Annotated in this window: 47 protein-coding genes and 1 CRISPR repeat array (1 of these 48 running past the window's edge); of the genes, 33 read left to right on the forward strand and 14 right to left on the reverse strand. The window is 65.2% G+C overall.

Translation table 11 applies throughout. The features are described 5' to 3' along the window. From D580_RS16750 to ppx, 3 genes are all read left to right on the forward strand, one after another. Positions 1 to 271: hypothetical protein (locus tag D580_RS16750; RefSeq protein WP_038042937.1), on the forward strand; the 271-nt coding region annotated here is incomplete at its 5' end. Positions 272 to 427: 156 nt separating this feature from the next. Further along, complete coding sequence (sixA, locus tag D580_RS0100935; protein ID WP_018952567.1) at positions 428 to 952, forward strand: phosphohistidine phosphatase SixA; 525 nt, start codon at positions 428 to 430, stop codon at positions 950 to 952. Between the two features lie 101 nt (positions 953 to 1,053). After that, on the forward strand, positions 1,054 to 2,556 hold the full coding sequence (gene ppx, locus D580_RS0100940) for an exopolyphosphatase (RefSeq protein ID WP_018952568.1): 1,503 nt from the start codon (positions 1,054 to 1,056) through the stop codon (positions 2,554 to 2,556). Positions 2,557 to 2,738: 182 nt separating this feature from the next. On the opposite strand, the gene ppk1 is transcribed toward ppx, so the two are convergent. From ppk1 to D580_RS0100960, 4 genes are all read right to left on the reverse strand, one after another. Continuing rightward, positions 2,739 to 4,820 carry a polyphosphate kinase 1 gene (ppk1, locus tag D580_RS0100945; protein ID WP_018952569.1) on the reverse strand — a complete coding sequence of 694 codons (2,082 nt, stop codon included), beginning with the start codon at positions 4,818 to 4,820 and terminating at the stop codon, positions 2,739 to 2,741. 139 nt (positions 4,821 to 4,959) lie between these two features. Further along, entirely contained in the window at positions 4,960 to 5,862 is a 903-nt protein-coding gene (gene argF / locus D580_RS0100950) for an ornithine carbamoyltransferase (protein ID WP_018952570.1), read from the reverse strand. A gap of 17 nt (positions 5,863 to 5,879) precedes the next feature. Beyond that, positions 5,880 to 7,058 carry an acetylornithine transaminase gene (locus D580_RS0100955; protein ID WP_018952571.1) on the reverse strand — a complete coding sequence of 393 codons (1,179 nt, stop codon included), beginning with the start codon at positions 7,056 to 7,058 and terminating at the stop codon, positions 5,880 to 5,882. Positions 7,059 to 7,363: 305 nt separating this feature from the next. Then, positions 7,364 to 7,945 (reverse strand): superoxide dismutase, encoded by a 582-nt coding sequence (locus D580_RS0100960; RefSeq protein ID WP_018952572.1) that lies wholly within the window; start codon positions 7,943 to 7,945, stop codon positions 7,364 to 7,366. A gap of 145 nt (positions 7,946 to 8,090) precedes the next feature. On the opposite strand from D580_RS0100960, the gene D580_RS0100965 reads away from it, so the two are divergent. The 3 genes from D580_RS0100965 (at position 8,091) to grxD (ending at position 12,180) form a co-directional block, all read left to right on the forward strand. Beyond that, complete coding sequence (locus D580_RS0100965; RefSeq protein WP_018952573.1) at positions 8,091 to 9,638, forward strand: hydantoinase B/oxoprolinase family protein; 1,548 nt, start codon at positions 8,091 to 8,093, stop codon at positions 9,636 to 9,638. A 123-nt stretch (positions 9,639 to 9,761) separates the two neighbouring features. After that, a complete protein-coding gene (locus D580_RS0100970; RefSeq protein WP_018952574.1) occupies positions 9,762 to 11,543 on the forward strand; it encodes an N-acetylglutaminylglutamine amidotransferase in 1,782 nt (593 codons plus the stop codon). A gap of 307 nt (positions 11,544 to 11,850) precedes the next feature. After that, the gene (gene grxD, locus D580_RS0100975; RefSeq protein ID WP_018952575.1) at positions 11,851 to 12,180 is read left to right on the forward strand and encodes a Grx4 family monothiol glutaredoxin; all 330 of its coding nucleotides are present in this window, start codon (positions 11,851 to 11,853) and stop codon (positions 12,178 to 12,180) included. Between the two features lie 76 nt (positions 12,181 to 12,256). Here grxD and D580_RS0100980 read toward each other — a convergent pair whose 3' ends face one another. The 3 genes from D580_RS0100980 to pyrC form a co-directional block, all read right to left on the reverse strand. After that, positions 12,257 to 13,204 carry a diguanylate cyclase gene (locus D580_RS0100980; RefSeq protein ID WP_018952576.1) on the reverse strand — a complete coding sequence of 316 codons (948 nt, stop codon included), beginning with the start codon at positions 13,202 to 13,204 and terminating at the stop codon, positions 12,257 to 12,259. Between the two features lie 100 nt (positions 13,205 to 13,304). Continuing rightward, entirely contained in the window at positions 13,305 to 13,955 is a 651-nt protein-coding gene (rnt, locus tag D580_RS0100985; RefSeq protein WP_018952577.1) for a ribonuclease T, read from the reverse strand. Between the two features lie 103 nt (positions 13,956 to 14,058). After that, positions 14,059 to 15,099, reverse strand: coding sequence for a dihydroorotase (gene pyrC, locus D580_RS0100990; RefSeq protein ID WP_018952578.1), 1,041 nt, complete (start codon positions 15,097 to 15,099; stop codon positions 14,059 to 14,061). A gap of 250 nt (positions 15,100 to 15,349) precedes the next feature. On the opposite strand from pyrC, the gene aceE reads away from it, so the two are divergent. The 7 genes from aceE to D580_RS0101025 all read left to right on the forward strand — a co-directional run bounded on the left by aceE (position 15,350) and on the right by D580_RS0101025 (position 26,457). Further along, the gene (aceE, locus tag D580_RS0100995; protein WP_018952579.1) at positions 15,350 to 18,016 is read left to right on the forward strand and encodes a pyruvate dehydrogenase (acetyl-transferring), homodimeric type; all 2,667 of its coding nucleotides are present in this window, start codon (positions 15,350 to 15,352) and stop codon (positions 18,014 to 18,016) included. A gap of 56 nt (positions 18,017 to 18,072) precedes the next feature. Next, a complete protein-coding gene (gene aceF, locus D580_RS0101000; RefSeq protein WP_018952580.1) occupies positions 18,073 to 19,386 on the forward strand; it encodes a dihydrolipoyllysine-residue acetyltransferase in 1,314 nt (437 codons plus the stop codon). A gap of 131 nt (positions 19,387 to 19,517) precedes the next feature. Continuing rightward, a complete protein-coding gene (gene lpdA, locus D580_RS0101005; protein WP_018952581.1) occupies positions 19,518 to 21,272 on the forward strand; it encodes a dihydrolipoyl dehydrogenase in 1,755 nt (584 codons plus the stop codon). Between the two features lie 147 nt (positions 21,273 to 21,419). Next, on the forward strand, positions 21,420 to 22,265 hold the full coding sequence (locus D580_RS0101010) for an OmpA family protein (RefSeq protein WP_018952582.1): 846 nt from the start codon (positions 21,420 to 21,422) through the stop codon (positions 22,263 to 22,265). A gap of 138 nt (positions 22,266 to 22,403) precedes the next feature. Beyond that, positions 22,404 to 23,618 carry an argininosuccinate synthase gene (locus D580_RS0101015; protein ID WP_018952583.1) on the forward strand — a complete coding sequence of 405 codons (1,215 nt, stop codon included), beginning with the start codon at positions 22,404 to 22,406 and terminating at the stop codon, positions 23,616 to 23,618. A 72-nt stretch (positions 23,619 to 23,690) separates the two neighbouring features. Next, the gene (locus D580_RS0101020) at positions 23,691 to 25,607 is read left to right on the forward strand and encodes a PhnD/SsuA/transferrin family substrate-binding protein (RefSeq protein WP_018952584.1); all 1,917 of its coding nucleotides are present in this window, start codon (positions 23,691 to 23,693) and stop codon (positions 25,605 to 25,607) included. A 58-nt stretch (positions 25,608 to 25,665) separates the two neighbouring features. Beyond that, on the forward strand, positions 25,666 to 26,457 hold the full coding sequence (locus D580_RS0101025; protein WP_018952585.1) for a VacJ family lipoprotein: 792 nt from the start codon (positions 25,666 to 25,668) through the stop codon (positions 26,455 to 26,457). A 69-nt stretch (positions 26,458 to 26,526) separates the two neighbouring features. On the opposite strand, the gene D580_RS0101030 is transcribed toward D580_RS0101025, so the two are convergent. Continuing rightward, positions 26,527 to 27,705, reverse strand: coding sequence for a phospholipase D-like domain-containing protein (locus D580_RS0101030; RefSeq protein ID WP_018952586.1), 1,179 nt, complete (start codon positions 27,703 to 27,705; stop codon positions 26,527 to 26,529). Between the two features lie 188 nt (positions 27,706 to 27,893). Here D580_RS0101030 and D580_RS0101035 point away from each other — a divergent pair, with 188 nt between their 5' ends. The 9 genes from D580_RS0101035 to D580_RS0101075 all read left to right on the forward strand — a co-directional run bounded on the left by D580_RS0101035 (position 27,894) and on the right by D580_RS0101075 (position 39,999). Then, a complete protein-coding gene (locus tag D580_RS0101035; RefSeq protein WP_018952587.1) occupies positions 27,894 to 28,421 on the forward strand; it encodes a hypothetical protein in 528 nt (175 codons plus the stop codon). Positions 28,422 to 28,473: 52 nt separating this feature from the next. After that, positions 28,474 to 29,796 carry a UDP-N-acetylmuramate:L-alanyl-gamma-D-glutamyl-meso-diaminopimelate ligase gene (gene mpl, locus D580_RS0101040; protein ID WP_051081741.1) on the forward strand — a complete coding sequence of 441 codons (1,323 nt, stop codon included), beginning with the start codon at positions 28,474 to 28,476 and terminating at the stop codon, positions 29,794 to 29,796. Between the two features lie 204 nt (positions 29,797 to 30,000). Beyond that, positions 30,001 to 30,975 carry a helix-turn-helix transcriptional regulator gene (locus tag D580_RS0101045; protein WP_018952589.1) on the forward strand — a complete coding sequence of 325 codons (975 nt, stop codon included), beginning with the start codon at positions 30,001 to 30,003 and terminating at the stop codon, positions 30,973 to 30,975. Between the two features lie 85 nt (positions 30,976 to 31,060). Further along, positions 31,061 to 32,002, forward strand: a complete 942-nt coding sequence (locus tag D580_RS0101050) for a YecA family protein (protein ID WP_155999629.1) — start codon at positions 31,061 to 31,063, stop codon at positions 32,000 to 32,002. Between the two features lie 111 nt (positions 32,003 to 32,113). Further along, positions 32,114 to 34,600, forward strand: a complete 2,487-nt coding sequence (locus tag D580_RS0101055; protein ID WP_018952591.1) for a CRISPR-associated helicase/endonuclease Cas3 — start codon at positions 32,114 to 32,116, stop codon at positions 34,598 to 34,600. After that, a complete protein-coding gene (gene csx17, locus D580_RS0101060; protein ID WP_018952592.1) occupies positions 34,593 to 36,752 on the forward strand; it encodes a type I-U CRISPR-associated protein Csx17 in 2,160 nt (719 codons plus the stop codon). The genes D580_RS0101055 and csx17 overlap by 8 nt, the downstream gene beginning before the upstream one ends. 33 nt (positions 36,753 to 36,785) lie before the next feature. Continuing rightward, entirely contained in the window at positions 36,786 to 37,736 is a 951-nt protein-coding gene (gene cas7u / locus D580_RS0101065) for a type I-U CRISPR-associated RAMP protein Csb1/Cas7u (RefSeq protein WP_018952593.1), read from the forward strand. A gap of 3 nt (positions 37,737 to 37,739) precedes the next feature. After that, a complete protein-coding gene (gene csb2 / locus D580_RS0101070) occupies positions 37,740 to 39,290 on the forward strand; it encodes a type I-U CRISPR-associated protein Csb2 (RefSeq protein ID WP_026289580.1) in 1,551 nt (516 codons plus the stop codon). 4 nt (positions 39,291 to 39,294) lie between these two features. Then, the gene (locus D580_RS0101075; protein ID WP_018952595.1) at positions 39,295 to 39,999 is read left to right on the forward strand and encodes an ERCC4 domain-containing protein; all 705 of its coding nucleotides are present in this window, start codon (positions 39,295 to 39,297) and stop codon (positions 39,997 to 39,999) included. On the opposite strand, the gene D580_RS0101080 is transcribed toward D580_RS0101075, so the two are convergent. Both D580_RS0101080 and D580_RS0101085 read right to left on the reverse strand, forming a co-directional pair. Continuing rightward, the gene (locus tag D580_RS0101080) at positions 40,000 to 40,341 is read right to left on the reverse strand and encodes a type II toxin-antitoxin system PemK/MazF family toxin (protein ID WP_231363473.1); all 342 of its coding nucleotides are present in this window, start codon (positions 40,339 to 40,341) and stop codon (positions 40,000 to 40,002) included. It lies immediately after the preceding gene. After that, positions 40,341 to 40,658, reverse strand: a complete 318-nt coding sequence (locus D580_RS0101085; RefSeq protein ID WP_018952597.1) for a ribbon-helix-helix protein, CopG family — start codon at positions 40,656 to 40,658, stop codon at positions 40,341 to 40,343. The genes D580_RS0101080 and D580_RS0101085 overlap by 1 nt, the downstream gene beginning before the upstream one ends. Positions 40,659 to 40,737: 79 nt before the next feature. Between D580_RS0101085 and D580_RS0101090 the strand changes: the two genes are divergently transcribed. From D580_RS0101090 to D580_RS0101130, 9 genes are all read left to right on the forward strand, one after another. Continuing rightward, a complete protein-coding gene (locus tag D580_RS0101090) occupies positions 40,738 to 42,450 on the forward strand; it encodes a CRISPR-associated endonuclease Cas4/Cas1 (RefSeq protein WP_018952598.1) in 1,713 nt (570 codons plus the stop codon). Positions 42,451 to 42,455: 5 nt separating this feature from the next. Then, positions 42,456 to 42,746, forward strand: coding sequence for a CRISPR-associated endonuclease Cas2 (cas2, locus tag D580_RS0101095; RefSeq protein WP_026289582.1), 291 nt, complete (start codon positions 42,456 to 42,458; stop codon positions 42,744 to 42,746). A gap of 234 nt (positions 42,747 to 42,980) precedes the next feature. Next, positions 42,981 to 47,227: direct repeats of the CRISPR family, unit length 36 nt; unit sequence GTCTTCCGCGGCATTCAGCCGCGGCCTCATTGAAGC. 508 nt (positions 47,228 to 47,735) lie between these two features. Next, positions 47,736 to 49,595: a bifunctional metallophosphatase/5'-nucleotidase gene (locus D580_RS0101100; protein WP_038042940.1), complete on the forward strand. Its 1,860-nt coding sequence runs from the start codon at positions 47,736 to 47,738 to the stop codon at positions 49,593 to 49,595. Between the two features lie 167 nt (positions 49,596 to 49,762). Then, on the forward strand, positions 49,763 to 50,116 hold the full coding sequence (locus D580_RS0101105) for a DUF6152 family protein (RefSeq protein ID WP_026289583.1): 354 nt from the start codon (positions 49,763 to 49,765) through the stop codon (positions 50,114 to 50,116). Next, positions 50,116 to 50,616 carry a hypothetical protein gene (locus tag D580_RS0101110; RefSeq protein ID WP_026289584.1) on the forward strand — a complete coding sequence of 167 codons (501 nt, stop codon included), beginning with the start codon at positions 50,116 to 50,118 and terminating at the stop codon, positions 50,614 to 50,616. Before D580_RS0101105 ends, D580_RS0101110 begins: the two co-directional genes overlap by 1 nt. Before the next feature lie 27 nt (positions 50,617 to 50,643). Continuing rightward, positions 50,644 to 51,276: a flavin prenyltransferase UbiX gene (locus D580_RS0101115; RefSeq protein ID WP_269208087.1), complete on the forward strand. Its 633-nt coding sequence runs from the start codon at positions 50,644 to 50,646 to the stop codon at positions 51,274 to 51,276. Further along, a complete protein-coding gene (locus D580_RS0101120; RefSeq protein WP_018952604.1) occupies positions 51,273 to 51,848 on the forward strand; it encodes an LON peptidase substrate-binding domain-containing protein in 576 nt (191 codons plus the stop codon). The genes D580_RS0101115 and D580_RS0101120 overlap by 4 nt, the downstream gene beginning before the upstream one ends. A gap of 112 nt (positions 51,849 to 51,960) precedes the next feature. Then, positions 51,961 to 52,332 carry a thioredoxin gene (gene trxA / locus D580_RS0101125; RefSeq protein WP_018952605.1) on the forward strand — a complete coding sequence of 124 codons (372 nt, stop codon included), beginning with the start codon at positions 51,961 to 51,963 and terminating at the stop codon, positions 52,330 to 52,332. A gap of 243 nt (positions 52,333 to 52,575) precedes the next feature. Next, on the forward strand, positions 52,576 to 53,490 hold the full coding sequence (locus tag D580_RS0101130; RefSeq protein WP_018952606.1) for an AEC family transporter: 915 nt from the start codon (positions 52,576 to 52,578) through the stop codon (positions 53,488 to 53,490). Positions 53,491 to 53,558: 68 nt separating this feature from the next. On the opposite strand, the gene D580_RS0101135 is transcribed toward D580_RS0101130, so the two are convergent. Beyond that, entirely contained in the window at positions 53,559 to 54,344 is a 786-nt protein-coding gene (locus D580_RS0101135) for a sulfite exporter TauE/SafE family protein (RefSeq protein WP_018952607.1), read from the reverse strand. A 99-nt stretch (positions 54,345 to 54,443) separates the two neighbouring features. Between D580_RS0101135 and D580_RS0101140 the strand changes: the two genes are divergently transcribed. Continuing rightward, entirely contained in the window at positions 54,444 to 54,827 is a 384-nt protein-coding gene (locus tag D580_RS0101140) for a CrcB family protein (protein ID WP_018952608.1), read from the forward strand. Between the two features lie 5 nt (positions 54,828 to 54,832). After that, positions 54,833 to 55,222, forward strand: a complete 390-nt coding sequence (locus tag D580_RS0101145) for a fluoride efflux transporter FluC (RefSeq protein ID WP_018952609.1) — start codon at positions 54,833 to 54,835, stop codon at positions 55,220 to 55,222. A gap of 222 nt (positions 55,223 to 55,444) precedes the next feature. On the opposite strand, the gene hemL is transcribed toward D580_RS0101145, so the two are convergent. The 3 genes from hemL to thiD all read right to left on the reverse strand — a co-directional run. After that, positions 55,445 to 56,728, reverse strand: coding sequence for a glutamate-1-semialdehyde 2,1-aminomutase (gene hemL / locus D580_RS0101150; protein WP_018952610.1), 1,284 nt, complete (start codon positions 56,726 to 56,728; stop codon positions 55,445 to 55,447). A gap of 92 nt (positions 56,729 to 56,820) precedes the next feature. Next, a complete protein-coding gene (thiE, locus tag D580_RS0101155) occupies positions 56,821 to 57,489 on the reverse strand; it encodes a thiamine phosphate synthase (RefSeq protein ID WP_018952611.1) in 669 nt (222 codons plus the stop codon). Further along, positions 57,482 to 57,671 carry the final stretch of a bifunctional hydroxymethylpyrimidine kinase/phosphomethylpyrimidine kinase gene (gene thiD / locus D580_RS0101160; RefSeq protein WP_018952612.1) on the reverse strand. 620 nt of this gene lie beyond the right edge of the window, so only the last 190 of its 810 coding nucleotides appear in the window; its start codon lies off the right edge, out of view; the stop codon is at positions 57,482 to 57,484. The genes thiE and thiD overlap by 8 nt, the downstream gene beginning before the upstream one ends.

Genomic DNA, 57,671 nt, shown 5'->3' on the forward strand with positions numbered 1-57,671 from the left:
GATCAGGCGGAAGAACTTCCGCCCCGCCGAGCGGGCGCACACGGACGTGCGCCCTGGACTTTCTGTCGAAGCAGGATTGCGTAGACAGAAAGGCCTGTCAGGCGACCCCCTCGAAGCCGAGCAACGCAGGGCACCCGCGAAAAGCAGGTGCGGCATCGGGGTGTCCTTCTTTTGGTTACTTTTCTTGGACAAGCAAGACAAAATCGCCGGGAGCGATTTTGCGCGCAAGCCCCGAAGGGGTGAGGCGCAGGGACGCGCCGAACAAAAGTAACCCGAGCCCCGTGCAACGGGGATCGGAAGCCTTTGATTTAGCCTTTGGCTTGGCCTTTGACTCAACTCAACACAAGTTCGAGCCCCCATCCGCTTGCCCCCACCCCACCATCCGTTGCACTGTATCCTCATACGCATCAGCCAACGGCCATACCCCATGCCCAAAGACCAGAACCCCGGCCTGACCCTGATCATCGTGCGCCACAGCCAGGCCGAAGACGCCGAGCGCTTTGCCCAGACAGGGCGGCCGGACTGCGAACGTCCGCTGACGGAGCAGGGCATCAAGCGCATGACCCGGGCGGCCAAGGGCCTGCGCAAACTGCTGGGGGGCGCCGACCGGGTGCTTACCAGTCCCTGTGCCCGGGCCGAGCACACCGCACGCATCCTCGCCCGGGCCCTGGACGACGGGGCGGTGGAGAGCATCGAGGCGCTGGCGCCGGGTGCCGAGCCGGAGGCGGTCGCGCAGGCGCTGGCGGATGCATCGGTGCAGGGCGTGGTCCTGGTGGTGGGTCACGAGCCCGACCTGTCACGCCTGATTGCCTGGCTGTGTACCGGGCGCAAGACGCCCATGGTGGAAATGAAAAAGGGCGCCGCCTGCGCGGTGCATTTCGCCGGGGCCGTGGACAAGGGTCGCGGCACCATCCTGTGGCTTATGAACCAGGCGCAGTTGCGCAAGCTGTAACCTTAACTTCATCGTTGAAGATCCAAAATCGAGGGATTCAACCAGCCACCGGCGTTGAGTCCTTCATGTCGAATCTTCAACCGCTTCTGGAACCACTCTTCATGTTTCGACGCCGCCTGACGCCAGAGACCGTTGCCGCCGTGGACCTGGGGTCCAACAGCTTCCACATGATCGTCGCGCGGGTGAAGGACGGGCATGTGCACATGCTCGACCGCCTGCGCGAGACCGTGCGCCTGGCGGGCGGCCTGGATGATCGCAATCAGCTCTCGGAAAAGGCCATGGAGCGTGCCCTGGGCTGCCTGGAGCGCTTCGGTCAGCGGGTACGTGATCTGCCGCCCGGCGCGGTGCGCGCGGTGGGGACCAACACCCTGCGCAAGGCGCGCAATGCGGCAGAGTTCATGGAGCGGGCCACCGAGGCGTTGGGGCACCCCATCGAGGTGATCGGCGGCCACGAGGAGGCGCGCCTCATCTACCTGGGGGTCTCCCACACCCTGGCCGATGATGGCGGCCACCGCCTGGTGGTGGACATCGGCGGCGGCAGTACCGAGCTGATCATCGGCGAGCGCTTCGAACCGGTGTACGGCGAGAGCCTGTACATGGGCTGCGTTAGTTTCAGCCAGTGGTATTTCCCCGAAGGGGCGATCACGGAGACCGGCTGGCGCGCAGCGGACATCGCCGCGCGCCTGGAACTGCAACCGGTGGAGCGTCAGTTCCGGCGCATGGGCTGGCGCGAGGCCCTGGGTGCCTCGGGCACCCTGCTGGCGGTGGAGCGGGTGCTGCGTGAGCAGGGCTGGAGTACTGGCGGCATCACCCTGGAGGGGCTGAGGCAGCTGCGCCAGACCATGCTCAAGGCCGGCCACGTCTCGCGCCTCGAACTCAACGGCCTGAACGAGGACCGCAAGCCGGTGTTCCCCGGCGGGGTGGCGGTGATCATGGCCATCTTCGAGGCCCTGGACATCGCCAGCATGCAGGTCTCCGACGGCGCCCTGCGCGAGGGATTGATCTATGACCTGCTCGGGCGTATCAGCCACGAGGACGTGCGCACGCGCACCATCGAGGGCCTGATGCGCCGCTTCGGCGTGGACGAGGCCCACGCCCGCCGGGTGGAGACCACGGCGCGCCAATTGCTCGAATCCGCGGGCGAGGCCTGGAATCTGGACGAGGACGCCGCGGACACCCTGTCCTGGTCCGCACGGCTGCATGAACTGGGTCTGTCCATCTCCCATTCCGGTTACCACAAGCACGGTGCCTACCTGCTGGAGAACGCGGACCTGGCAGGCTTCTCCCGCCAGGACCAGCGTCAGCTTGCGCTGCTGGTGCTGGCCCACCGGCGCAAGTTCCCCGCCAAGCTCATGGCCCAGGCCCTGCAGGACGAGGCCCTGGAGCGCATCACCCGCCTGGCCGTGCTGCTGCGTCTGGCGGTGCTGCTGCACCGAAGCCGGGGCGAGAATGCGCCGGCGCTGGAGAGACTCGAGGTCATGCGCAACGGTGTGAAGCTGTGCTTCCCGCCCGGCTGGCTGGAGACCCACCCCATGACCCGGGCGGACCTGGAACGGGAAAAGGGTTACCTGAAATCGGCGGGGATCAAGCTCAAGTTCGAGTGATGTCCTGAACGGATGGCTGTGCCGCAGAGTTCAAAGGCATTGCTCAGACAGGATTGACATGATTAACCGGATTGACGAAAACATTGCCCAACATGCGTCTTAAGAAATCGTGTAAATCCTGTTAATCCTGTCCAATCCTTTCCTCTGCGCCTGCGCCTGCGCGTCTGTGCGGCGAAATGTCCTTATCCAGGAAAACCAGTGAGCTGCCCCAGCAGGTCATTCTGCGCCGAGCGTGGTTTCTGGTTGGCGGCGGGCCTGATGCGCTTGTAGCTGCCGTCTTTCTGCAGTATCCAGGCCTGGGTGTTGTCGGTGAGATAGGCCACCAGGGATTCCTGGATCACCCGCTTGCGCAGGTTCTCCTCGGTGATGGGGAAGGCCACCTCCACCCGGCGGAAGAAGTTGCGCGGCATCCAGTCGGCGCTGGAGAGGAACAGCTCGTTGTCACCGGCGTTCTCGAAATAGAACACCCGTGAGTGCTCCAGGAAGCGGCCCATCACGGAGCGCACCTGGATGTTGTCCGAGACCCCGGGGACACCGGGGCGCAGGCTGCACACGCCGCGCACAACCAGCTCCACCTTCACCCCCGCCTGGGAGGCCCGGTACAGGGCCTGGATGATGCGCGGCTCGATGAGCGAGTTCATGCGCGCCATGATGCGCGCCGGCTTGCCCGCCCGGGCATGTTCGGTTTCCCGCTCGATGCGTTCCAGCATGCCCGAGTGCAGGGTGAAGGGGGCCTGCAGCAGCTTCTTGAGCTTGGACACCTTGCCCAGCCCGGTGAGCTGCTGGAAGACCTTGTGCACGTCCTCGCCGATGGTCTTGTCGGCGGTGAGCAGGCCGAAGTCGGTGTAGGCCCGGGCGGTGCCGGCGTGATAGTTGCCGGTGCCCAGATGCACGTAGCGCACGATCTTGCCCTTTTCCCGGCGCACCACCATGGCGAGCTTGGCGTGGGTCTTGTAGCCCACCACGCCGTACACCACGTGGGCGCCGGCATCCTGCAGGCGGTTGGCCAGCTGGATGTTGGCCTCTTCGTCGAAGCGGGCGCGCAGTTCCACCACCACGGTGACCTCCTTGCCCTCCTGTGCCGCCTCGATGAGGATGTCCACCAGCTGGGAACGCAGGCCGGTGCGGTACAGGGTCTGCTTGATGGCCAGCACGTCCGGGTCCCGGGCCGCCTGGCGCAGGAATTCCACCACCGGCATGAAGGACTGGTAGGGGTGATGGAGCAGCAGGTCGTTGTGGCGCACGGACTGGAAGACGTCGGCACCGCTGGGCAGGGAGGCGGGCAGCGACGGGGTGAAGGCCGGGAAGCGCAGGTCCGGGCGCTCGACCAGGTCATGCACCGCCAGCAGGCGGTTCAGGTTCACCAGTCCGTTGACCTGGAACAGGTCCCCGGCGGTCAGCTTGAACTGGCGCAGCAGGAAGTCCGCGGTGGTGTCGGGGCAGTTGTCTGCCACCTCCAGGCGCACCGCCTCGCCGTAGTTGCGCTGGGGCAGTTCACCCTCCAGGGCCATCAGCAGATCGTCGATCTCTTCCTCGCGCACGAACAGGTCCGAGTTGCGCGTCAGGCGGAACTGGTAACAGCCGGTGACCTTCATGCCCTGGAACAGCTCGCCCACGTGGGCGTGCAGGATGGAGGACAGGAATACGAAATCGTAGTCGCCACGGGCGAACTCCCGTGGCACGCGGATGATCCGGGGCAGGGAGCGGGGCGCCTGAACCACGGCCATGCGGCTCTCCCGCCCGAAGGCATCCTTGCCCTCCAGGGTGACGATGAAGTTCAGGCTCTTGTTGAGGATGCGCGGGAACGGGTGCGCCGGATCGAGGCCGAGCGGCGAGAGCACTGGCAGCAGCTCCTGGGTGAAGAACTCCTTCACCCAGTTGGCCTGGGCCTCGTTCCAGTGGGTACGGCGCAGGAAGCGCACCCCTTCCACCTCGAGCGCCGGGATGAGCACGTCGTTCAGGGTCCGGTACTGGTCGGCCACCAGTTCGTGGGCCCGGGCGCTGACCCGGGTGAGCTGTTCGGTGGCCGAGAGTCCGTCGGGCCCGGGGGTGTTCACGCCCAGCTGGACCTGCTGCTTCAGGCCCGCGACGCGCACCTCGAAGAACTCGTCCAGGTTGGTGCTGGAGATGCACAGAAAACGCAGTCGCTCGAGCAGCGGGATGGAATCATCCTTCGCCAGGTCCAGCACCCGGGCGTTGAACTCCAGCAGGCTCAGTTCACGGTTGAGGAACAGCTCGGGATTGGCGAGATCGATGTCGTTCATGGCACCGGGCGCAGGCGTGGACGGGGTTCACGAAAGCTTAATAGTGCCACATGACGGGGTTGTGAATCCTGAACAATCCTGTTCATCCTGTCTATTGTATTTCTCTGCGCCTTTGCGTCTCTGCGGCAAGCCCTGAAAATCAGGCCATGAGAAATTCCAGCAGGGCCTTCTGGGCGTGCAGGCGGTTTTCCGCCTCGTCCCAGACCACGCTTTGGGGGCCTTCCAGTACCTCGGTGGAGACCTCTTCCTCCCGGTGGGCGGGCAGGCAGTGCATGAACAGGGCGTCGGGCCTGGCGAGCGCCATGAGCGCGCCGTTGACCACGTAGCGGGCGAAGGCTTGGCGGCGCTGGCTCTGTTCGTCCTCCTGGCCCATGCTGGCCCAGACATCGGTGACCACCAGGTCAGCGCCCCTGGCCGCTTCCCCGGGGTCGCGAATGATGCGCGCACAGTCGCCGGCCTGCTGCATCAGGTCCGGGTCCGGGTCATAGCCCTCGGGGCAGGCGATGTGCAGGGTGAAACCCAGGCGCTGGGCGGCGGTGATGTAGCTGTTGCACATGTTGTTGCCGTCGCCCACGTAGCAGACCGTGCGCCCGGCGATGTCGCCCCGGTGCTCGAACCAGGTCTGCATGTCGGCGAGCAGCTGGCAGGGGTGTTCCAGGTCGGTGAGCCCGTTGATCACCGGCACCCGGGAATGGGCGGCGAAGCGCTCGATCTTCTCGTGTTCGAAGGTGCGGATCATCACCCCGTCCACCATGCGCGACAGCACCCGGGCGCTGTCCTCGATGGGCTCGCCGCGGCCCAGCTGGGTGTCCCGGGGGGACAGGAACAGGGCGTGGCCGCCCAGCTGGATCATGCCCACCTCAAAGGACACCCGGGTACGGGTGGAGGACTTCTCGAAGATCATGCCCAGGGTCTTGCCCTTGAGGGGGGTGTGCTCGACGCCCTCGTAGTGCATGCGCTTGAGTTCCGTGGCGCGGGCGATCAAACCGCGCAGTTCTTCGGTGGTGAGATCCAGCAGGGACAGAAAGTGACGCACGCTCATGGGGCCTCCGGTTGACTTCAGGCCGGGGTGGCAGTGTAGGACTGCACGAGTTCGGTGAGTTGATCGAGCAGCTGATCCGCCTCCGTCTCGCTGATGATCAGCGGCGGCAGCAGACGGATCACCCGCTCGGCGGTGACGTTGATGAGCAGCCCCGCCTGCAGGGCCTTGCCCACCAGTTCGGCGCAGGGACGATCCAGCTCGATGCCGATCATGAGCCCGCGGCCGCGGATCTCGCGCACGGCGGGATGATTGCCCAGACGCTGCCGGAAACCGGCTAGCAGGTACTCGCCCATGTGCGCCGCCTTGCCCGGCAGGTCTTCCTTGTCCATGGTCTCCAGCACCGCGAGGGCGGCGCGACACACCAGCGGGTTGCCACCGAAGGTGGTGCCGTGGCTGCCGGGGGTGAACAGGGAGGCGGCCTTGCCCCGGGCAAGCGATGCGCCGATGGGCACGCCGTTGCCCAGCCCCTTGGCCAGGGACAGCACGTCGGGCAGCACCCCTTCGTGCTGGTAGGCGAACCAGCGCCCGGTGCGGCCGATGCCCGCCTGGATCTCGTCCAGCATCATCAGCCAGTCGTGCCGGTCGCACAATTCGCGGATGCCCTGCAGATAGCCCGCCGGAGGCACGCGGATGCCGCCCTCACCGGTGATGGGCTCCACCAGTACCGCCACCACGTCCGGGTTGCCGGCGTGTTGCTCGATGGCGGCCAGATCCCCGTAGGGCACCCGCAGGAAACCGGACACCAGGGGCTCGAAGCCCTTCTGGATCTTCGCGTTGCCGGTGGCGGTCAGGGTGGCCATGGTGCGGCCGTGGAAGCTGCCTTCCATGACGATCACCGTGGGATTGGCAATGCCACGGGCATGGCCGTGCAGGCGCGAAAGCTTGATGGCCGCCTCGTTGGCCTCGGCGCCGGAATTGCAGAAGAACGCCCGCTGCATCCCGGACAGTGCGCACAGGCGCTCGGCCAGCTGCTCCTGCAGGGGGATGCGGTAGATGTTGGAGGTGTGGATCAGGGTGTTGGCCTGCTCGCACAGGGCGCGGGCCACCGCCGGGTGGGCGTGGCCCAGGCCGCAGACCGCGATGCCCGACAGGGCATCCAGGTAGCGGCGGCCCTCGGTGTCCCACAGCCATATGCCTTCCCCGCGCTCGAAGGCGACGGGCTGGCGACCATAGTTGTGCATCAGGGCGTCCGACATGGCGATATCCGGGAAAGTGGTGTCCAAAAAACGCAAAACGGCAGCGATATAGAGCTGCCGCGTCGGGTTCATTATACGCGTGGGGGCGCGGCGTTCAATTCTTGTCTGGCGTGTTGGAAAGCGGACCGCGAAGGACGCCAAGCCATGCGCCAAGGTCGCAAAGGAAACCCTGCAAGCTGAAAAGATCCATCGCGCCCTTCGCGCCTACCTTGGTGTCCTTCGCGGTCCGCTTTGGGGCCAAAAAAAACCGGCAGGAGTTCCCCCCTGCCGGTTTTCTGTCAGCCCCCGGAAGGGGCCGGGGTACTTCAGGCGTAGTTCTTGGCCACGAAGTCCCAGTTCACCACGTTCCAGAACGCCTCCAGGTACTTGGGGCGGGCGTTGCGGTAGTCGATGTAGTAGGCGTGCTCCCACACATCGGCGGTCATCAGGGGCTTCTTGTCGGTGGTCAGCGGGGTGGCGGCGTTGCTGGTGTTGACGATCTCCACGCTGCCGTCGGCGTTCTTCACCAGCCAGGTCCAGCCGGAACCGAAGTTGCCGGCGCCGGAGGCGGCGAACTTCTCCTTGAACTCGGCGAAGGAGCCGAAGGCCTTGTTGATGGCATCGGCCAGGGCGCCAGTGGGCTCACCGCCGCCGTTGGGGCCCATGCAGTTGAAGTAGAAGGTGTGGTTCCACACCTGGGCGGCGTTGTTGAAGATGCCGCCGGCGGGGGCCTTCTTCACGATGTCCTCCAGGGACATGTTCTCGAACTCGGTGCCCGCGATCAGCTTGTTCAGGTTGGTCACGTAGGTGGCGTGGTGCTTGTCGTGGTGGAACTCCAGGGTCTCCGCGGAGATGTGCGGGGCCAGGGCGTCCTTGGCATAGGGCAGGGCAGGCAGTTCGTGGGCCATGAGTGTTCTCCTGTTCTTCTTGAGTGAATGTCAGGCCTTGCGAAGGCTGAAGGCCCGAAGTGAATCCTGAGGAAAGTCGTTAAGATTAGGGCAGGGCCTCCCGCCAATGCAATAATGCCTGTTCTGCATACCGTTGAATGCTGCCATGCTCGATCCTGTTGAACTCAGCCTGTTCGCCAGCCGGGTGGACTCCATCTGCGGCGAGATGGGCGTGCAGCTGGCCCAGGCGGCCTTCTCGCCCAACATCCGCGACCGGCTGGATTTCTCCTGTGCCCTGTTCGACGCAGACGGCGGGCTGTGCGCCCAGGCGGCCCACATCCCGGTGCACCTGGGCAGCATGGCCTATGCCATGGCCGACATCGTCGCGGGACTCGAATGGGCCCCGGGGGACATGGTGATGCTCAATGATCCATTCCTCGGTGGCACCCACCTGCCAGATGTGACCGTGGTGGCGCCCCTGTTCGTGGGGGATGCGCTGGTGGCCTTCGTGGCCAACCGCGCCCACCACGCGGACATCGGCGGCGAGGCGCCGGGTTCCATGCCCCTGTCCCGCAGCCTGCTGGAGGAGGGCATCCTGATCCCGCCCGGGCACATCGTGCGGGGCGGCGTGCTGAACCGGTTACGGCTCGCCGAGATCACCGCCGCCACCCGCAATCCCCGGGACGCCGAGGGGGATTTCGCCGCCCAGATCAGTGCCAACCGCCGGGGGCTTGAACGCCTGGCTGCGCTCATCGAGGCCATGGGCGTGAACACCTGGCACCAGGCGGTCGCACAGCTCAACGACTATGGCGCGCGCCTGGCACGCAGCGCCCTGGTGGCCATCCCCGAGGGGCGCTTCGAATTCGAGGACTGCATGGACGATGACGGACTCGGTCACGCGGACATCCCCATCCGGGTGGCCATCGAGCGTCACGGCGAGGATCTTGCCGTGGACTTCGCCGGCACTGCGTCCCAGGTCCAGGGCAACATCAACTGCCCCCTGTCGGTGACCGCCGCCGGCGTGTTTTATGCCCTGCGCTGCCTCATGCCGCCCCAGACCCCCGCCTGTGCCGGGACCTTCAGCCCGATCCGCCTGCGCGCCCCCGAGGGCTCGCTGCTCAATGCATCGAGACCCGCCGCCGTGGCCGCCGGGAACGTGGAGACCAGCACCCGGGTGGTGGACGTGGTGCTCGGCGCGCTGGCACGCGCCCTGCCGGAACGCATCCCCGCCGCCAGCCACGGCAGCATGAACAACGTCGCCATGGGTTATGGCGGCAAGCATCCCTGGGGCTACTACGAGACCCTGGGCGGCGGCATGGGCGCCGGCCGCAACGGCGGTGGCCTGTCGGCCGTGCAGACCCACATGACCAACACCCGCAACACGCCCATCGAGGTGCTGGAGAGCCGCTACCCGTTACGGGTGCGCCGCTACGCCCTGCGACGCGGCTCCGGCGGGCAGGGCACCCGCCCCGGCGGCGACGGCCTGATCCGCAGCTACGAGTTCCTGGCCCCCGCCCACGTGACCCTGCTCACCGAACGCCGTCGCCACGCCCCCTGGGGGATCAACAGCGGTGGCGATGGAGCGCCCGGCATCAACCGCCTCAACGACGAGATCCTCCCCGGCAAGGTCAGCCGCGAAGTGCAGCCAGGCGACGTGCTCACCATCGAGACCCCGGGCGGTGGTGCCTTTGGCACAGTGGCTAGTGGCAAGTAGCAAGTGGCTAGGAAAACCGGTGTTAGAATGCTTAGGCAGGTGATGCCGTCATCCATCGAGATGTGAGCGGCAGCCACTGCGCACTTCCTTGCCACTCGCCACTTGAGACTAGCCACTGCCCTTATGTGCGGCATCTGCGGTGAACTGAATTTCCACGGCGCGCTCCCCGAGCTCTCCTCCATCCGGCGCATGCTGGACAGGCTCGAGCGGCGCGGTCCCGACCACGAAGGCATGTGGAGCGACGGCTCGCTCGCCTTCGGCCACCGGCGCCTGTCCATCCTCGATCTCTCCGAGCGCGCTCATCAGCCCATGCTGGATCCGGGGCTCGGCTATGCGGTGGTATTCAACGGCACGATCTACAACTTCCGGGATCTGCGTGCGCAGCTGGAGGCGCGCGGGCACCGGTTCTTCTCCACCGGCGACACCGAGGTGATCCTCAAGGCCTACGCCGAGTGGGGCGGGGATTGCGTGCGCCACTTCAAGGGCATGTTCGCCATCGCCCTGTGGGACCTGCGCAACCGGCGCCTGTTCCTGGCCCGGGACCGCATGGGCATCAAGCCTCTGTACTACACCCAGGACACCCAGCGCCTGCGCTTCGCCTCCAACAGCCAGGCCCTGCTGGCCGCCGGCGGCGTGGACACCGCCGTCGACCCGGTGGCCCTGCATCACCACTTCACCCTGCACGCGGTGGTGCCCGCGCCGCGCACCCTGTTCAAGGGCATCCGCAAGCTGCCGCCGGCGCACACCCTGACCATCGAGGCCGACGGGCGTAGCCACCTGACCCGCTACTGGCACCTGGATGCCGTGCGCCCTTCCGAGTCGCGCAGCGAGCAGGAATGGATCGATGCCATCCACGAGAGCCTGCGCCTGGCGGTGAAACGCCGGCTGGAGATCGCCGACGTGCCCGTGGGTGTGCTGCTCTCCGGTGGGCTGGATTCCAGCCTGCTGGTGGCGCTGCTGGCCGAGAGCGGCGTGCAGGGCCTGAAGACCTTCACCGTGGGCTTCGAGGACCAGCCCGAGGAGAAGGGCAGCGAGTTCGAGTATTCCGATCCGGTGGCCGAGCGCTACGCCACCGAGCATCATCGCTTTCACGTGCCCAATGCCGAGGTGCTCACCCGCCTGCCCGAGGCGGTGGATGCCATGGCCGAGCCCATGGTGGGCCAGGACGCGGTGGCCTTCTACCTGCTCTCGGAGCAGGTCTCCAGGCACGTCAAGGTGGTGCAGTCGGGGCAGGGTGCGGACGAGGTCTTCGGCGGCTATTTCTGGTATCCGCGCATGGCCGGGGAGACCGAGGGCAGCCGGGTGGAGCGTTTCCGCAAACACTACTTCGACCGGGACCACGAGGAATTCGCGCGCATGATCGACCCGGCCCTGGTGGACGGGGACCATACCGCCGCCCTGATCGGCGAACTGCTGGACGCCCCGGGCGCGGACACCATGCTGGACGCGGTGCTGCGCCTGGACGTGACCACGCTGATCGTGGACGACCCGGTCAAACGGGTGGACAACATGACCATGGCCTGGGGCCTGGAGGCACGGGTGCCGTTCCTGGACCACGAGCTGGTGGAACTGGCCGCCGCCATGCCGCCGGAACTGAAACTCCAGGAGGGCGGCAAGTACGCCCTGCGCAAGATTGCCCGCGGTCGCCTGCCCGATGCGGTGATCGACCGGCCCAAGGGCTATTTCCCGGTGCCCGCGTTGAAATACGTGCGCGGCGAGTTCCTGGACTTCATGCGCGACATCCTGGATTCCCGCGCCTGCCGGGAGCGGGGCCTGTATCAGCGGGACTACGTGGAGATGCTGCTCAAGGCCCCCGAGCAGCACCTCACCCGCATCCAGGGCAGCAAGCTCTGGCACCTGGCGCTGCTGGAGTTCTGGTTGCAGCGCAACGTGGATGGGCGGTGAGTCATCTGCCGCCGAGCGGGGCGATGGAATGGACAGGATTTGTCAGGACTCAGGATCGCGACGTAAAGCTTTTTGACAGGATTAACATGATTAACAGGGTTTAAGGCGGCTTAAATCCTGTTAATCATGTTAATCCTGTCAGATCCTTTATCTTTGGCCCTTTTCTACAAGTCCTGAAAAATCCTGTCCATTCATTTCTCTGCGCCTCTGCGGCAGATTCTCCCACAGCCGGCCCGTTTATTTGCCGGGGGGTGGGGTATAGACTAGGCGGCCGGATACATCTTTCTGATTTGCGAGGTTACAAGACGTGGACGCGCTCGAACGCATCAAGCAGCAGGTGGAAAGCCACCCCGTGGTCATCTTCATGAAAGGCACGCCCCAGTTCCCCATGTGCGGCTTTTCCAGCCGTGCCGCGGAGGCGCTCAAGCAGTGTGGTCAGGAGTTCGCCTACGTGAACGTGTTGGCCGACCAGGAGGTCTTCCAGGCCCTGCCCCAGTACGCCAACTGGCCTACCTTCCCCCAGATCTACATCGACGGCGAACTGGTGGGCGGCTGCGACATCACCCTGGAACTGTTCCAGAGCGGTGAGCTGAAGAAGATGATCGACGAGGCGACCGCGAAGCGTAAAAGCGCCTGACGGAAGTGCGAAGTGGGAATTGGGAAGTGCGAAGTAAAAGCCTTTCAGTTCCCACTTCCCAATTCACACTTCCCACTTACCCAACGACCCTGTTCCGTCCCTCGGCCTTCGCCCGGTAGAGATTTTCGTCGGCGGTCTTGAGTATCCCCTGGATGGTCACCATCTGCTCGCCGTGCCTGTAGCAGCAGGCGCCGATGGAGGCGGTGACCGGTATCTGGCCCTCGGAGGTGGGGAAGGGATCCTTGCTCACGGTGTCCAGCACCCGCTGGAAGATGGCGGGGTTGCAGTTGTCCACCTCGTGGAAGTGCATCACCAGGGCGAATTCCTCCCCCCCCAGTCGCGCCACCATGTCCATGGGACGCAGCGCCAGCCGCAGTCGCTTTGACAGGGTGGTCAGCACCTCGTCGCCCACGTCGTGGCCGTAGGTGTCGTTTATCTGCTTGAAGTGATCCACGTCCAGCAGCCCCACGCACAGGCCGCCCCCGCGCCCCTGGGTCTCCAGCACCACGGCCTCCAGGCGCTTGGTGAGCGCGCGGCGGTTGGGCAGGCCGGTGAGCGGGTCGGTGGTGGAGAGATATTCCAGCTGCCGGTTGGCGGCGGCCAGGGCGGAGGAGGTCTCCAGCACGGTGTTCTGCAGTCGCGCGATGCGCCCGGCCGCGTAGACCCGGGCGGCCAGCTGGGTCTGGTTGACCGGCTTGGTGAGGTAGTCGTCCACGCCGTGGCGGAAGGCCTCCATCATGGGCTCGTCGCCTTCCTTGCCGGTGAACAGGATGATGGCGGTGTAGTGACCGCGATCATCGTCCTTCTGGCGGATCGCTGCGGTCAGCTCCAGGCCGTTCATCTCCGGCATCACCCAGTCCGCCAGCACCACTTCGGCGCGACGGTCGCTGAGCATGGCCAGGCATTCCGAGGCCGAGCCGGCCATGCGGATGTCGGTGTAGCCGATGCGGTTGAGCGTGGTGCGCAGCACGGCACGGCTGTACTGCATGTCGTCGACGATGACGATGGCGAGGTCTTCGACCATCCCTTGATCAGCCCTGGTTTGATTGTGTTTTGTCGTTGTCTCGGCCGTATTCGCTTCCATATCGGCTTCTCCCCTCCCTTGGGCCCTTATAACGGCTTGTTCAGGCCTTGTCCATGAGCGTATCGACGGGCGGCATGGCCACCGGTCCCCAGCGGTTGATTACGTGACAGAAGAGATCGGCGGTCTTCTCCGCATCGTAGACGGCGGAGTGGGCCTCGCTGTTGCTCCACTCCATGCCCGCCGCCTGCACCGCCCGGGCCAGCACCGTCTGGCCGAAGGCCATGGCCGAGAGGGTGACCGTATCCAGGCTGCTGAAGGGGTGGAAGGGGTTACGCTTGAGGCCGGCCCGTTCCGCGCCCTGGTGGATGAAGGACAGATCGAAGCCCGCATTGTGGCCCACCAGGATGGCGCGCTTGCAGGCATTGAGCTTCATCTCCTCGCGCACGCCGCGGAATACCGTGGCCAGGGCGTCCTTCTCGGGATGGGCGATGCGCAGCGGGTGCCAGGGATTGATGCCGTTCACTTCCAGGGATTTGGGGTCCAGGTTGGCCCCTTCGAAGGGCTGAACGTGGAAGGACAGGGTCTGGTGCCGGTACAGCTGGCCTTCGGGGTCCATGCGCAGCAGCACCGCCGCCACCTGCAGCAGGGCGTCGGTGCGCGGGTTGAAGCCGCCGGTCTCCACGTCCACCACCACCGGCAGGAAGCCCCGGAAGCGCTGACCCATGGGGATGAAGTCGGATGTCTCGCTCATGGGTGCGTAGGGTAATACAGACGGGGTGTGAAGGGCGAAGTAAGAATTGGGAAGTGGGAAGTGAAAGGCCTCGCTTCGCACTTCCCAATTCCAACTTCCCACTTCAGACGAGTTTCCAGCTTATCTTCCCACCGGCCCGCAGCGGCACCACCGTCTCTCCGCCCAGGGGATACTCCCCAGGCACCTCCCAGTCCTGCTTCACCAGGGTGATGCGCGCCTCGTTCACCGGCAGACCGTAGAAGCGCGGGCCGTTGAGGCTGGCGAAGGCCTCCAGCCTGTCCAGCGCGCCGGCTTGCTCGAAGGCCTCGGCGTAGAGCTCGATGGCGCCATGGGCGCTGTAGATGCCGGCGCAGCCGCAGGCGGACTCCTTGGCGCCCTTGGCATGGGGTGCGCTGTCGGTGCCCAGGAAGAAGCGCGGGTGACCCTCGGCCAGCACGTCCATGATGGCCTTGCGATGGCTTTCCCGCTTGAGCACCGGCAGGCAGTAGTGGTGGGGGCGGATGCCGCCCTGGAACAGGGCGTTGCGGTTCATGAGGATGTGCTGGGGGGTCACCGTGGCGCCCACCTGATCACCGGCCTCGCGCACGAAGGCCACGGCATCCGCGGTGGTGATGTGCTCGAACACGATCCTGAGTCCGGGGAAATCCCTGCGCAGCGGGGCCAGGGTCTGATCGATGAACACCGCCTCCCGGTCGAATACGTCCACGGACGGATCCGTGGCCTCGCCGTGCACCAGCAGGGGCAGGCCCGCCGCCTCCATGGCCTCCAGGGCGGCGTAGGTGTGGCGGATGTGGGTCACGCCCGCATCGGAATGGGTGGTGGCCCCGGCCGGATAGAGCTTGACGCCGAACACGATGCCGCTGTCCCGGGCGCGCAGGATCTCCTCGGGGGCGGTGGCGTCCGTGAGGTACAGGGTCATCAGCGGGGTGAAGTCCACGCCCTCGGGCACCGCCGCCAGGATGCGGTCGCGGTAGCCCTCGGCCTGGGCGGTGGTGGTCACCGGCGGCTTTAGGTTGGGCATGATGATGGCCCGGGCGAAGCGTGCGGCGGTGTGGGGCACCACGTCCTTGAGCACCGCGCCGTCGCGCAGGTGCAGGTGCCAGTCGTCGGGACGTCGCAGGGTGAGGGTCTGGGGGGCGGTCATGGCCTGATTCCTGTGTCTTTTCGGTAGCTTGCGGGTGTGACGGGGTGTGCCGATTGCTGCGCTGCACATTGACCTGTTTGCCCCGAGGCTTGAACATACCCGGCTTTGCTCTGCCCCGTGATCACGGGCGGGCTCAACAGAATAACTAACATATCAGGATTCTCCCCGGTTTGACCCTCCCGCCTGTGTCCGCCCTGAATGGGGCAGGGGATGGCCGGCCGGTCACGGAACCTGACCCCACGAGGCTGGCATGACACAGCAGAATCAGACCCAGGATCTGGACGCCCAGGAAACCCAGGAGTGGCTCGACGCCCTCGAGGCGGTGATTCGGGCAGAAGGCCCGGAGCGGGCCCATTATCTTCTCGAACGCCTGGTGGACCAGGCCCGCCGCTCCGGCGCCTACCTGCCTTATTCCGCCAACACGGCCTACGTGAACACCATCCCGCCGCACCTGGAGCCTGACTACCCGGGCGACGGCGAGCTGGAGCACCGCATCCGTTCCTACATCCGCTGGAACGCCATGGCCATGGTGGTGAAGGCCAACCGCATCAGCTCCGAGCTGGGTGGCCACATCGCCACCTTCGCCTCCGCCGCCACCCTCTACGACGTGGGCTTCAACCACTTCTGGCGCGCCCCCTCCCACGAGCACGGCGGCGACCTGCTGTTCGTGCAGGGCCACTCCTCGCCGGGCATCTACGCGCGCGCCTTCCTGGAAGGGCGCCTCACGGCCGAGCAGCTGGATCACTTCCGCCGCGAGGTGGACGGCAAGGGTCTGTCCTCCTACCCGCACCCCTGGCTGATGCCGGATTTCTGGCAGTTCCCCACGGTGTCCATGGGCCTCGGTCCCATCATGGCCATCTACCAGGCCCGCTTCATGAAGTACCTGCAGGACCGCGGCCTGGCCAACACCAAGGACCGCAAGGTGTGGTGCTTCATGGGCGACGGCGAGGTGGACGAGCCGGAGTCCCTGGGCGCCATCTCCCTGGGCTCCCGGGAGAAGCTCGACAACCTCACCTTCGTGGTCAACTGCAACCTGCAGCGCCTGGACGGCCCGGTGCGCGGCAACGGCAAGATCATCCAGGAGCTGGAAGCCACGTTCCGCGGCGCCGGCTGGAACGTGATCAAGGTGCTCTGGGGCAGCTACTGGGATCCGCTGCTGGCCCGGGACACCAAGGGCCTGCTGCACCAGCGCATGATGGAGGCCGTGGACGGCGATTATCAGAACTACAAGTCCAAGGACGGCGCCTATGTGCGCGAGCACTTCTTCGGCAAGTACCCCGAACTCAAGGCCATGGTCGCCAAGATGACCGACGAGGACATCTGGCGCCTGAACCGCGGCGGTCACGACCCCTACAAGGTCTACGCCGCCTACAAGGCCGCCATGGAATACACCGACGGCCCCACCGTGATCCTGGCCCACACCGTGAAGGGCTACGGCATGGGCGGCGCCGGCGAGGGCCAGATGCGCACCCACAGCCAGAAGAAGCTGGGCGTGGACGACATGAAGGCCTTCCGCGACCGCTTCAGCATCCCGCTCAGCGACGAGCAGGTGGAGCGCGCCGAGTACATCAAGCCGGACGAGGACGCGCCGGAGATGAAATACATGCACGCCCGGCGCAAGGCACTCGGCGGCTACATGCCTGTGCGCAAGCACAAGGCCGCACCGCTGGAGATCCCGGATCTGTCCGTATTCGACGCCCTGCTGGAATCCAGCGGCGAGCGCGAGATGTCCACCACCATGGCCTTCGTGCGCATGATCACCGCGCTTGCCCGGGACAAAAAGGCGGGCCGCCACGTGGTGCCCATCGTGCCCGACGAGGCGCGCACCTTCGGCATGGAGGGCCTGTTCCGTCAGCTGGGCATCTACTCCTCCGTGGGCCAGCTCTACGAGCCCCAGGACCGTGACCAGGTCATGTACTACAAGGAGGACAAGCAGGGTCAGATCCTGGAGGAGGGCATCAACGAGGCCGGAGCCATGTCCTCGTGGATCGCCGCCGCCACGTCGTACTCCACCCACGGCGTGAACATGATCCCCTTCTACATCTTCTATTCCATGTTCGGCTTCCAGCGGGTGGGGGATCTCATCTGGGCCGCCGGCGACATGCAGGCGCGCGGCTTCCTCATGGGCGCCACCGCCGGTCGCACCACGCTGGCCGGCGAGGGCCTGCAGCACCAGGACGGTCACAGCCTGATGATGGCCGCCAACGTGCCCAACTGCATCAGCTACGACCCCACCTTCGCCTACGAGCTGGCGGTGATCGTGCATGACGGCCTGCGCCGCATGTATGCCGAGCAGGAAAGCGTCTTCTACTACATCACCGTCATGAACGAGAACTATCCTCAGCCGGCCCTGCCCAAGGGCGCCGAGGAGGGCATCGTCAAGGGCATGTACCTGTTCCAGAAGGGCGGGCGCGGCAAGAAGCAGCGTGTGCAGCTGATGGGCTCGGGCACCATCCTGCGGGAGGTGATCGCCGCCGCCGAGCTGCTGAAACAGGACTTCGGCGTGGAATCGGACATCTGGAGCGCCACCAGCTTCACCGAGCTGGCGCGCGAAGGCCGCGACTGCGACCGTCACAACCTGCTGCACCCGGACGCCAAGCCCCGCGAGGCCTACGTGACCCGGTGCCTCAAGGACGCCGAAGGCCCGGTGATCGCCGCCACCGATTACGTGAAGGCCTACGCGGACCAGATCCGCGCCTGGGTGCCGGGCCGCTACGTGGTGCTGGGTACTGACGGCTTCGGCCGCTCCGACCTGCGCTCGGCCCTGCGTCGCCACTTCGAGGTGGACCGCCACTACGTGGTCGTGGCGGCACTCAAGGCCCTGGCCGACGAAGGTGCCATCGCCACCGCCAAGGTGGGCGAGGCCATCAGGAAATACGGCATCGACGTGAACCGGCCCAACCCGCTGCGCGCCTGAGCGCGCGGCAGGGCTGTGAGTTGCGTTGATCGATTACAAGACACTGGAGTTGCGAGATGAGCAACGTGGTTGAGGTGAAGGTCCCGGACATCGGGGATTTCAAGGACGTGGAAATCATCGATGTGCTGGTCAAGCCGGGCGATGCGGTCAAGGCCGAGGACCCGCTCATTACCCTGGAATCCGACAAGGCCACCATCGACATTCCGTCCCCTGGCGCCGGTGTCATCAAGGCGCTGAAGGTGAAGAAGGGAGACCGGGTCTCCGAGGGCGATGCCATCGCCGACATGGAGGCCGAGGCGGCTGCGCCCGCCGAAAAGCCGGCAGAGAAGGCCGCGGAGAAACCCGCAGAACCCGAGCCGCAGGCTGCGCCCGAGGCCGCCGAGCCGGCCCGCGCCGAAAGCAGGCCCTCTGCCGAGCCCGCGCGGCCCGCCGGTCCGCGCCCCTCGCCCACGGCTGGGCTGGTCAACGAAGAGGGCTTCCGCAAGGCCCACGCCTCGCCCACGGTGCGCCGTTTCGCCCGGGAACTGGGCGTAGACCTGGGCGCAGTGGATGGCAGCGGCCCCAAGGGGCGCATCCTCAAGGAAGATGTGCAGGGCTACGTGAAGCGGGCACTCGCCCAGGGCGGCGGCGGTCTGGGCGTGGCCCCCATGCCGGAGATCGACTTCAGCCAGTTCGGTCCCGTCGAGACCCAGGCGCTGACCAAGATCAACAAGCTCACCGGCCAGAACCTGCACCGCAACTGGGTGACCATCCCCCACGTCACCCAGTTCGACGAGGCGGACATCACCGAGCTGGAGTCCTTCCGCAAGACCCTGGCCGAGGAATACAAGGACAAGGGGGTGAAGATCACCTTCCTGGCCTTCCTGATGAAGGCGGTGGTCTCGGCGCTCAAGGAATACCCGCGGGTGAATGCCTCCCTGGATGCCACCGGCGAGCACCTGATCCTCAAGCACTACTACCACATCGGTGTGGCGGTGGACACGCCCGATGGCCTGGTGGTGCCGGTGATCCGCGACGTGGACCGTATGAGCCTGGTGGATATCGCCGCCGCGTTGCAGGCCATGTCGGCCAAGGCCCGGGACAAGAAACTCAAGCCCGCCGACATGCAGGGCGGCTGCTTCACCATCTCCAGTCTCGGCGGCATCGGCGGCACCTCGTTCACGCCCATCGTCAACGCCCCCGAGGTGGCCATCCTGGGCGTCTCCCGGGCCAAGATGCAGCCGGTGTGGAACGGCAAGGAATTCACCCCGCGCATGATCCTGCCCCTGTCCCTGTCCTATGATCACAGGGTCATCGACGGCGCGCTGGGCGCACGCTTCACGACCTTTTTGAGCAGCCGGCTGTCGGATATGCGCAGGATGCTTTTGTAGGAAGGCGCGAGAGGCAAGATACAAGAGACAAGAGGCAAGAAGGGGTGCCGGTCGTAGGTCGGGCTTCAGCCCGACCTACGGATCAGGGTGGCGGGGCCTCGGCACAACAAACGAACAACTGGAGTTTTGCCATGGGCAAGGTGGTTGAGATCAAGGTGCCGGACATCGGCGATTTCAAGGACGTGGAGATCATCGACGTCCTGGTGAAACCCGGTGACACGGTCGAGCCGGAAGACCCGCTCATCACCCTGGAATCCGAGAAGGCCAGCATCGACATCCCTGCCCCCCAGGGCGGCACCGTCAAGGCACTCAAGGTGAAGAAGGGCGGCAAGGTCTCCCAGGGCGACGCCATCCTGGATCTGGAAGTGGCCGAGGGCGAGGCCGCCGCCGAGCCTGCGGGCAAGACAGAGAAGGCCGACGCCAGGTCTGCCACCGCCGACAAACCCGCACCCAAACCCGCCGAGGCTCCGGGCGCGACGGACATGAGCTGCCAGCTGCTGGTGCTGGGCTCCGGCCCCGGCGGTTATACCGCCGCCTTCCGCGCCGCGGACCTGGGCCTGGACGTGATCATGGTGGAGCGCTACGCCGAGATCGGCGGTGTCTGCCTGAACGTGGGCTGCATCCCCTCCAAGGCCCTGCTGCACGCGGGTCAGGTGATCGAGGAGGCCGAGGCCTTTGCCGAGCACGGCATCAGCTTCGGCAAGCCCAAGATCGACCTCAAAAAGCTCGCGACCTACAAGGACGGCGTGGTGGGCAAGCTCACCGGCGGCCTCAAGCAGCTGGCCAAGCAGCGCAAGGTGCGCATCGTCCACGGCACGGGGCAGTTCTCCTCCGCCAACACCCTCACGGTGGCGGGCAAGGACGGCACCCAGGTGATCGGCTTCGAGCAGGCCATCATTGCTGCCGGCTCCCAGGCGGTGAAGCTGCCCGGCTTCCCGTGGGACGACGAACGCGTCATGGATTCCACCGACGCCCTGATGCTCAAGGACGTGCCCAAGCGCCTGCTGGTGGTGGGCGGTGGCATCATCGGCCTGGAGATGGCCTGCGTCTACGACGCCCTGGGCGCCAAGGTGACGGTCTGCGAACTGTCCAACGAGCTCATGCCGGGCGCCGACCGCGACCTGGTTCGGCCCCTGGAGAAACGCATCAAGGGCCGCTACGAGGCCATCTACACCGGCACCAAGGTGGCCAGGGCCGAGGCCACCAAGCAGGGTATCCGGGTGAGCTTCGAAGGCGGCAAGGCCCCGGAGACGGACACCTTCGACCGGGTGCTGGTGGCCGTGGGCCGCAGCCCCAACGGCAAGAAGATCAATGCCGAGGCCGCCGGCGTGCAGGTGGACGAGCGCGGTTTCATCCCGGTGGACAAGCAGCAGCGCACCAACGTGCCCCACATCTTCGCCATCGGCGACATCGTCGGCCAGCCCATGCTGGCCCACAAGGCCGCCCACGAGGGCAAGGTGGCCGCTGAGGTCGCTGCCGGGGAGAAGTCCTACTTCGACGCCCGGGCCATCCCGTCGGTAGCCTACACCCACCCGGAGGTGGCCTGGATGGGCATCACCGAGACCGAGGCCAAGGCCAAGGGCATCGAGTACACCAAGGGCGTGTTCCCCTGGGCCGCCAGTGGCCGGGCCATCAGCGTGGGCGGTGAGAGCGGCCTGACCAAGCTGCTGTTCGACGAACATGGCCGGGTGATGGGCGCCGGCATCGTCGGCCCCAACGCCGGCGAGCTGATCGGCGAGACGGTGCTGGCCCTGGAGATGGGTGCCGACATGGAAGACATCGGCCTGACCGTGCACCCCCACCCGACCCTGTCCGAGACCATCTGCTTCGCCGCCGAGGTGGCCCACGGCAGCGTCACGGACATCATGGCGCCCAAGCGGAAGTAGATCCCCGGGCTCTCAAAAAGCCTTCGACGCAAAGACGCGAAGGCGCAAAGGTTCGCAAAGCTTTTTGTATTCAATGGCTTTGTTGCGTCCTTCGCGCCTTCGCGTCTTTGCGTTAAGGTTTTTTGATCAACCGCCGATACAGGGCCCATGGCCCGACTCCTTGCCATCATTCTCTTGTGTCTCGCCGCGGCCCCGGCCTTCGGCGAGATCACCTTCGGTGCGCGCCTGGAACAGTCCTCCTGGACGGTCAGCAGCGCGCCGGATGCCTGCGAACTGCGCCACGAGATCCCCCGCTACGGGGTGGCGCGCTTCCACGAGCGGGCCGGTCATGAGCTGGCTTTCCGGCTGGATACCGACCTCTCCGGCGCATCGGGCCGAGAGGCGCGGCTGGTGCTGGTGCCGCCCAACTGGCGTCATGACCTGCGGCCCCGGCACCTGGCGGACGTGGGCTCCGAGGCCCGAACCCTGAGTCTGGACCGGGCCACCACCCTGGAACTCTTTCACGCCCTGGAGGCCGGCTACCAGCTGAGCGTGGAGCATCCGTCCCCCGGGGCCGGCGGTTTCCAGGTGGCGGCGGCGGTCTCCACGGTGCGATTCCGGGATGTGCAGGCGGAATTCAGCCGTTGCCGGGCCGGCATGATCCAGCTGGATTTCCGGCCGGTGGCCGAGTGGCGCGTGCACTTCGAGACCAACCTGAGCCGCCTGGATGCCCGGGCCCACGAGACCCTGCGCGAGGTCCTCAATGCCTGGCGCGCCCAGCGCCACATGCGGGTGATCGTGGCCGGTCATGCCGATGTGCGTGGCGGCGACGCCATCAATGACCCCCTGTCCCGGCGCCGTGCCGAGGCGGTACGCACCTTCCTGGATGTCTACGGCATCCCCCGCAACCGAATCGAGCTGCGTTCCTTCGGCTCCACCTGGCCCCTGGATCCGGGCGAGGGCGAGGCCGCCTGGGCCCTGAACCGCCGCGCGACGGTCTGGCTGGCGCCCTAGAGGCGATATAAATTCAAGATTCAAAATTCAAGATTCAAAGGACAGAGAACCCCTTTGAATCTTGAATTTTGAACTTTGAATCTCCCCTTACGTATAATCCCGCCCCCTATCCTCAACTTTTTCTTTGAAGGTTCCCCCATGGCCAGTGGCGTGAAAAAGGTGGTGCTTGCCTATTCCGGCGGGCTGGACACATCCGTGATCCTCAAGTGGCTGGAGGATACCTACGGCTGCGAGGTGGTGACATTCACCGCCGACATCGGCCAGGGGGAGGAGCTGGAGCCGGCCCGGGCCAAGGCCCAGGCCATGGGCGTGAAGGAGATCTACATCGACGATCTGCGCGAGGAGTTCGTGCGGGACTTCGTGTTCCCCATGTTCCGCGCCAACACCCTCTACGAGGGCGAGTACCTGCTGGGCACCTCCATCGCCCGGCCGCTGATCGCCAAGCGCCTGGTGGAGATCGCCAACGAGACCGGGGCGGACGCCATCTCCCACGGCGCCACCGGCAAGGGCAACGACCAGGTGCGTTTCGAGCTGGGTGCCTATGCCCTCAAGCCCGGCGTGAAGGTCATCGCGCCCTGGCGCGAGTGGGACCTCAACTCCCGCGAGAAGCTGCTGGCCTACGCCGAACAGCACGGCATCCCGGTGGAGATGAAGCGCGGCAATAAGTCGCCGTACTCCATGGACGCCAATCTGCTGCACATCTCCTACGAGGGTGGCCCCCTGGAGGACCCATGGTTCGAGGCGGAAGAGGACATGTGGCGCTGGAGCGTGTCTCCGGAGAAGGCTCCGGACCAGGCCACCTACGTGGAGATCACTTACGAGCGCGGCGACCCGGTGGCCCTGGACGGCAAGGCCATGAGCCCGGCCACCCTGCTGGCGGAACTCAATCGCGTCGGCGGCGCCAACGGCATCGGCCGTCTGGACCTGGTGGAGAACCGCTACGTGGGCATGAAGTCACGGGGCTGCTACGAGACCCCCGGTGGCACCATCCTGCTCAAGGCCCATCGCGCCATCGAGTCCATCACCCTGGATCGCGAGGCGGCCCACCTGAAGGACGAGATGATGCCCCGCTACGCGAGCCTCATCTACAACGGCTACTGGTGGAGCCCGGAGCGGCGCATGATGCAGGCGCTCATCGATGCCTCCCAGGCGCACGTCAACGGCGTGGTGCGCCTGAAGCTCTACAAGGGCAACGTCATCGTCGCCGGTCGGAAATCGGATACCGACAGTCTGTTCGACGCCTCCATCGCCACCTTCGAGGACGATGCCGGCGCCTACAATCAGAAGGATGCGGAAGGCTTCATCAAACTCAACGCCCTGCGCATGCGCATCGCCGCGCAGCGGGGGCGCTGAGCTGCGCACCGCCAGATACCGGGGCGCCGGGCGGTGAAGCAGGGCTCATGGCCATCTGCCTGGCGCAGGCCCGTGGCGCTTGCGGCATGGGCCTGCCTGTGGCTGCTGGTCTTCGCATCGTCCGTCAAGGCCTGGCATCACAAGGATGATGTCACCATCGGCGTGCTGGCCTTCCGGGGTATGGACGAGGCGGTGCGCATGTGGTCGCCCACTGCCGAGTACCTGGAAGCGCAGCTGCCCGGCGTGCGGTTTCGCATCCTGCCCCTGACCAACGACACCATCGATGAGGCGGTGGCCAGTGGTGAGGCGGATTTCGTCATCACCAACTCCGGTTCCTACGTGGCGCTCAACCAGCGCCACGGCATCACGCGCATCGCCACTCTGATCAGCCAGCGTCCCACCGGCACCTCCACCCGCTTCGGCGCAGTGATCATCTCCCGGGCCGACCGCGACGACATCCGCGAGATCGCCGATCTTCGCGGCAAGCGTTTCGCGGCGGTACATCCGGAGGCCTTCGGTGGCTGGTGGATGGGCTGGAAGGAACTGCGCGACCACGGCATCGAACCCTTGCAGGACATGCAGCTGGAGTTCACCGGCTTCCCGGTGGACCTGGTCATGGAGGCGGTGCGTTCAGGCCAGGTGGATGCCGGCACCTTCCGCACCGAACTGCTGGAACAGTGGATCAATGAGGGGCGTATCCGCGCCGACGAGTTTCATGTCCTCAATGCCCGAACCACGCCGGGTTTCCCGTTCCTGCACAGTACCCGCCTATACCCGGAATGGCCGCTGGCGGTACAGCCGGACATGGACGAGGACCTGGCCAAGCAGGTGCTCCAGGCCCTGTTCGCGATGCCGGAAGGCCACCCCGCCCTGGATGCCGCGGAGATCGCAGGCTGGACCATCCCGCTCAACTACGATCCGGTCCATGACCTGATGCGCGAACTCAAGGTGGGTCTCTACGAGCCTGACGAGGTGATCACCCTGCGCGAGGTGTTCACCGTCTACGGTCCCTGGTTCGCCGGGATTCTGGGTGTCCTGCTCACCGGTTTCCTGGCCTTCGTGATGCGCCTGAACCGCAGTCTGACCGCATCGCGGGTGAGCCTGGCCAACACCTTGCGTTCGATCGGCGATGCGGTGGTGACTACCGACACTCAGGGCCTGATCCAGTACATGAACCCGGTGGCCGAGCGCATGGGACATTGCAGTCTCCCGGACGTCCAGGGCCATGACTACCGGCAGGTGTTCCACCTGGTGGACGAGTCCAGCCGCAAGGAACTGGGCAATCTCGCCCGCCACAGCGCCAGCATGCGGGAGCCGCGGCCGTACACCTTCGACGGCCTGCTGCTGGGACGCGACGGCCAGGAATATTCGGTGAAGATCACCACCTCCACCATCCGCGCCGGTCTCACCGGGGTCTCGGGCTGCGTGCTGGTGATTCATGACGTGACGGAACTGCGCACCCTGGCCCGCCAGCTCAGGTACCAGGCGGCCCACGACCCGCTCACCGGCCTGGTCAACCGCCGGGAGTTCGAGACCCGCCTGTCCCGGGCCGTGGACGGGAGCCAGAAGAGCGGCCAGACCCACGTGCTGATCTTCCTGGACCTGGACTGGTTCAAGGCCATCAACGACAGCCTGGGTCATGCCGCCGGCGACCAGGTGCTCAGGGAGGTTGCCGACATCCTGGAGCGGCAGGTGCGTTCCACGGACACCGCCGCCCGGATCGGGGGAGACGAGTTCGGCATCCTGCTCATGAACTGCGAACTGGATGCCGGCATCGCCATGGCGGAGAAGCTGCGTGATGCCATCACCGCCTACAGCTATGAATCCGAGGGAGAGACCTACCGGGTGGGCGTGAGCCAGGGACTGGTGCTCATCGATCGGCAAAGCGGAAACCTGGGTGCGGTCCTCAAGGCGGCCGACGAGGCCTGTTACACTGCCAAGGAACACGGCCGCAACCGCTATCACGTATACTCCAGCGACCCCCACTGACCCCGGTCAGGCAGCTGCGCCGAGATGCAGCATCATCGCCCGGAAAGGACATTCGTTCATGACATCCCCATCCCCGTACATTCGCCTGGCCTGGCTGCTGTGTGCCGCCTGGTTGCTGGTCGGTTGCGCGAGCACCCAGGGGCCGCGGGATCCCGCCGATCCGTGGGAGGGTTACAACCGCGCCATGTTCCAGTTCAACGAGGCGGTGGACAAGGCGGTACTCAAGCCGGTCGCCCAGGGCTACGTGAAGGTGACCCCCAGGCCGGTGCGCACCGGCATCGGCAACTTCTTCGCCAACCTGGGCGATGTCACCAATCTGTTCAACAACCTCCTGCAGCTCAAGTTCGAGCCGGCGCTCAACGATTTCGGCCGGATCACCTTCAACAGCACCATCGGCCTGCTGGGCATCCTGGACGTGGCCAGCCACATGGACCTGCCCAAGAGCAACGAGGATTTCGGCCAGACCCTGGGCCACTGGGGCGTGCCCTCCGGACCCTACCTGGTGCTGCCCCTGCTCGGGCCGAGTACCCTGCGCGACGCCCCCAGTCTCTACGTGGATGCCCGCACCAACCCGCTTTATTACCACGAGCCCGAAGGCCGCCGGAACATCCTGGCCGGTGTGTACGTCATCGACACCCGGGCCGGTTTCCTGAGCATCGAGCAGGCCATGGACGGCATCGCCACCGATCGCTACACGGCGATCCGCGACTTCTACCTGCAGCGCCGGGAATTCCTGGTCCACAACGGCGAACCACCGGGTCGGGACACTGGCGCCGACCTGTTCGACGAATTGGAGGCGCTCGAGGCCCTGGAGGCGGAAGAGGCCAGGCAGAGGCAGGAAGGACAGTAGAGCAAGTGCGAAGTGGGAATTGGGAAGTGCGAAGTGAAATGCGATCTTTCAATTTGCACTTCTCATTTCTCACTTCTCACTTTCCATCCTCAAGGCATACCTGTCCCCCAGCTGCATCAGCCAGTCGTCCAGGCCGCCGAACAGCCATTCCTTGAAACGCTGCCAGCGGCCCCGGGCGCGCCAGTCCTCGGCCTGCCAGGCCAGGCTCTGCGCAAAGTCCTGCTCGAACAGGCGCGCCAGTTCCCCGGCCAGGGTCTCATCCATCACCGCCTGATTGGCCTCCAGATTCCAGCGCAGGGTCCAGTGGTCCAGGTTGCTGGAGCCGACGCTGGTCCACTGGTCGCAGAGCAGGAACTTGGCGTGCAGGAAGCGCGGCTGGTATTCGTAAATCTTCACCCCTGAACGCAGCAGCCGACCGTAGAAGCGTCTGCCCGCGTGCCAGACGGGAGGATGGTCCGTGTGCGGGCCGGGCAGCAGCAGGCGCACGTCCACCCCTCGCCGGACCGCGCGCACCAGGGCGCGGCGCAGGCGCCGGGTGGGCACGAAATAGCCGGTGGCCAGCCAGATGCGCGAACGGGACCGGCCCATGGCGGCGATCGTCGAGGCCATCACCGCTCGCCCGCCGTGTCCGAAGTCCCCCAGTACCTGTCCGCCGCCACCGCCGGAGTCAATTGTACAGGGGGGCGAGGGCAGGGGACGGGCATCGGCGCACCAGCGCCGCCATGCGGCCTCGAACAGCTTCTGCCAGTCCTGCACGCAGGGTCCGCGGATCTCGAGCATCACCTCGTGCCATGCGGCCTCGCCCCGCACGGCCGGGTCGAAGTCATCGGTCATGCCCATGCCGCCGGTGAAGGCGATCTCCCCGTCCACCAGCAGCAGTTTGCGGTGATCCCGCCACAGGCTCAGGCGCCAGCGGTGCAGGCTCAGGGGGTTGAAGAAGGCCAGTTGCGCTCCGGCCGCGGCCAGTGCCTGGCGGTGCGCCTCGGACAGGCCGCGCCCGCCATAACCGTCCAGCAGGATGAATACCGCCACGCCCTGCTGTGCCGCCCGGCACAGGGCGTTCACGAAGCTGCCGGCGCAGTGGCCATCCTCGACCAGGTAGAGTTCCAGCAGGACGTAGCGGTGGGCCGCTTCGATGGCCTGGAGCATGGCGGGCAGGAAGCGCTCGCCGTCCACCAGCAGTTCGTAGCGGTGGCCTGCTCGCTCGGGAAACGCGGTTCTGGGACGGCGCAGGGGATTGGCACGCATAATTTAGTGGCAAGTCGCAAGTGGCTGGTGGCAAGGTCAATCATTCGTCAGTTGGCTAGTCTATCGTCCCTTGAATGGGAAAAGCGCGAACACGGATTCAGGTATCCTATTCGTACCAAGAGGATTCTCCCTCGAGGTCAGAAGCTTTTCGTATTTCCTTGCCACTAGCCACTAGCCACTCTACTCGCATGTACGCCATCATCCGACCTTTCCTGCAACTGACCCTCTTGCAGATCGGCCCCCAGGATCTGCCCGCTTCCTCGACCCTGGCGGGGATCATGGGTCTGCTCTACCTGCTGGTGGGCAGTCTGCTGGGCATGCCCTTCTACGGCTTCCAGAGTGCCATGATCCAGAGCTTTGCCGAGCTGGTGCTCATGGCGGTGGTGGTGCACCTGGCCCTGCACCTGGTCGGCCATCCCGGGCGATTCCTGCAGACCTACACCAGCCTGCTCGGGGTTGGCGTAGTGCTGGGCGTGGTGATGCTGCCGCTTACCCATAGCCTGGCCGGCGGGCTGGAACAGGGCGGGCAGACCCCGCCGCTGATCAGTGTTGCCTACCTGCTCATGCTGGGCTGGCTGCTGGCGGCCTACGGCAACATCATCCGGCACGCCCTGGCCCTGCGCCGGCTGAGTTTCGGTTTCGGTCTGGCGCTCCTGTACCTGATCCTGTCCGCCGGCCTGATCGAGCTGGTGGTGGGCGCCTGGCTGCTGTCCTGACGGGGTATCCGGCTTGCAGCACATCCACATCCTCGGCATCTGCGGCACCTTCATGGGCGGCATCGCCCTGCTGGCGCGCGCCGCCGGCTACCGGGTCACCGGCTCCGACCAGAACGTCTACCCACCCATGAGCACCCTGCTGGCGGAGCAGGGCATCGAGGTATCCCAAGGCTTCGATCCCTCCCACCTGGAACCCGCACCGGACCAGGTGGTGATCGGCAACGTCATGAGCCGGGGCAACCCGGCAGTGGAGTACGTACTCAACCGCGGGCTGGCCTACACCTCGGGCCCCCAGTGGCTGGCCGAGCATGTGCTCGGCGGGCGCTGGGTGCTGGCGGTAGCCGGCACCCATGGCAAGACCACCACTTCGAGCATGCTGGCCTGGATCCTGGAATACGCGGGTCTTGAGCCCGGCTTCCTGATCGGTGGCGTGCCGGAGAACTTCGGCGTCTCTGCGCGCCTGAGCGAGGCGCCGTTCTTCGTGGTGGAGGCCGACGAATACGACACCGCGTTCTTCGACAAGCGCTCCAAGTTCGTCCACTACCGCCCGCGCACCCTCGTGTTGAACAACCTGGAATACGACCACGCGGACATCTTTCCGGACCTCGCCGCCATCGAACGCCAGTTCCATCACCTGGTGCGCACCGTGCCCGGCGAGGGCCTGATCGTGCGCAACGCCGATGACGAGAACCTGAGCCGGGTACTGTCCCAGGGCTGCTGGACGCCGGTGCAGGGTTTCGGTGTGGCGGGTCATGGCGACTGGCAGGGGCGCTTGCTCAGTCCCGATGCCAGCCGTTTCCAGGTGCTTTACCGGGGCGAGGCCCAAGGCGAGGTCCGTTGGGATCTGATCGGCCGGCATAACATGGCCAACGCCCTGGCGGCCCTGGCGGCCGCACGCCACGCCGGGGTGCCGGTGCAACAAGGCATCAATGCCCTTGCGGAGTTTCAGAGCGTCAAGCGGCGTCTGCAGCTGCGCGGCGAGCGTTCGGGCATCCATGTCTACGACGACTTCGCGCATCATCCCACCGCCATCGCCACGACCCTGGATGCCCTGCGCGCCCGGGTGGGCGCGGCGCGCATCATCGCCGTGCTGGATCCCCGTTCCAACACCATGCGCATGGGCGTGCATCGCGACCGCCTCGCCGAGTCGCTGGCGGCCGCCGACCGGGTGTACCTGCACGCCCCGGCGGACCTGGGCTGGGACAGCCAGGTGGTGATCGATGCCTTGCCCCATGGCCGGGCCTGTGCGGACACCGATGTCCTGCTGGCCGCGCTGCTCGCCGAGGTGCGTCCCGGCGACCACGTGCTCATCATGAGCAACGGCGGTTTCGGCGGCCTGCATGACCGGCTGCTGGCCGCCCTGTCCGGACCATAGGATCCTCCATTCCCCGCTCAAACCATGGCGGGAATGTCGGCCTTGAGGCCGATCTACGGAGCGTCAAGAGGTAGGTCGGGCTTCAGCCCGACGACTCGGTATCCGAAGCAGTCTCCAGCCACGGACCTTCCGGTTCCCATCGATGGTATCCTCAAACTTCTCAGGAAAAGGCCGAGGATAAAATCAGGGGGGATTGCAAGGCCTATGAACCGCGCGGAGCGCATCTACCGGATTCACGGCTTGCTCAAGGGCAACCGCAGGCCCGTCCCGCTGGTCCGGCTCATGGAGGAACTGGGCGCGTCCCGGGCCACGGTGGTGCGTGATCTCGCCTACATGCGCGATTTCATGGGGGCACCACTGCCCTATGACCGCGACCTCAACGGTTACCGCTATGACCCGGACGCTCCAGAGTTCGAACTCCCTGGCCTGTGGTTCAACGCCAGTGAACTGTATGCCCTGCTTGCCACGGAACAACTGCTCGAATCCGTGCAGCCCGGTCTGCTGGGTCCAAGCCTTGGCCCCCTCAAGGGGCGCATTCGGAAATTGCTCGGGGAGAGCGGCCATTCCTCGCAAACGGTGAGCCAGCGGGTGCGCCTCCAGCCCATGGCCCCGAGACGGGTGGACGACCGGTTGTTCGGACAGGTCTCGGCGGCTGTACTCGAATCCATGCCGCTTCACATCGAATACCACGGGCGCGAGCGCGATACCTTCTCCCAGCGCCGAGTGCATCCTTACCGTCTCATGCATTACCGTGACAACTGGTATCTGATCGCCTGGTGTGATCAGGCCAATTCCCTGCGCACCTTTTCCCTGGACAGGATTCGCCAGGCGGAACCTGTCGAAGGTCCTCTGCGACCCGTGGACGCCAGCCTCCTGGACCGCTACCTGGGCGGAAGCTTCGGCATCTTCACCGGCACGGTCGAGCACTGGGCCGTGTTGCGCTTTACCTCCGAACGCGCCCGCTGGGTGGCGGACGAGAATTGGCATCCCGACCAGATCGGACGTTGGGACGGCGACGTCTACGAACTCCAGGTCCCTTATTCCGACCCGCGCGAACTGATGATGGATATCCTCAAGTACGGGCCGGATGTGGAGGTGGCCGCGCCGGAGTCCCTGCGCCGACAGGTGGCCGCACGTCTGCGATCGGCCTGGGAGCGCTATCGTGGGCCTGGGGATTGATCCGGTCGCCTCACCGGGCTGTACCAGGCACCGCTTTCAGGTCACGCCAAGGATCCTGAACTTCATGTCAATCAACGGAGTTTCCATGACCGCCGAAGACCTACAGGCAGAACTGCCCGCCTATGAGGACGCAACGCTTGCCCGCCTCGATCCAGGGCAGCTCGTCGCCCATCTCGTGCGCGACCAGGACCGAGTACCGCTGAATCTCATCGAAGCCTGCGTGGCCCGTGGCGACGGCATCCTCGAGGCCCTACTCATCACGATGGGCGAGCATTATCCCATCGAGGAAGGCGATGACGGACGCTGGTGGCTTTCCTATCACGCCGCCATGATTGCCGGACGCCTGCCGTCCCGGGAGGCCGGGACGTTCCTGATCGATCTCATGTATCGACTGGAGGCGACCGGCGACGAGAACATGATGGAGTGGCTGACAGGCTACTGGCCCGCCCTGTTTGCCAACAAGCCCGAAGACCTCGCGGAACCCTTGCGCGTGCTCGCCGAGCACCGTGGCTACGATCTCTATACACGCACCAACGCGGCGGACACGGTCCTCAGCCTGCATGCCCGGGAGGACGGGGCGCGGCTCGAGGAGGCCATCGATTGGCTGGCCGGGATCGTGGAGGTTGAGGAGCAGGACTGGAGTACCCGTCTGTGCCTGTGCAGCACGCTCCTGGACTTCCCCAGGGATCGGCACCGCCCCCTGATCGAGTCACTGGAGCGACGCCAGGAAGGCTTCGGTAAACATTTCGACCAGCGGGATATCGAACGAGCCTACGGGGCCGGCACGGACGCACCGGACTGGGAGCGGTTCCGGGACCCGTGGGCGTTCTACTGCCCGGCCGCCATTAGGGCACGCCAACGGCGCTGGGCGGAGGAGGATCGACGCCTCGGCCTCCGGCAAGACATCAGTCCATCGGGGTGGCCCTATACCGAGCCATACGTCCGTTCTCAACCGAAGACAGGGCGGAACGACCCCTGTCCGTGCGGCAGCGGGAAGAAGTACAAGAAATGCTGCTTGCCGGTCTGATCGGCTACCCGCCGATCACCGCCGCCACGGGCAGAAAGATAGGCACAGGCTCAATCTGTGAGCCACCGGGGGTGGTACAAAGCAATCAGATTAAGTGAGCAGGCATTGCCGATGAAATACGCTGATTTTTTCAATAAGGCGGCTGGCTTCGAGCCCTTCCCATATCAGGCCAGGCTTGCCGAGGCCCCATGGCCGGATACCCTCCATGTCCCCACGGGCTTGGGCAAGACCGCCGCAGTCACGCTGGCCTGGCTTTACAAGCGTCGTGAATTGCGCGACGAGGACACCTCTCGGCGCCTGATCTGGTGTCTGCCCATGCGCGTGCTGGTGGAGCAGACCTGCCGCAATATCGAACATTGGCTTCAGCGACTGAATCTGCACGGCTTGCCCGGCGAGGGCAAGGTGTCGGTTCATTTGCTCATGGGCGGGGAGGTCGATGTTCGGGAGGCAGCCTGGGTGGAGCACCCCGAGGAGGACATGATCCTGGTGGGCACCCAGGACATGCTGCTTTCCCGTGCACTGATGCGGGGTTACGGCATGAGCCGGTATCAGTGGCCCATGCACTTCGGCCTGCTGCACAACGACACTCTGTGGGTGTTCGACGAGGTGCAACTCATGGGGCCAGGTCTGCAGACTTCGGCGCAGCTGGAGGCCTTGCGCCGTGATTTTGGCTGTGTCCGCCCAAGTCGCAGCCTGTGGGTCTCGGCGACCCTGAATACCGATTGGCTGGCCACCGTGGACATGCGTCGTCGGATAGATGATCTCGTGCACCTCGGTCTAGACGCCCAGGAATGCACGATGGAACAGGTGCGGGAGCGCCGCGAGGCGGTGAAGCGCCTGGAGTGCCTGCCGGTCACTCTGGAAGGGGATTCAAAGGCAGCCGTTCAGGACTACTTGACCCGGTTGGCCGAGCTGGTGATCCAGGCCCATGTGCCAGACACGACCACACTGGTGGTGCTGAACACGGTGGAGCGGGCCCAGGGGCTGGCGCGTGCGATCAAGGAGCGCACGGAAGACCGGGATCTTCTGCTCGTTCATGCGCGATTCCGTGCCCGGGAAAGACGCCTGCTGGAGCAGGCCCTGGGCACGCAGGTGCCGCCCGAAGGGCGTATCGTGGTCGCCACCCAGGCGGTGGAGGCGGGCGTGGACATGACGTCGCGTACGCTGTTCACCGAACTGGCGCCCTGGTCGTCCATGGTGCAGCGTTTTGGACGTTGCAACCGCTATGGGGAGTGTAACGGCGACGGGGGCGCGCGAGTCTACTGGATCGATCTGGACGATGCCGTAGCCACGCCCTATGACGTCGAACAGCTTGGGCCGAGCCGTGAAAGGCTGCGTGCCCTGACATCCGCCAGTCCTGTGGACCTGCCGCCCACCGAGGAGACCGCACCCGAGGCGATGGTGCTGCGTCGAAAGGATCTGTTGCAGTTGTTCGACACCGACCCGGACCTGTCCGGTTTCGACCTGGATGTCTCCCCTTATATCCGCGATGTCCGAGAGACCGATGTGCAGGTCTTCTGGCGTACTTTGAACCGGGATCAAAAATCAGCGTCCCGGCTCGATGACATCCCGAGGCCCTTGTCTCGGGAGTTGTGCCGTGCGTCGCTGAGCCAGATCAAGTCCTACCGCGACAAGCGCAAGGCCGGCCGGGTTTGGGCGTGGGATGCGGTCATGGGCACATGGCAATCGGTGAGCGATGCCATTCGACCCGGCATGACGCTACTGCTCGATGCCGAGGCGGGCGGGTACGATCCCGTGCTGGGCTTCGATGCCGCGCATAAAGGGGATGTCGAGGTGATCCCCGTTCCGGCGGATCTCCCCGCGCCCGAGGCCTATTCGTCGGATGTGCGCAGTCTCTTGCGACGGGCCGTGCCACTGGACATGCATTTGCGAGACGTGGGCCAGGCAGCCGCAGAACTGTGCGGGGCATTGGAACTTGATGAGGTCCTCAGTCGATCGGTCATCCGAGCCGCCCGTTGGCATGACGTGGGCAAGGCCCACGAGGCCTTTCAGAACATGCTGCGTGCCGCCATGCAAGATCCGCAGGTGCGGCACGGGGGTCTCTGGGCCAAATCCGACGGTATGGCCAGGGCGCGTCCCGAGTATTTCGTCGAGCGCGACGGCTTACAGGAGAAGCGCCCGCACTTTCGCCACGAGTTGGCCTCCATGCTGGCCTGGTTGGAGCATCACCCCGAAGAACCCGAATCCAACCTGATCGCCTATCTGATCGCCGCTCATCACGGCAAGGTGCGCATGGGCCTGCGTGCTCAGCCACGTGAGCAGCAGCCCCATGATCCCGATCTCCTTTTCGCGCGCGGGGTGTGGGAAGGCGACGCGTTGCCGCCGGTCCCCATCGATGAAGGCGAGTCGGTGCCGCCCACGGTCTTGCGCCTGGATCTCATGCGCCTGGGCGACGGACCCCAGGGCCCGTCATGGAGCGCGCGCACCCAGAGCCTCTTATCTGAACACGGCCCGTTCAGACTGGCCTGGCTGGAAACCCTGGTGCGGCTGGCCGACTGGCGGGCGAGTCGGCTGGAGCAGGCACAGGGTGCCGAGCATTCCGAAGATGAGCGGACACAGGAGAATGGTCATGGATAAGGATATGCATCTCAACGAGATCGTCCTGCGCGGCTGTTCTCCGATGCCTTTGGCCGCCTATCTCAAGGCTCTGGGTGTCCTGCGGCTTGTTTGCGAGCAGGCGGACGCAACGGCGAAGGGCTGGTGGCAGGACGAGTGCTTCATGCTCCGTACCCGTCTCGACGAGAGTGACTTGCGGCGCTTCTTTTTGGAGAGCTATCGGCCCACCCCCATGCTGTCGCCCTGGAATGGCGGCAGCGGGTTCTATCGCCAGGGCAACGAGACGGCCTGGAGTACGCTTGAGAAAATCAAATCCACCCGGGCCGAGCGCTGGCGACCGTTCCGAGAAGCGGCTGCGATGATGGCAGATGCGCTTGAACGGTTGAATTTGACCGAGAAGCCGGCCGAGTCGGACAAGCGCGCGCTCTTGGCCCGTTTGCGGGCAACGCTGCATGACGAGTTCCTGTCTTGGTTGGATGCCGCAGTCCTGCTGACCGACGACAAGCCCGACTACCCGCCCTTGCTGGGTACGGGGGGTAACGACGGCCGTCTCGATTTCACCAGCAATTACATGCAGCGGTTGCTGGAGATGTTCGATCCCGTCACGGGCAAGGTGCAGGGGGATGTTGGGAACAAGTTGGAGTCTGCCTTGTTCGCTCGTCCGGTCCCCGGTGTGACGGCGCTTGCGATCGGTCAATTTTTCCCCGGTGCCGCGGGTGGGCCCAACAGTTCCACCGGTTTTGACAGCGGCGCGCAGGTCAATGTCTGGGATTATGTGTTGATGCTTGAGGGCGCGCTGCTGTTCGCTGCGACTGCCACCCGCCGTTTGGAGAGCACCGATCCTTCGGCCTTGAGCTATCCCTTCACGGTACGCCCCAGTGGTGGTGGCAGCGGCGCTGTTGCCCTAGGGGATGAAAGGCCGGCTCGGGCCGAGATCTGGATGCCCCTATGGGATCGTCCGGCCTCACTGCCGGAATTGCGAGTCTTACTGGGTGAGGGACGTGTCAGCCTCAATGGGCGGCTTCCCCGGGACGGATTGGACTTCGCCCGTGCCGTGGCCAAGCTGGGGACGGATCGGGGTGTGCGTGCCTTCCAGCGCTATGCGTTTATGATGCGCTCCGGAAAGGCCTATCTGGCCACGCCGTTGAACCGATTCCATGTGCATCAAAACCCCAAGGCCGACCTGATCGATCAGTTGGATCGTGGCGACTGGTTGTGGCGTTTCCGCCGTGCGGCCCGTTCCACACATGCACCGGCGCGCTTGCAGGGGCTTGCCCATCGTCTTGACGACGCCCTGTTCGATCTGGTCCGTGTGGCGGATCCCCGTAAGGTGCAGGAGGTGCTCAAAGTCCTGGGCGAGGTACAGTTCTACCTGGCACGCAGTCCCTCGCTGCGCGAGCAGGTGCGGCCCGTGCCCCGGCTCGACGCGCACTGGGTCGAGGCCGCCCGGGATGATAGCCACGAATTCCGGGTGGCGGCAGCCCTGGCCGGTCTCGACGATGGCCTGCCCATGGGTGTGCATCTGGCTCCCATCGATCCCGTGAAGCTCAATGTCTGGGCACCGGAGAGCCGTCTGGCCGTCTGGGGACAGGGCAATCTCTCGGACAATCTTGCCCAGGTGCTGCAACGGCGCCTGCTGACCGCCGACCGAACGGATCTGAACGACAAACCGCTGTCCGGCCGTTGTCCCGCCGATGAAGGAGCGGTGACGGCATTTTTGGCTGGTGCGACTGACGACCGTTGTATCGCCGAGCTGATGGCGGGTCTGGCTTGTGTTCGGTTACCGGAACGTTTGCCCCCCCGGCAAGCCACCGCTTCCCAGGCGTCCCTGCCCATGATCTACGCATTGTTCAAACCGCTGTTCGTGCCGGATGCCCAGCTACGCGAGGCTGGTGTTCTTACACCCGATGGGCGGCTGCCGCTTCCCTCGGCCTTGCCTCGGCTGCTGCGGGCTGGTCCGGCTGGTGTGGGGCGTGCCGTGGACCTGGCTCTCCGCAGGCGCCGGGTCGCCGGGCTGGCCGATGCCGGTTGGCGCCTGACGCCGCCCTACCCGGATGGCAGGCGCCTACTGGTGGCGCTCATGATCCCGGTGGATCACCGTGTCATCCAAGGCGTTACCAAGCGCCTCGCTGACCTCAAGGCCGACGAACGCGTCGCCCAGGATGCGTCCTGATCCCGTTGCATCTATCTCAAGGAGAACTCTGACATGAACCTCGAACCTCTGCTCAGTGATGTGCCCCGACTGCTCATGGAGGCCGACCTCGCACCCATCCAAGGGACTCGCTTCCAGCCCACCGGGTTTCCGGACCTCGGCGCTGCCCAGTACGAAGGACCGGACGGCCGTCCCATGTTGCTGGTGGAGTCTGCCCAAAGCATGGCCAACCGGCTGGAGACGGTCTGCTGGGACCAGGATGCTGATGATTGGGTATCGCCTTTGAGGGGTCTCCCGGTGGTCAAGGTTCTGGACAAGGCGGGCAAGCCGCTGACCAATTCGGTCCTGGAGGCACACAGGCTGAACTCGCCCTATATCCTGGAAGGCAAGGACAAGACCCTGTTCGACCTGCTCAAGCAGGAGCTGGCCCACATGGAAGAAGGGCCGGTGGATATTCGTAAACTGGCACAGACGCTTCTCAAGGTGGATACCAATGCCGTGCTGCACGGTGTCTTCCTCGCCAAAAAAGACCTGGCGGGTGGGCGGCTGCGGCTGCCCAGGGCGCTTTCCGCTTTTATTGAGGCCGAAGATGTGAGGGTGGCGTCCAGTGGCGGAGTCAAGAACGATCACGTCAATCCCTCCGGTGATACGTCCAGGGGGTTCGGTAATGTGCCTTTTGCCAGGGATGAATACGTCTCCCCCCGCATCAAGGCCTACTTCAATCTCGATCTGGCCCAGATCCGCGCCTTCGGGCTGGGAGAGCAGGTTGATCGTCTGCTCATTGCCCTGGCGCTGTATAAAGTGCGCCGATTCCTTGTACACGGACTGCGCCTGCGTACGGCCTGCGATCTGGACTGCCAGGCATTGCGTGTCACCCGGCCGGAGGGTTGGGAGGCGCCGGAGCTGTCGGAACTGGAAGCGGCACTCCCGGGTCTGATCGAGGCGGTGGCCGGCGAGGGTCGGTTCGCGCAGCCGGCGGTCACCATCGTCACCTACGAGAAATAAACCATGCTTGCCGTTGCCTGCCGGTTCACAGCTGGACGTTTTCATGCCACACCCTGGGGGCGGCATGTAAACGAGGCCGACGTGGAATGGCCGCCGTCCCCGTGGCGTTTCCTGCGCGCCCTGATCGCCACCTGGCACCGCAAGCATGATCCAGGCGAATTTCCAGAGGCCCGCCTGGAGGTGCTCGTCAATGCCCTCTCCGGCGTTGCGCCTGTCTATCGTCTGCCGGATGCGGTCCATGCCCATACGCGCCACTACATGCCGGTGCGCGAGGGACGGGCCGATAAGTCGGTCCTGGTGTTCGACGCCTTCCTTCGAATCGATCCTGATGAAGAGCTAATCATCGCCTGGCCCGACCTGGACCCGGACCTGGAGCTTCTGGGATCCCTGGACGCGCTTATGCGGGATCTGAATTTCTTCGGCCGCGCCGAGAGCTGGATCGAGTGCCGTCGGCTGGAGGGCTGGAACCCGGAGGATGCCAATTGCCGTCCGGGCAACCTGGCTGTGAATCCGGCCACGGGCGAGACCAGTGAACCGGTCAGATTGATCGTGCCAAGATCCGCAGCTGACTATGCCCAATGGCAACAACAGACCGTTGGGGACCTCAGGCTGGAAAAACTGGCCAAACAGAAACGGCTCTCGGTCCTGGCTACCTTGCCGGAACGTCTGATCGATGCCTTGCGCCTGGAGACCGGTGACATTCAGCGCGCCGGCTGGAGTCTGGCGCCCGGCGCCACGGAGGTGCTCTATCAGCGGCCCCAGGGGGCCTTGGGCGTGCGCCGCCGCCGCGTGCCCGAGTGGCATCGTACCAGCCGGATTACGACGGCCCGTTTCGCGCTGGCCGGCAGGCCCCTGCCCAGGGTCGAGGACACGGTGCGTGTGGCGGAACGGATGCGCGCGGCACTGATGTCCCGGGCGAAACGCCGGTTCGGTGAGTCCGACATTCCCGCGCAGCTGTCCGGACACGGCTTGCCGCCGGACAACCGTCATGCCCACGCCTTCTTTCTCCCGGAGGGAAATGACAAGGGACGCATCGATCACGTGATTGTCCATGCGGAGGCCGGTTTCCCGCAGGAGATGCTCAAGGTCTTCGAGGATCTGCCCATCCTGCGGGGGCAGGATGGCAGTCAATGGCAGGTCGCCCTGGAATCCGTCGGCGGTCGAGAGGATGAGCGTCACTGGCAGGCGATCCAGTCCGCGATTCCGGCACTCGGACATGCCGCTGTCTGGGTCACGCGCACCCCCTATTTGCATCCCTGGCATGCCAAGAAAGGCTTCGGCTACGTTGAGCAGATTCGCCGGGAATGCCGCGAGCGCGGACTGCCCATCCCTACACAGGTGGATCTCTTGCCGGAGATCCCGGTCGGCAGTGGCAGAAGCTGCCGACCGGTTCAGTTCCATCGTTTCCGCACCAAGCGTGGGTTGACGCAACCAGACACCCACGGCGCCTTCGTTCGCCTGACGTTCCCGCAGCCAATCTCGGGGCCGCTTGCCTTGGGGTTTGGATGTCATTACGGCCTGGGCCTGTTTGCGCCGTCGCATGACTCGGAGTAGACGCATGGATCGTGAGTTCACCAAACGGCCGATCGCCATCACCATCGACCACCGCGACTCCAAGAGTCCGGTGGTGGCCGCGCTGTGCGCATCGGCTGGGGTCGCCGCGACCTTCGCCCGGCTCGATTGCGGCGACTATTTGATCGACAACCGCTTCCTCGTCGAACGCAAGACGCTTCCCGATCTCATCGAGTCGATCAAATCAGGACGGCTGTTCGATCAGGCCCTGAGGCTGGCCGCGGTCGAGCAGTGGCGCCCGGCCCTGTTACTGGAGGGCACGGCCAGGGATATCGAAGGCAGTGCCATGCGTTGGGAGGCGGTTCAAGGGGCCCTGGTCACGGTGAGCCTGTTCATCGGCCTGCCGGTCCTGCGCACCCGTTCGGCGGGGGAGACCGTCGGGACGTTTCTCTCCATTGCCCGTCAGGGCCGCACCGTGGCCGGCGGTGCACTGCCGCGCCGCGGTGCCCGACCCAAGGGCAAGCGGGCCCTGCAATCCCACATCCTCCAGAGCCTGCCCCGGGTCGGTGCCGAGCGTGCGGCACGGCTGCTCGACCGGTTCGGTTCCGTCGAGGCCGTCATCCGGGCGGGTGACGTCGAGTTGAAGGAGGTAGATGGCATCGGGCCGCGCACCGCCCGCTGTATCCGCTGGGCCGTGGAGGAGAACGGGAGCCAATATGGGGTGAACAGAGGCTGGCGCCGTCTCGTCTGACTACCACATCCCCATGACCGCCTTGAGGCTCTTTTCGACGCTGGCCAACTCATCCGCTGTGAGTGTGGTCAGGGGCCCTTCGCCGAAGCGGCTGCGGTCGATGGTCCTGGGATGTTCGGTCATGGCATAGCAGTTCTTGCGCAGATGGTCGCGGGCGTTGATCGCGATGCGCATAGGGGCCGATGCCGGACGGAACTGGGTGGTCAGCGGAACGATCACGACGGTGCGCAACCGGCTGTCGAGGAGCGCATCGTCCTGCAGGATGATCACGGGGCGGGCCTTACCGACCTCGGCCCCCTTGTTGGGATTGAGGTTGGCGATCCAGACCTCGCCGCGGCGCATCAGCGCCACCACTTATCGCCGGTTTCCTCGGGCCAGGGTTCGCCGGGCTTGCGCCCTTCAGAGATGTCCAGCGCCTCGTTGCTTGCTTCGATGGATTCCTCCGCCAGGGTTCGCATTTCTTCGAGGGCATCAGGATCTGCGGCGAGGGCGTTGGCAGCGGCCACCATGTCCGCCATGAACCGCTCGCGCTCCCGTCGGGTGATGTATTCCGCGATCGCCTCGCGGACCACTTCGGAGCGTGGGCGGCCTTCGATACGTGCTTCCTCGGCGAGGCGGGCCTCGATCTCATCCGGAAGGCGGAGACTGATGGCAGGCATGTGTTTTATCTCGAATTACGAAATGTATTACGTAATGTAGTTCTGTTTCGTGCTATCCGCAAGTGGGAGGCCAGCCGCAATGGACGATCAGCAGCAGCCCGAACTGCCGCTCCCTTTTCCGGAGCTATCCGGCGATATGCCCTTGCTCCCGGCGCGCATGGTCAACGAATACCAGTATTGCCCCCGCTTGGCGTATCTGGAATGGGTGCAGGGGGAGTGGTCCGAGTCCGCGGATACCGTGGACGGACGCTACCGTCACCGTCGGGTGGACAAAGGTTCTGGTGATCTTCCGGCCCCGGGCGTCGCCGAGGAGGGTGAACGCTACCATGCCCGCTCCATCACCCTGTCTTCCAACCGCCTTGGCCTCATCGCCCGCATGGATCTGCTGGAAGGTGAGGGCGACCGGGTCACGCCCGTGGACTACAAGCGTGGCAAGCGGCCCCACGTGGCCCGGGGCGCCTACGAGCCCGAAAGGGTCCAGTTGTGCGTGCAGGGCATGATTCTGGAGGAATGCGGCTATACCTGTGACGAAGGGGAGTTGTACTTCACCGAATCCCGCGAGCGTGTACGTGTGCCCTTCGACGAGGAATTACGCCGGTTGACGCTCAACGCCATCAACGGGCTACGATTCATCGCCGCGGGTGGACAGATCCCCGCACCCCTGGAGGACAGTCCCAAGTGTCCGCGCTGTTCGCTGGTAGGTATCTGTCTGCCCGACGAGGTCAACTACCTGCGCCGGGAACAGACGCCGCCAAGGCCCCTGGCCGTCGCCCGGGACGAGGCCCTGCCACTCTATATCCAGGCCCGGGGCGCCAAGCTTGCCAAGCGGGGCGAGACCTTGGAGGTCACGGTGGATGATGAAAAGGTACAGTCGGTGCGTCTCATCGACGTCTCCCAGGTGATCGTCATGGGCAATGTCTATATCACCACGCCGTGCCTTCAGGAACTCATGCAGCGCGAGATCCCCGTCAGTTGGCATTCCCATGGCGGCTGGTTCATGGGGCACACGGTGGGCACCGGCCACAAGAACGTGGAGATCCGCACCGCCCAGTACAAGGCGAGCTTCGAGGAACACCAGTGCCTGCACATCGCCAAGGGCTTGGTGGAGGCCAAGATCCAGAACTGCCGCACGCTGTTGCGGCGCAACTGGAAAGGCGAGGACAAGCCTGTGGATCTGCTCGACGGCCTGCAGGTGGACATCAGGAAATCCCGCCGCGCATCCAATCTTCAGGAACTGCTTGGCATCGAAGGGGCGGCCGCATCCCGCTACTTCGGGGCCTTCGCTCGGCTCTTGAAGCACAGCGATGCCGGGCCCGAACTGACGTTCGATTTCACCACGCGCAACCGCCGTCCGCCCACGGACCCGGTCAATGCCCTGCTGTCCTATGCCTACGCCCTTCTGACCCGGTCCTGGACGGCTTCGCTCTCGGCAGTGGGCCTTGATCCGTATCGGGGTTTCTATCATCAGCCCCGTTATGGCCGTCCAGCGCTGGCATTGGACATGATGGAGCCGTTCAGACCCTTGATCGCGGATTCCTGTGTCATTCAGGCGATCAACAATGGAGAAGTGCGTCCATCGGATTTCCAGAGCGTGGCCGGCAGCGTCGCGTTGACCAACGACGGACGCAAGCGCTTCATCGCCACCTTCGAGCGGCGCATGAGTCATGAGATCACCCATCCCCTGTTCGGATACCGGCTCAGCTACCGCCGGCTGCTGGAGGTCCAGGGCAGGCTGCTCGCGCGCTATCTGCTGGGTGAGCTGCCCGACTATCCGAACTTCACGACCCGGTGATCTCCATGGACGAACATCTCTACATCGTCACCTACGACATCAGTGATCAGAAGCGCTGGCGCCGTGTGTTCAGGCTCATGCGTGGTTACGGTGAGTGGCTGCAATTATCAGTGTTCCAGTGTCGAATGAGCCGACAGCGCCATGCAGAACTGATCGCGCTGTTAGATGGCATGATTCATCATGATGAGGATCACATCGTGATCCTCGACGTTGGCATTGCCGATAAAGTGGCGCCCAGGGTTGTAAGCCTGGGCAAGGAATTCGAACCGGTCGCCCGCGAACCGGTGATCATTTAGACTTTCTGGGGCGGCACGTGTTAATCGACGTGCCGCCGGAGTGATTCGAGCGCTGGGTTAATGCCGGCAAGCCCGGGCAGCGCTCGAAAGACTCCAGCTCTTTGAAAATATGGGATAAATTTGTTTATGGTCGGACTTCGTGGAGTGCCGGATATGCGCGAATTTGTGTTTAAATTGAAGGTGCTCGAAAATCCGCCCTCCAGGCCTTGTGTCATGGACTTTTCTGCGAGGGCTGTCTTCCGCGGCATTCAGCCGCGGCCTCATTGAAGCATCGCCCAGGCCGCCGGCGGTGATCTGCGAGGGATCGTCTTCCGCGGCATTCAGCCGCGGCCTCATTGAAGCGTTTCTGGGCGATGGAGGCTTCCGGGCGCCCTGCAGTCTTCCGCGGCATTCAGCCGCGGCCTCATTGAAGCGATGATATGGAGATCCGCAAGGACAAGAACGGCAACGTCTTCCGCGGCATTCAGCCGCGGCCTCATTGAAGCTGCAAGGTAAGCTCCCCATCCCTGACCAGGCCGCGATGTCTTCCGCGGCATTCAGCCGCGGCCTCATTGAAGCAGTTTCTGGCCCGGCTGAAGGCACTGGTGCAGGACTGGTCTTCCGCGGCATTCAGCCGCGGCCTCATTGAAGCCGCCTGCGCGCCCTGCTCAACACCCCCGACACCATCGTCTTCCGCGGCATTCAGCCGCGGCCTCATTGAAGCAGGAGCTGGAAACCCAGTTCGGCGGCGCGGCCGAGGGTCTTCCGCGGCATTCAGCCGCGGCCTCATTGAAGCAAGGATGAGACGGATATAAATCGGATCATGGATAAAGTCTTCCGCGGCATTCAGCCGCGGCCTCATTGAAGCGATTCCTTCTTCAAACTTACATGTGCTCGACCCATGGTGTCTTCCGCGGCATTCAGCCGCGGCCTCATTGAAGCAGCGCCCGCTCCACCACCGCCTCCGGGATGCCCCGTCTTCCGCGGCATTCAGCCGCGGCCTCATTGAAGCCATTGCCGTGGGTGCGGGCACCGGTTCGAGGCCGAGGTCTTCCGCGGCATTCAGCCGCGGCCTCATTGAAGCAGCTGGCGTTTAAACACCCGGTCGGATTTCACCGGCAGTCTTCCGCGGCATTCAGCCGCGGCCTCATTGAAGCGACGCGGGCGCGATCCAGGAGGAAGACGCCGCCGTAGTCTTCCGCGGCATTCAGCCGCGGCCTCATTGAAGCGTCGCCCGGTCGTAGCGGATCGAGCGCAGAATCCACGGGTCTTCCGCGGCATTCAGCCGCGGCCTCATTGAAGCACGTAGCCGCAGAAGTCTTCGATGCGCTCAGTGCCGTCTTCCGCGGCATTCAGCCGCGGCCTCATTGAAGCCGTCAGCACCTCCTCCAGCACCGACACCGGCGCCAGCGTCTTCCGCGGCATTCAGCCGCGGCCTCATTGAAGCGAAGCTGATGCCTACACCGATGGCCCCCAGCACGTTGTCTTCCGCGGCATTCAGCCGCGGCCTCATTGAAGCATCACGCTCACCTACAACGATGAAAACCTTCCTCCGTCTTCCGCGGCATTCAGCCGCGGCCTCATTGAAGCCGGTCGCCTGAGCCGGGGCGTTATGCACCATCAGCGTCTTCCGCGGCATTCAGCCGCGGCCTCATTGAAGCGAAGACGTTGGAGTTCTTGATTTCTGTCCGTCTGCGACATGTCTTCCGCGGCATTCAGCCGCGGCCTCATTGAAGCGCTGGTGCAGGCCAACGTCTGGGAGCCCGGCGTGAGCGTCTTCCGCGGCATTCAGCCGCGGCCTCATTGAAGCCACGAGGACCTGCCGATCCCGCTGGAGGTGGGCTACCGTCTTCCGCGGCATTCAGCCGCGGCCTCATTGAAGCGCCCTGGGGGCCGGCGGGGCCGGTTTCGCCCTGGAGTCTTCCGCGGCATTCAGCCGCGGCCTCATTGAAGCGATGCAGGCGACTGGGAGCGGGACCCGGCCATCGGTGTCTTCCGCGGCATTCAGCCGCGGCCTCATTGAAGCCCTTGGTGTATACCGGCGGGCCACACGCGATCAGTTGTCTTCCGCGGCATTCAGCCGCGGCCTCATTGAAGCATGGAATCAATGGCCAGGGCCTTAGCGAGCGCGCGAGTCTTCCGCGGCATTCAGCCGCGGCCTCATTGAAGCATAGGCGCGCAGTTTCAACATGGACCGCCGCGCGGGTCTTCCGCGGCATTCAGCCGCGGCCTCATTGAAGCGCGTAATATTCGCAGCCGCTTAGCTGGTGACTGATCGTCTTCCGCGGCATTCAGCCGCGGCCTCATTGAAGCGCCCAATGCGTCTGCAACACCCCCGCGCCGTTGCTCATGTCTTCCGCGGCATTCAGCCGCGGCCTCATTGAAGCTCCCGGTCCCGCGCCCAATCGCCTTCAAGAATCCATGGTCTTCCGCGGCATTCAGCCGCGGCCTCATTGAAGCGCCCTGGGGGCCGCGGAAGGGGATGGGATCCGACCGTCTTCCGCGGCATTCAGCCGCGGCCTCATTGAAGCGGGCCAAAGCATCAACACGGAGTTCCGCCAGCTCACGTCTTCCGCGGCATTCAGCCGCGGCCTCATTGAAGCATCACCAGCTCCCCTTCCTCGTGGCGCATCAGGCTGGTCTTCCGCGGCATTCAGCCGCGGCCTCATTGAAGCCGCGTCAGTGGTCCCGTATGGTGATTATCCATGCTGATTGTCTTCCGCGGCATTCAGCCGCGGCCTCATTGAAGCACTCAGGCAAATCACAGGTTCACGCTTTGTTAATGGTCTTCCGCGGCATTCAGCCGCGGCCTCATTGAAGCTACTGGGTGGGGGATTTTTCCTCGTCGCTGACGATGGAGTCTTCCGCGGCATTCAGCCGCGGCCTCATTGAAGCCGCAGGCGCAGGTGTCCGTCCTGCTGGCACATGGCGTCTTCCGCGGCATTCAGCCGCGGCCTCATTGAAGCCGCGACAGCAGCCGCAAAATCCGCGCTCGCTGCAACGAAGTCTTCCGCGGCATTCAGCCGCGGCCTCATTGAAGCAAAGGTGTTCTGGATGCCACCATCGCCAGCGAACGCGCCCGTCTTACGCGGCATTCAGCCGCGGCCTCATTGAAGCGATTTGCGGCCCACGGCCCGATCCACGCGAAAAGTCGTCTTCCGCGGCATTCAGCCGCGGCCTCATTGAAGCTCCTTTCCGCCCCAGGTCAGCGCGTGGCGCTCGCCACGTCTTCCGCGGCATTCAGCCGCGGCCTCATTGAAGCGTAAACCCCCCGTACAGCGACGCTGGGACCGTCACCGTCTTCCGCGGCATTCAGCCGCGGCCTCATTGAAGCCAATCCTGGTGTACTGAATTTGCAGATGGTACCGGGTCTTCCGCGGCATTCAGCCGCGGCCTCATTGAAGCGCCGTGGCCCGCGCAGCGCGGCGGTGGCTCTGTTGGTGTCTTCCGCGGCATTCAGCCGCGGCCTCATTGAAGCGAGGATCAGCTCCCAGGCGTGGACCAGCTCGGTGCGCTGCGCCGTCTTCCGCGGCATTCAGCCGCGGCCTCATTGAAGCCTGTAGGCGTGGCGCAGCCAGTGTCGATCTGTCTGCGCGTCTTCCGCGGCATTCAGCCGCGGCCTCATTGAAGCTCGATGTCCACGGTACCAGCCACGGCGGAGCTGTGCGGTCTTCCGCGGCATTCAGCCGCGGCCTCATTGAAGCAGAGCAGCCTGACCAGCATTGCCAACCAGTTTGCCGTCTTCCGCGGCATTCAGCCGCGGCCTCATTGAAGCCATGTGACACGCGCCCCTGTTGCATGACTAGCGCGGGGTCTTCCGCGGCATTCAGCCGCGGCCTCATTGAAGCGCAACGCCCCCGACATCTACACGTGGGCCAACGCCGGTCTTCCGCGGCATTCAGCCGCGGCCTCATTGAAGCTCCGGGGTGCGGTGCTGGCGGGCGGCCTGATCCAGCCGTCTTCCGCGGCATTCAGCCGCGGCCTCATTGAAGCCTCATAACGTAGGGCGAGCGGTCAGCCGTCCAGGCCGTCTTCCGCGGCATTCAGCCGCGGCCTCATTGAAGCTCAGAAGTTCATGAAAAGGCTGAGGAAACGTTATGACGTCTTCCGCGGCATTCAGCCGCGGCCTCATTGAAGCGTCGCCAATATGGCCTACACGGCACGCACGGCGCCGGTGTCTTCCGCGGCATTCAGCCGCGGCCTCATTGAAGCCAAGACTCGGCGAGCTTACTAATGACTCACGGATTGTGTCTTCCGCGGCATTCAGCCGCGGCCTCATTGAAGCAGGGGCCCACGACGGCTGAGTCACCAGGGCCAGCTCCGTCTTCCGCGGCATTCAGCCGCGGCCTCATTGAAGCGATCGGATGATCCCGGAGCGTGTGGCGTGAGGGTGGTCTTCCGCGGCATTCAGCCGCGGCCTCATTGAAGCATCAATCAGTACGTTTAAGGAGGCCACCCCATGCGCCGTCTTCCGCGGCATTCAGCCGCGGCCTCATTAAGATGATTGCATCGAGATCATGGGATATAGTATTAGGAATCTCTCCTGGTCCGGGCATCATGGCTGTCGTGGTCGTACCACGAACCCGTTTAGGACGTAGGCCCGGGGACGGATCAGGAGGGATGCTTTCAGCCGAATTCGCAGACCCAGTATCCTGCTCCACCGCACAAGCCGAAGGCATGCGATGTGGAGCTCCCCGCCGATCTACTTATGGCAAGGGCCAGCCGTGACCCGACCCCTACGCTCGAGGCGCTTTGTGGCACGACCACAACGGTGTATGCCGCGACTGATAGGGAATCAGCATAGCTTGTGATTCGACGCTCACCGGTTGCCATGCTCCGTACGACACTCCTGCCAGCAGGTTCGCGATATAGATCATGAACAGGCCGCCCGCAAGGCGGTGAATGATGCCAGGACTTCGTGGCGATTCACAAAGTCGTCAAAGCCTCCTCATCATCCTGTCACGCTCTTGCAGCGATGCTGAGCCTCCTTCGTCCAAGGGAGGTTTCGCCATGATCAAGTCACGTTTTTCCGTAGGGTTGTATGCTGCCGCGTTGCTGATGGGCGGCATGATGCTTAATGCGGGTGTGGTCCACGCCGAGCCCGGCAAGCGGCCGCTGCCGGTACAGTCCCAGGCCTGTGAGCGAATTGACCAGATTCAGGGTCGTCTTCCTGGCCGTGCCCAGGAACGACTGCAGGCCCACCCCAAGTGTCAGGGCATCAGCGTGACCCTGCTGCACACGAATGACAGCCATGCCCGACTCGAACCCATCTCCGCATCCGGTTCCGATCCGGAGCATGGGGGTGTGGCACGGGTCAAGACGATCGTCGAGCAGGTGCGTGCCGAAGTCGGCCACGACAACGTCATCCTCGTGGACGCGGGTGACTATTCCCAGGGCACCATCTTCTGGAACGCCTGGAAGGGCTCCGACGCGGTGATGTTCATCAACGATATCGACTACGATGTCATCACCCTCGGTAACCATGAGTTCAACCTGGGTCCCGACAACCTGGCGGCCCGCATCGAGGGTCAACCGGTCACCATCGCGGGTGTGGACTATGCCACCGAGGCCCTGCGCGCGGCCGTGGTGGCCACCAACCTGGATTTGAGCGCTGAGCCCAATCTGGATCGCCTGGTGCAGCCCAGCGCAATCATCGAGAAAGGCGGGGTTCGCTTTGGCGTTCTTGGTCTGATCACCGACACCACGCGCAACATCTCCAGTCCGGGACCGAATGTCTTGTTCCTGGATTATGTCCAGAGTGTGCAGGCCGAGGTGGACCGGTTGCGCAATAAGGAAGGTATTCGCCACATCATCCTGCTCTCCCACGTCAATCATGCCGATGATCTGGAGTTGGCGCGCCAGCTCGCCGGCGTGGATATCATTGTCTCCGGTCATGACCATGTGCTGCTTGGGGATATGTCCCAGCTGCCCCCGTGGACGCACAACCGCATCCAGGGCGAGTATCCCGCCGTGGTGAGCGGTCGCGACGGTGACAACACGCTGGTGGTCAGTGCCTGGGAATGGACGCGCGTGGTGGGACGCCTGGACGTGGAGTTCGACGCCCTGGGTCGCGTGGTGGGCTGGTCCGGTGGTCCCATCGTGGCCGATCTGAGCATCCCCGAGGATCAGGGTCTGGCCCAGAAGGTGGCCGCCTACCGCGTGCCGGTGGACGCCTTCGCCAACGTCATCATCGGCTCCTCCGGCATGTTCTTCGATGGCAATCGCATTCCCGGCGTGCGTTCCCAGGAGATGCCTCTGGGCAACCTGGTCACCGACACCATGCTCAACTATGTCCAGCTGGATGGGCTCGGGATTGAGGCTGCCATCACCAACGGCGGTGGTATTCGTGCTTCCATCAATCAGGGCGACGTGAGCTTCGGAGATGCCCTCTCCGTGCTGCCCTTCGGCAACTCGCTGGTGGCCATGGACGTGACCGGTACCGAGCTGGTGGCGGCACTGGATAACGGTCTGACCTGGTCGTATGACCCTGTCGGAAACCGCGTCCAGTCCACCGGCGCCTGGCCCCAGGTGGCCGGCATGACCGTGACCTATTGCCACTCCACGGTGGCAGACATCCAGGCGGCCATTCTCCCGCCGGCGGTCTGCGGTGATGCCTTGCTCGAGGGTGGGGTGGTCAAGGCCGTGGAGATCCAGGGCGCGCCCCTGTTACTGGATCAGACCTACCGCATCGTGACCAACAACTTCATGGCCCGAGGCGGCGATTTCTACGCTTCGCTGGCCACGGCCTGCGATCGGATCGGTAATTTCTGCGAGGACACCTTCTTCCTGATGCTCGATGCCTTCGTGGATGAATTTGAAAGGAACTCCCCCGTGAACCGGGGGCTTGAAGGCCGTCTGATCGCAGAGTAGGTGTGTATTCGGATGACCTCATCGGGCGCCCCACAAGGGCGCCCGATGCATTTCAAGAGGCAGGTATCACTTCCTGACGGGGATGCCTGATGGAGGGCTCTACATGTATGCTTGGGATGAGAACAATCACAACGAGCCCCATTGTCAGCAGGGGCGTGGAGGATGACATGCGTTCGTATTCCCGATGGCTGTTGGCAGCCGTGCTGTGGGTGTTGGCCTCGGTAGCCTGGGCCCACCACGGCTGGAGCGCCTACGACAACCAGAACGAACTGACCCTCACCGGTACGGTGGTCTCGGCGGTGTTCGAATGGCCCCATGCGGAGGTGGTGATCGATACCGGCGAGAAGCAGTGGCGCGTGGTGCTGGCGCCGCCCAGCCGGACCCGGGCCCGGGGCCTGTTGCCCGAGCGGGTGACCGAGGGGGCGACGGTCACGGTGGTGGGCTACCCCCATCGCCAGATTGAGGATGAATTGCGCGCCGAGCGCATCATCGTGGGTGACGAAACCATCGAGCTGCGTTGATGCACGATCATGGAGTTGACGCACCAGCCCTGCTGGTGTGGCTGGAAGCCAGTGCCCTGGGACGCGTGATGCGAGAATCCCTGTGGCTCTACCCCAGCGTCGAGATCCTGCACATCCTGGGTTTTGCCCTGCTGCTGACGGCGGTGCTGCTGTTCGACCTGCGGGTGCTGGGACGCCACGCGCACCTGGCGGTGGACGACCTGGGTCGCCTGCTGCTGCCCGCCGCCTGGATCGGTTTTGGCCTGGCCCTGCCCACGGGCTTCCTGCTGCTGGCCACCCAGGCCACGGCCATCGGTATGCAATCGGTGTTCTGGGTGAAGCTGGGCCTGATCGGCCTGGCCGGACTCAACGCCCTGCTGTTTCATCGCGGCTGCCTGCGTCATCTCTACCGCTGGAACCGGGCCACACCGGCCCCCTGGCGGGCCCAGGCTGTGGCGGTAGTCTCCATCGCGAGCTGGCTGGGCGTACTGGTCAGCGGCCGCCTGATTGCCTATCTTTGAGCCCTCTCCCAGCCAAGAGTGCCTGCCGTGAGTCAGCCCAGTCCCCGTTCCGTCGCCCTCGCCATGACCGGTGCATCCGGCGCCCAGTACGGCCTGCGCCTTCTGCAGTGCCTGGTGGAGGCGGACGTGCAGGTGTCCCTGATGCTTTCGCGTCCCGCCCAGGTGGTCATCGGCATGGAAACGGATCTGTCCCTGCCCGGGCGCAGCCGCGAGATCGAGCGCTTCTTCACCGAGCGTTACCAGGCCCGGGACGGGCAGATCCGCGTCTACGACCGGGAGCAGTGGACCGCCCCGGTGGCCAGTGGCTCCTCGCCGCCGGATGCCATGGTGATCTGCCCCTGCACCACCGCCACCCTGTCGGCAGTGGCCACCGGCGCGAGCCGCAGCCTGCTTGAGCGGGCCGCCGACGTGGTGCTCAAGGAGCACCGCCCGCTGATCCTGGTGGTGCGCGAGACGCCGTTCTCCGAGGTGCACCTGGAGAATATGCTCAAGCTCGCGCGCATGGGCGTGACTATCATGCCCGCGAACCCCGCCTTCTATCATCACCCGCAGGGTGTGGACGACCTGGTGGACTTCATGGTCTCCCGGGTGCTGGATCACCTGCGCATCCCCAACGCGCTGATCCGTCGCTGGGGCACGGAGCAGGAGCCGGACGAGTGATCACCCTGCCGCTGTTCCCGCTGAATACCGTGCTGTTTCCCGGCGGGCTCCTGCCCCTGCGCATCTTCGAGACCCGCTACATCGACATGGTGCGCCAGTGTCTGCGCACCGACAGCGGCTTCGGCGTGTGCATGATCCGCGAGGGCGCCGAGGTGGGGCAGGCTGCCGAGGTCCAGCCCGTGGGCACCCTGGCGATGATCGCCGACTGGGAGGGACGTCCCGACGGGCTGCTGGGCATCACCGCCCGGGGCGAGCGGCGTTTCCGCATCCTGCGCACCTGGGTGCAGCCGGATCAGCTGCTCATGGGCGAGGTGGAGTGGCTGGATGAGCCCGCGGCCACGCCCCTGCCGGAGGAGTTCCTGAGCCTGGCCACCCTGGCCGAGCGCATCCTCACGGAGCTGGGCGAACCCTACGCCAGTCTTCCCCGGGAGCCGGACAACGCGGTGTGGGTGGGCGCGCGACTGGCGGAACTGCTGCCGGTGGATCACACGGTCAAGCAGCGCATGCTGGAGACCGATGATCCGCTGGCGCGCCTGTTCATGCTGCGCGACGCCATGCTCAACCATTTCTGAACCCTGCCAGTACCGGGGTTTTCGTTGACACCCCGGTACCCGCGGCTGGTAAGGTATAGGTCCGCTCAGGCACGCGTCTGACCCGCCCCACCCCTATTTTTCGGAACCCACCATGGCCGTCATCGAACTCACCGAGGGGGACTTCGAGTCCACCATCACCGGCAACGACATCGTCATCCTGGACTTCTGGGCGCCCTGGTGTGCCCCTTGCCGGGCCTTCGCACCGATCTTCGAGGCGGCTTCGGAGAACCACCCCGACGTGGTGTTCGCCAAGATCAACACCGAGGAAGAGCAGGCCCTGGCCGCCCACTTCCAGATCCGCTCCATCCCCACCCTGATGATCTTCCGCGAGCAGGTGATCCTGTTCGCCCAGCCCGGCATGCTCTCCGCCGCCCAGCTGGAGGACGTGATCGGCAAGGTGCGTGAACTCGACATGGCCCAGGTGCACGAGGAGATCCGCCAGCAGCAGGCCGAGCAGGGCTGAGGGTAATCCCCTCGCCGCGGTATTCCGGCTGTCGTATGATGTGCCAAGGCCCCGCCCATGCGGGGCCTTTTGCGTGGTGCGGGGCTGCGTGAGTGCATGCAGAGGCCGCTGAGACGCAGAGATCGCAAAGATTTTTACCTTTCCGACTTCGCGACCTTTGCGTCTCCGCGCCTTCTGCGTTATCTCCACATGCTGATGCCCGCACACCCGCCCGGCCCCCCAATGCAGCCCTGAGGACAGAGCATGTTTGCAGTCACCAGCCAGATGGCGGCACTGATCGTCTGCGGGGTCCTGTGGCGTCTGCTGCAGCCGGCCGGCCTGGACGCGGACACCACCCGCCGGGTGCTCACCAACGTGGTCTATCACCTGCTGCTGCCGGCCCTGGTGCTGCTGGTCATGTGGCGCGCGCCCCTGGGGCTGGATTCGGTGCGCATCGCGGTGGTGGCGGGCAGCTCCGTGCTGGTGGCCATGCTGGTCATCTGGGGCGGTTGCCGGGTCTGCGGCCAGTCCCGGGCCATCACCGGCGCCATGATCCTGGCCGCCGCTTTCCCCAACGCCGTGTACCTGGGCCTGCCGGTGCTGGAGAGCCTGTTCGGCGAGACCGGCCGTTCCATCGCCATCCAGTTCGACCTGTTCGCCTGTCTTCCCCTGCTGCTCACCGTGGGCGCCCTGGTGGCACGCCATTTCGGCGAGCCCGGTGATGCCCTGCATCCCATCTCGAGCCTGATCCGCGTGCCGGCCATCTGGGCGGGACTCACCGGCATGGCCTTCAACCTCGGCGGCGTGCCCCTGATCCCCTGGCTGGACACCTGGCTCACCATGCTGGCCAACGGCGTGGCGCCGCTGATGCTGTTCTCCCTGGGCCTGGCCTTGTGCATCCGCAACTGGCGCATGAGCTACGTGGCGGTGCTGATCCCCGTGGTAGCGGTGCAGCTGTTCTTCATGCCCCTGTGGGCCTGGGGGCTGGCGAGCGGCATCGGCCTGGAAGGAGAACTGCTGGTGGGTACGGTGCTGGAGGCGGCCATGCCCAGCATGGTGCTGGGCCTGGTGTTCTGCGACCGCTACCGTCTGGACACCTCCGTGTACGCGGCGGCGGTGACGGTGACCACGGCGCTGGCCCTGGTGACGCTTCCGCTGTGGTACGGCTGGGTCAGTTGAAGCGAATTCAAAATTCAAAATTCAAAGGGCGAGCGATCATCCTTTGAATTTTGAATTTTGAATTGTCCCTACACCAGCATCTTCACCCCCAACCCCATCAGCAGCAGCGCGAAAAGTCGGCGCACCAACGGTACCGGCAAGCGGTGTGTGAGCCGGGCGCCCATGGGCGCGGTGAGGAAGCTGGCGATGGCGATGCCGGCCAGGGCGGGTCCGTGGACGTAGCCGGCGCTCCAGGCCGGCAGCCCTTGCGCCTGCCAGCCGTGAATCATGAAACCCGCGGCACCGGCGAGCGCGATGGGCAGGCCGACGGCCGAGGCGGTGCCGATGGCCTGGCGCACGGCCACGTTGAACCACACCAGGTAGGGCACCGTGAGGGTGCCGCCGCCAATGCCGAGCAGGGCTGAGACCAGGCCGATCACACCACCGCCGGCGCTTAAGTAGGTCGCACCGGGCAGGGGACGCTGGGGCTTGGGGCGTACCCCGATGAACATGTATAGGGCCAGCGCGATCTCGAAGGCGCCGAACACCCGGCGCAGCATGTCGGAGCTCAGGAACTCCGCCAAGGTCGCGCCGGCCAGGGCACCGAACACCACGCCGGGCGCCAAGCGCCAGACCAGGTCCCAGCGCACCGCGCCGTGTGCGTGGTGGGCACGGGCCGAGGCGATGGCCGTGGGCACGATGGTGGCCAGCGAGGTGCCGATGGCAAGATGCGTGATCACGGCCGCATCCACCCCCTGCTGCACATAGAGCCACACCAGCACCGGCACGATCAGCAGGCCGCCGCCGATGCCCAGCAGCCCGGCCAGCACACCGGCGATCGCACCCAGGATCAGGTAGGCCAGCCAGGCTTCCATCAAGTGCCCCCACGGGTCGAAAAAACCGGCATGATAGCCTTTGCACACATCAAGCGCAGAATGCCATGCCCCTGAATCACTCCGAACCCCGCGAGTCCGATGCCTGAGCCCGTGTCCATCCTCGGTGTGGCCCTGGGCAGTGCCCTGGGCGCCATGGCGCGTCACGGGCTGTCCCAGTGGGTGGCGCGGCATCTGGGGGAGGGTTTTCCCTGGGGCACCTGGGTGGTGAACCTGAGCGGCGCCTTTGCCCTGGGCCTGCTCGCGGGTGTCATGCGTGACGGCGGCGGCTGGCTGTCCGCCTGGCTGATCTACGGTTTCCTCGGCAGTTACACCACGGTCTCCACCTTCAGCCTGCAGACCCTGGCCCTGGCCCGGGACGGACACCTGTTCCGGGCCGGGGCCAATGTATTCGGCACTGCCATCCCCTGCGTGCTGGCCGCCGGCCTGGGTGTGTGGCTCGGGGGTGGCCTGTGGACCGGATAGGTACTTTGAAGGCCTACCTGGCGGTGGGCCTGGGCGCTGCCCTGGGGGGCAGCCTGCGCTACGGCGTGGTGTGGTTTACAGTCACGCAGCTGGGACTGGCGGGCGCCTGGGCCACGGCCTTCGTCAACGTCACCGGTTCCCTGCTGATCGGTCTGTTCGCCGCCGTCAGCGCCGGACCGAGGCTGCGCCTGCCCGGTGCCCTGCGTCTGGCGGTGGCCACCGGTTTCCTGGGGGGCTACACCACCTTCTCCATGTTGAGCCTCGAGAGCTGGAGGCTGTTCGATGCGGGTGCCTTCCTGCTGGCCGCGCTGAACCTGTTCGGTTCTCTGGCCCTGGCGCTGCTGGCGGTGTGGGCGGGGGATCGGCTCGGGAGACGTCTGGCGCAAGTCATTTAGCGACTTGGCCAGGACAGATCAAAATACGATCTCTCGCGAAGACGCCAAGATGCGAAGAAAACATCACGTTTTCCCCGTGTCCCCGTGTCTCCGTGAGAGAACCTGGTTTTGCTTGGGCTGTTAGAAAACCGATGTCCTCTCACGGAGACACGGGGACACGGGGAAAGCTGATCAAAGCATTTTCTTGGCGCGTCTTGGCGAGAGAAACAGCTTTTCTGCTCTCTAGCCCGCCACTTCCCGCAGCGAGCGCGCCGCCGCCTCGATGGTCTCGGCCAGATCCGCCTCGCTGTGGGCGCTGGAGACGAAGCCCGCCTCGTAGGCGGACGGCGCCAGGTACACGCCGCGCTCCAGCATTTCGTGGAAGAACAGCCGGAAGCGGTCCAGGTCGCACTGGGTGGCCTGGTAGAAATTGGTCACCGGCTGCTCGCTGAAGAACAGGCCGAACATGCCGCCCACCTGGTTGGCGGTCATGGGGATGCCGGCCTCGCCGGCGGCCGTGAGCACGCCGTCCACCATCACCCGGGTCTTGCGGGTCAGTTCGTCGTAGAAGCCGGGCCGGGAGATGATCTCCAGGGTCTTGAGGCCCGCGGCCATGGTCACCGGGTTGCCGGACAGGGTGCCCGCCTGGTACACGGGGCCGAGCGGCGCCAGCTGCTCCATCACCTCGCGGCGTCCGCCGAAGGCGCCCACGGGCATGCCGCCGCCGATGATCTTGCCCAGGGTGGTCAGGTCCGGCTTGACCCCGTAGTGGCCCTGGGCGCCGCCCAGGGCGACGCGGAATCCGGTCATCACCTCGTCGAAGATCAGCAGCGCGCCGTACTCGTCGCAGAGTTCACGCAGGCCTTCCAGGAAACCGGGCACTGGCGGGATGCAGTTCATGTTGCCCGCCACCGGCTCGACGATGATGCAGGCCACCTGGCCGCCCACGTGGGCGAGGGTCTCGCGCACCTCGTCCAGGTCGTTGTAGGTCAGCGTCAGGGTGTGTTCGGCGAGCGCCGCCGGCACGCCCGGGGAGCTGGGCACGCCCAGGGTCAGGGCGCCGGAGCCGGCCTTCACCAGCAGGGAGTCGCCATGACCGTGGTAGCAGCCCTCGAACTTGATGATCTTGTCCCGGCCGGTGAAGCCGCGGGCCAGGCGGATGGCGCTCATGGTGGCCTCGGTGCCGGAGCTGACCATGCGCACCATGTCCATGGAGGGCACCAGCTCGCACACCCGCTCCGCCATGCGGATCTCGATCTCCGTGGGTGCGCCGAAGGACAGCCCGCCCCGGGCCGCCTCGCGCACCGCCTCCACCACCTCCGGGTGGGCATGACCGGCGATCATGGGGCCCCAGGAACCCACGTAGTCGATGTAGCGCTTGCCGTCGGCGTCATACATGTAGGCGCCCTCGGCGCGCTGGATGAACACCGGGTCGCCGCCCACGCCCTTGAAGGCGCGCACGGGGGAGTTCACGCCGCCGGGGATGTGGCGTTGGGCGGCTTTGAAGAGGTCGTGGGATCGGGTCATTGGGGAGGCTTCTGTGAAGGGTTTGGAATCGGTTGACAGATACAAGATACAAGAGACAAGAGACAAGTGAAAACCAGAGGGTCGGTCAGATTTCACTTGTCTCTTGTCTCTTGCCTCTTGTCTCTGGCGCTCTCATAGAGCGCCGTAAGCTGCCTGGCTTCTGCTTCAGGGTCGGGTTGAGCAAAGACGCCACTGACGACCGCTACCATGTCCGCACCGGCGGCAATCACCGCCGCTGCGTTGCCCGACTCGATGCCGCCGATGGCGCACACGGGAATGGACAGGGTCTCGCGGGCCTCGGTGAAGAGATGCAGCGGCGCGCGCACGGCGCCGGGCTTGGTAGGGGAGGGGTAGACGGCGCCGAAGGCCACGTAATCGGCCCCCGCGGCCTGGGCGCTCAGGGCCAGGTCCAGGCGCTCGTGGCAGGTGATGCCGATGATGGCCTCCCGGCCGAGCATCGCTCGTGCCTCGGCCAGGGGCATGTCCTGCTGGCCCAGGTGCACGCCGTGGGCACCCACCCGCAGCGCCAGCGCAACATCGTCGTTGATGATAAACAGGGCACCGTGCAGCTCGCAGAGTGCCCGCAACGCCCGCGCCGCCTGCTCGCGGCGCGGCAGGTCAGCGGACTTGTCCCGGTACTGCAGGAGCCGGGCGCCGCCGCGCAGCACCGCATCCGCCCGGGCGCGCAGATCCTCGATGTCCGTGGCGTGATCGGGGGTGACGGCGTAGAGGCCCCTCAGGCGCTGCCCTGTCTCAGTCATGTTCCTCGTCGGGACTCGCCCAGAACAGGCGGTTGGGCAGGCGCTGGCCCATGCCGATGCGATAGCCGTGGTTGAGGGCCTGCCAAGTGAATTCCTGGGCCTCGTGGGCCGCGGAGAGCGGTTCGGTGCCCTGGGCCAGCAGACCGGCGATGGCCGAGGCCAGGGTGCAGCCGGAACCGTGG

It is taken from the genome of Thioalkalivibrio sulfidiphilus (genome assembly GCF_000377945.1).
GTDB lineage: Bacteria > Pseudomonadota > Gammaproteobacteria > Ectothiorhodospirales > Ectothiorhodospiraceae > Thioalkalivibrio_A > Thioalkalivibrio_A sulfidiphilus_A.

Coding starts and splice junctions, on each gene's coding strand:
- sixA (WP_018952567.1), top strand. CDS start 428: ATGCCCAAAGACCAGAACCCCGGCCTGACCCTGATCATCGTGCGCCAC.
- ppx (WP_018952568.1), top strand. CDS start 1,054: ATGTTTCGACGCCGCCTGACGCCAGAGACCGTTGCCGCCGTGGACCTG.
- ppk1 (WP_018952569.1), bottom strand. CDS start 4,820: ATGAACGACATCGATCTCGCCAATCCCGAGCTGTTCCTCAACCGTGAA.
- argF (WP_018952570.1), bottom strand. CDS start 5,862: ATGAGCGTGCGTCACTTTCTGTCCCTGCTGGATCTCACCACCGAAGAA.
- D580_RS0100955 (WP_018952571.1), bottom strand. CDS start 7,058: ATGTCGGACGCCCTGATGCACAACTATGGTCGCCAGCCCGTCGCCTTC.
- D580_RS0100960 (WP_018952572.1), bottom strand. CDS start 7,945: ATGGCCCACGAACTGCCTGCCCTGCCCTATGCCAAGGACGCCCTGGCC.
- D580_RS0100965 (WP_018952573.1), top strand. CDS start 8,091: ATGCTCGATCCTGTTGAACTCAGCCTGTTCGCCAGCCGGGTGGACTCC.
- D580_RS0100970 (WP_018952574.1), top strand. CDS start 9,762: ATGTGCGGCATCTGCGGTGAACTGAATTTCCACGGCGCGCTCCCCGAG.
- D580_RS0100980 (WP_018952576.1), bottom strand. CDS start 13,204: ATGGTCGAAGACCTCGCCATCGTCATCGTCGACGACATGCAGTACAGC.
- rnt (WP_018952577.1), bottom strand. CDS start 13,955: ATGAGCGAGACATCCGACTTCATCCCCATGGGTCAGCGCTTCCGGGGC.
- pyrC (WP_018952578.1), bottom strand. CDS start 15,099: ATGACCGCCCCCCAGACCCTCACCCTGCGACGTCCCGACGACTGGCAC.
- aceE (WP_018952579.1), top strand. CDS start 15,350: ATGACACAGCAGAATCAGACCCAGGATCTGGACGCCCAGGAAACCCAG.
- aceF (WP_018952580.1), top strand. CDS start 18,073: ATGAGCAACGTGGTTGAGGTGAAGGTCCCGGACATCGGGGATTTCAAG.
- lpdA (WP_018952581.1), top strand. CDS start 19,518: ATGGGCAAGGTGGTTGAGATCAAGGTGCCGGACATCGGCGATTTCAAG.
- D580_RS0101010 (WP_018952582.1), top strand. CDS start 21,420: ATGGCCCGACTCCTTGCCATCATTCTCTTGTGTCTCGCCGCGGCCCCG.
- D580_RS0101015 (WP_018952583.1), top strand. CDS start 22,404: ATGGCCAGTGGCGTGAAAAAGGTGGTGCTTGCCTATTCCGGCGGGCTG.
- D580_RS0101025 (WP_018952585.1), top strand. CDS start 25,666: ATGACATCCCCATCCCCGTACATTCGCCTGGCCTGGCTGCTGTGTGCC.
- D580_RS0101030 (WP_018952586.1), bottom strand. CDS start 27,705: ATGCGTGCCAATCCCCTGCGCCGTCCCAGAACCGCGTTTCCCGAGCGA.
- D580_RS0101035 (WP_018952587.1), top strand. CDS start 27,894: ATGTACGCCATCATCCGACCTTTCCTGCAACTGACCCTCTTGCAGATC.
- mpl (WP_051081741.1), top strand. CDS start 28,474: ATGGGCGGCATCGCCCTGCTGGCGCGCGCCGCCGGCTACCGGGTCACC.
- D580_RS0101045 (WP_018952589.1), top strand. CDS start 30,001: ATGAACCGCGCGGAGCGCATCTACCGGATTCACGGCTTGCTCAAGGGC.
- D580_RS0101050 (WP_155999629.1), top strand. CDS start 31,061: ATGACCGCCGAAGACCTACAGGCAGAACTGCCCGCCTATGAGGACGCA.
- D580_RS0101055 (WP_018952591.1), top strand. CDS start 32,114: ATGAAATACGCTGATTTTTTCAATAAGGCGGCTGGCTTCGAGCCCTTC.
- csx17 (WP_018952592.1), top strand. CDS start 34,593: ATGGATAAGGATATGCATCTCAACGAGATCGTCCTGCGCGGCTGTTCT.
- cas7u (WP_018952593.1), top strand. CDS start 36,786: ATGAACCTCGAACCTCTGCTCAGTGATGTGCCCCGACTGCTCATGGAG.
- csb2 (WP_026289580.1), top strand. CDS start 37,740: ATGCTTGCCGTTGCCTGCCGGTTCACAGCTGGACGTTTTCATGCCACA.
- D580_RS0101075 (WP_018952595.1), top strand. CDS start 39,295: ATGGATCGTGAGTTCACCAAACGGCCGATCGCCATCACCATCGACCAC.
- D580_RS0101080 (WP_231363473.1), bottom strand. CDS start 40,341: ATGCGCCGCGGCGAGGTCTGGATCGCCAACCTCAATCCCAACAAGGGG.
- D580_RS0101085 (WP_018952597.1), bottom strand. CDS start 40,658: ATGCCTGCCATCAGTCTCCGCCTTCCGGATGAGATCGAGGCCCGCCTC.
- D580_RS0101090 (WP_018952598.1), top strand. CDS start 40,738: ATGGACGATCAGCAGCAGCCCGAACTGCCGCTCCCTTTTCCGGAGCTA.
- cas2 (WP_026289582.1), top strand. CDS start 42,456: ATGGACGAACATCTCTACATCGTCACCTACGACATCAGTGATCAGAAG.
- D580_RS0101100 (WP_038042940.1), top strand. CDS start 47,736: ATGATCAAGTCACGTTTTTCCGTAGGGTTGTATGCTGCCGCGTTGCTG.
- D580_RS0101105 (WP_026289583.1), top strand. CDS start 49,763: ATGCGTTCGTATTCCCGATGGCTGTTGGCAGCCGTGCTGTGGGTGTTG.
- D580_RS0101110 (WP_026289584.1), top strand. CDS start 50,116: ATGCACGATCATGGAGTTGACGCACCAGCCCTGCTGGTGTGGCTGGAA.
- trxA (WP_018952605.1), top strand. CDS start 51,961: ATGGCCGTCATCGAACTCACCGAGGGGGACTTCGAGTCCACCATCACC.
- D580_RS0101130 (WP_018952606.1), top strand. CDS start 52,576: ATGTTTGCAGTCACCAGCCAGATGGCGGCACTGATCGTCTGCGGGGTC.
- D580_RS0101135 (WP_018952607.1), bottom strand. CDS start 54,344: ATGGAAGCCTGGCTGGCCTACCTGATCCTGGGTGCGATCGCCGGTGTG.
- D580_RS0101140 (WP_018952608.1), top strand. CDS start 54,444: ATGCCTGAGCCCGTGTCCATCCTCGGTGTGGCCCTGGGCAGTGCCCTG.
- hemL (WP_018952610.1), bottom strand. CDS start 56,728: ATGACCCGATCCCACGACCTCTTCAAAGCCGCCCAACGCCACATCCCC.
- thiE (WP_018952611.1), bottom strand. CDS start 57,489: ATGACTGAGACAGGGCAGCGCCTGAGGGGCCTCTACGCCGTCACCCCC.